General features: G+C 60.6%; 50 protein-coding genes (1 of these 50 only partly in view). 34 read left to right on the top strand and 16 right to left on the bottom strand.

Annotated elements, in window-relative coordinates:
• From AWM79_RS15115 to hisF, 6 genes are all read left to right on the top strand, one after another.
• Positions 1-256, top strand: the final stretch of a protein-coding gene (locus AWM79_RS15115; protein WP_017132501.1) for an OFA family MFS transporter. It extends 1406 nt beyond the left edge of the window; only the last 256 of its 1662 coding nucleotides appear in the window; the start codon falls outside the window, past its left edge; the stop codon is at positions 254-256.
• A 255-nt stretch (positions 257-511) separates the two neighbouring features.
• Positions 512-1105, top strand: coding sequence for an imidazoleglycerol-phosphate dehydratase HisB (hisB, locus tag AWM79_RS15110; RefSeq protein ID WP_017132500.1), 594 nt, complete (start codon positions 512-514; stop codon positions 1103-1105).
• Positions 1105-1743: an imidazole glycerol phosphate synthase subunit HisH gene (gene hisH / locus AWM79_RS15105; RefSeq protein ID WP_017132499.1), complete on the top strand. Its 639-nt coding sequence runs from the start codon at positions 1105-1107 to the stop codon at positions 1741-1743. Before hisB ends, hisH begins: the two co-directional genes overlap by 1 nt.
• A complete protein-coding gene (locus tag AWM79_RS15100; RefSeq protein ID WP_017132498.1) occupies positions 1744-2004 on the top strand; it encodes a DUF2164 domain-containing protein in 261 nt (86 codons plus the stop codon).
• A 40-nt stretch (positions 2005-2044) separates the two neighbouring features.
• The gene (hisA, locus tag AWM79_RS15095) at positions 2045-2782 is read left to right on the top strand and encodes a 1-(5-phosphoribosyl)-5-[(5-phosphoribosylamino)methylideneamino]imidazole-4-carboxamide isomerase (RefSeq protein ID WP_026013232.1); all 738 of its coding nucleotides are present in this window, start codon (positions 2045-2047) and stop codon (positions 2780-2782) included.
• Positions 2783-2791: 9 nt separating this feature from the next.
• Positions 2792-3562 (top strand): imidazole glycerol phosphate synthase subunit HisF, encoded by a 771-nt coding sequence (gene hisF / locus AWM79_RS15090; RefSeq protein ID WP_017132496.1) that lies wholly within the window; start codon positions 2792-2794, stop codon positions 3560-3562.
• 183 nt (positions 3563-3745) lie between these two features.
• On the opposite strand, the gene AWM79_RS15085 is transcribed toward hisF, so the two are convergent.
• The 5 genes from AWM79_RS15085 to gpmI form a co-directional block, all read right to left on the bottom strand.
• Positions 3746-5362 carry a trypsin-like peptidase domain-containing protein gene (locus AWM79_RS15085; RefSeq protein WP_017132495.1) on the bottom strand — a complete coding sequence of 539 codons (1617 nt, stop codon included), beginning with the start codon at positions 5360-5362 and terminating at the stop codon, positions 3746-3748.
• A 69-nt stretch (positions 5363-5431) separates the two neighbouring features.
• The gene (locus AWM79_RS15080) at positions 5432-6211 is read right to left on the bottom strand and encodes a divergent polysaccharide deacetylase family protein (protein WP_060783162.1); all 780 of its coding nucleotides are present in this window, start codon (positions 6209-6211) and stop codon (positions 5432-5434) included.
• Position 6212: 1 nt separating this feature from the next.
• Complete coding sequence (locus AWM79_RS15075) at positions 6213-7526, bottom strand: S41 family peptidase (protein WP_017132493.1); 1314 nt, start codon at positions 7524-7526, stop codon at positions 6213-6215.
• 32 nt (positions 7527-7558) lie between these two features.
• On the bottom strand, positions 7559-8854 hold the full coding sequence (locus AWM79_RS15070; protein ID WP_017132492.1) for a murein hydrolase activator EnvC family protein: 1296 nt from the start codon (positions 8852-8854) through the stop codon (positions 7559-7561).
• Between the two features lie 140 nt (positions 8855-8994).
• Entirely contained in the window at positions 8995-10530 is a 1536-nt protein-coding gene (gpmI, locus tag AWM79_RS15065; RefSeq protein ID WP_017132491.1) for a 2,3-bisphosphoglycerate-independent phosphoglycerate mutase, read from the bottom strand.
• 147 nt (positions 10531-10677) lie between these two features.
• Here gpmI and AWM79_RS15060 point away from each other — a divergent pair, with 147 nt between their 5' ends.
• The 3 genes from AWM79_RS15060 to secB are packed head-to-tail and all read left to right on the top strand — an operon-like array spanning position 10678 to position 11871.
• A complete protein-coding gene (locus AWM79_RS15060; protein ID WP_017132490.1) occupies positions 10678-11091 on the top strand; it encodes a rhodanese-like domain-containing protein in 414 nt (137 codons plus the stop codon).
• Between the two features lies 1 nt (position 11092).
• Positions 11093-11347, top strand: a complete 255-nt coding sequence (grxC, locus tag AWM79_RS15055; RefSeq protein WP_017132489.1) for a glutaredoxin 3 — start codon at positions 11093-11095, stop codon at positions 11345-11347.
• Positions 11348-11388: 41 nt separating this feature from the next.
• A complete protein-coding gene (gene secB, locus AWM79_RS15050; RefSeq protein WP_017132488.1) occupies positions 11389-11871 on the top strand; it encodes a protein-export chaperone SecB in 483 nt (160 codons plus the stop codon).
• A gap of 70 nt (positions 11872-11941) precedes the next feature.
• Here the strand turns inward: secB and AWM79_RS15045 are convergent, their stop codons facing one another.
• Positions 11942-12397 carry a tRNA (cytidine(34)-2'-O)-methyltransferase gene (locus AWM79_RS15045; RefSeq protein ID WP_017132487.1) on the bottom strand — a complete coding sequence of 152 codons (456 nt, stop codon included), beginning with the start codon at positions 12395-12397 and terminating at the stop codon, positions 11942-11944.
• On the opposite strand from AWM79_RS15045, the gene AWM79_RS15040 reads away from it, so the two are divergent.
• A complete protein-coding gene (locus AWM79_RS15040; protein ID WP_017132486.1) occupies positions 12396-12836 on the top strand; it encodes a hypothetical protein in 441 nt (146 codons plus the stop codon). The genes AWM79_RS15045 and AWM79_RS15040 overlap by 2 nt on opposite strands.
• A gap of 256 nt (positions 12837-13092) precedes the next feature.
• Here the strand turns inward: AWM79_RS15040 and ntrC are convergent, their stop codons facing one another.
• From ntrC to glnA, 6 genes are all read right to left on the bottom strand, one after another.
• Positions 13093-14520 carry a nitrogen regulation protein NR(I) gene (gene ntrC, locus AWM79_RS15035; protein WP_017132485.1) on the bottom strand — a complete coding sequence of 476 codons (1428 nt, stop codon included), beginning with the start codon at positions 14518-14520 and terminating at the stop codon, positions 13093-13095.
• On the bottom strand, positions 14517-15602 hold the full coding sequence (gene glnL, locus AWM79_RS15030) for a nitrogen regulation protein NR(II) (protein ID WP_017132484.1): 1086 nt from the start codon (positions 15600-15602) through the stop codon (positions 14517-14519). The genes ntrC and glnL overlap by 4 nt, the downstream gene beginning before the upstream one ends.
• Before the next feature lie 317 nt (positions 15603-15919).
• Positions 15920-16447, bottom strand: coding sequence for a DUF4124 domain-containing protein (locus tag AWM79_RS15025; protein WP_017132483.1), 528 nt, complete (start codon positions 16445-16447; stop codon positions 15920-15922).
• 83 nt (positions 16448-16530) lie between these two features.
• Entirely contained in the window at positions 16531-17097 is a 567-nt protein-coding gene (locus AWM79_RS15020) for a chorismate mutase (protein WP_017132482.1), read from the bottom strand.
• 136 nt (positions 17098-17233) lie between these two features.
• Positions 17234-17650: a cupin domain-containing protein gene (locus tag AWM79_RS15015; protein WP_017132481.1), complete on the bottom strand. Its 417-nt coding sequence runs from the start codon at positions 17648-17650 to the stop codon at positions 17234-17236.
• 243 nt (positions 17651-17893) lie between these two features.
• On the bottom strand, positions 17894-19300 hold the full coding sequence (gene glnA / locus AWM79_RS15010; protein WP_017132480.1) for a type I glutamate--ammonia ligase: 1407 nt from the start codon (positions 19298-19300) through the stop codon (positions 17894-17896).
• Between the two features lie 327 nt (positions 19301-19627).
• On the opposite strand from glnA, the gene thiI reads away from it, so the two are divergent.
• Positions 19628-21082: a tRNA uracil 4-sulfurtransferase ThiI gene (thiI, locus tag AWM79_RS15005; RefSeq protein WP_060783161.1), complete on the top strand. Its 1455-nt coding sequence runs from the start codon at positions 19628-19630 to the stop codon at positions 21080-21082.
• Between the two features lie 139 nt (positions 21083-21221).
• Positions 21222-23042 (top strand): translational GTPase TypA, encoded by a 1821-nt coding sequence (typA, locus tag AWM79_RS15000; protein ID WP_017132479.1) that lies wholly within the window; start codon positions 21222-21224, stop codon positions 23040-23042.
• A 122-nt stretch (positions 23043-23164) separates the two neighbouring features.
• Here the strand turns inward: typA and AWM79_RS14995 are convergent, their stop codons facing one another.
• A complete protein-coding gene (locus AWM79_RS14995; protein WP_017132478.1) occupies positions 23165-23599 on the bottom strand; it encodes a YkgJ family cysteine cluster protein in 435 nt (144 codons plus the stop codon).
• A 264-nt stretch (positions 23600-23863) separates the two neighbouring features.
• Between AWM79_RS14995 and AWM79_RS14990 the strand changes: the two genes are divergently transcribed.
• From AWM79_RS14990 to AWM79_RS14980, 3 genes are all read left to right on the top strand, one after another.
• Positions 23864-26314 carry a glycogen/starch/alpha-glucan phosphorylase gene (locus AWM79_RS14990; RefSeq protein ID WP_017132477.1) on the top strand — a complete coding sequence of 817 codons (2451 nt, stop codon included), beginning with the start codon at positions 23864-23866 and terminating at the stop codon, positions 26312-26314.
• Positions 26315-26563: 249 nt separating this feature from the next.
• Complete coding sequence (locus tag AWM79_RS14985) at positions 26564-27574, top strand: class 1 fructose-bisphosphatase (protein WP_017132476.1); 1011 nt, start codon at positions 26564-26566, stop codon at positions 27572-27574.
• Between the two features lie 4 nt (positions 27575-27578).
• Positions 27579-28181, top strand: a complete 603-nt coding sequence (locus AWM79_RS14980) for a DUF924 family protein (RefSeq protein ID WP_060783160.1) — start codon at positions 27579-27581, stop codon at positions 28179-28181.
• A 68-nt stretch (positions 28182-28249) separates the two neighbouring features.
• On the opposite strand, the gene AWM79_RS14975 is transcribed toward AWM79_RS14980, so the two are convergent.
• On the bottom strand, positions 28250-30142 hold the full coding sequence (locus AWM79_RS14975) for a methyl-accepting chemotaxis protein (RefSeq protein ID WP_060783159.1): 1893 nt from the start codon (positions 30140-30142) through the stop codon (positions 28250-28252).
• Between the two features lie 273 nt (positions 30143-30415).
• Here AWM79_RS14975 and bamE point away from each other — a divergent pair, with 273 nt between their 5' ends.
• Both bamE and AWM79_RS14965 read left to right on the top strand, forming a co-directional pair.
• On the top strand, positions 30416-30670 hold the full coding sequence (gene bamE / locus AWM79_RS14970) for an outer membrane protein assembly factor BamE domain-containing protein (protein WP_017132472.1): 255 nt from the start codon (positions 30416-30418) through the stop codon (positions 30668-30670).
• Between the two features lie 30 nt (positions 30671-30700).
• Positions 30701-31258, top strand: a complete 558-nt coding sequence (locus AWM79_RS14965) for a lipocalin family protein (RefSeq protein ID WP_060783158.1) — start codon at positions 30701-30703, stop codon at positions 31256-31258.
• A 149-nt stretch (positions 31259-31407) separates the two neighbouring features.
• On the opposite strand, the gene AWM79_RS14960 is transcribed toward AWM79_RS14965, so the two are convergent.
• Positions 31408-32772, bottom strand: a complete 1365-nt coding sequence (locus AWM79_RS14960; protein WP_060783157.1) for a formimidoylglutamate deiminase — start codon at positions 32770-32772, stop codon at positions 31408-31410.
• 220 nt (positions 32773-32992) lie between these two features.
• Between AWM79_RS14960 and hutC the strand changes: the two genes are divergently transcribed.
• From hutC to AWM79_RS14875, 17 genes are all read left to right on the top strand, one after another.
• Positions 32993-33661 (top strand): histidine utilization repressor, encoded by a 669-nt coding sequence (gene hutC / locus AWM79_RS14955; RefSeq protein ID WP_244159658.1) that lies wholly within the window; start codon positions 32993-32995, stop codon positions 33659-33661.
• On the top strand, positions 33658-34236 hold the full coding sequence (locus AWM79_RS14950) for a HutD/Ves family protein (RefSeq protein WP_060783156.1): 579 nt from the start codon (positions 33658-33660) through the stop codon (positions 34234-34236). The genes hutC and AWM79_RS14950 overlap by 4 nt, the downstream gene beginning before the upstream one ends.
• A 383-nt stretch (positions 34237-34619) precedes the next feature.
• Complete coding sequence (hutU, locus tag AWM79_RS14945) at positions 34620-36320, top strand: urocanate hydratase (protein WP_060783155.1); 1701 nt, start codon at positions 34620-34622, stop codon at positions 36318-36320.
• Positions 36321-36364: 44 nt separating this feature from the next.
• Positions 36365-37834: a purine-cytosine permease family protein gene (locus AWM79_RS14940; RefSeq protein WP_017132466.1), complete on the top strand. Its 1470-nt coding sequence runs from the start codon at positions 36365-36367 to the stop codon at positions 37832-37834.
• Between the two features lie 118 nt (positions 37835-37952).
• Positions 37953-38921, top strand: coding sequence for an ABC transporter substrate-binding protein (locus AWM79_RS14935; protein WP_060783154.1), 969 nt, complete (start codon positions 37953-37955; stop codon positions 38919-38921).
• A 226-nt stretch (positions 38922-39147) separates the two neighbouring features.
• On the top strand, positions 39148-39999 hold the full coding sequence (locus tag AWM79_RS14930) for an ABC transporter permease (RefSeq protein ID WP_017132464.1): 852 nt from the start codon (positions 39148-39150) through the stop codon (positions 39997-39999).
• Entirely contained in the window at positions 39996-40826 is an 831-nt protein-coding gene (locus AWM79_RS14925) for a quaternary amine ABC transporter ATP-binding protein (RefSeq protein WP_017132463.1), read from the top strand. Before AWM79_RS14930 ends, AWM79_RS14925 begins: the two co-directional genes overlap by 4 nt.
• Before the next feature lie 83 nt (positions 40827-40909).
• Positions 40910-42433, top strand: coding sequence for an HAL/PAL/TAL family ammonia-lyase (locus AWM79_RS14920; RefSeq protein WP_060783153.1), 1524 nt, complete (start codon positions 40910-40912; stop codon positions 42431-42433).
• A gap of 109 nt (positions 42434-42542) precedes the next feature.
• Positions 42543-44087 (top strand): histidine ammonia-lyase, encoded by a 1545-nt coding sequence (gene hutH, locus AWM79_RS14915; RefSeq protein ID WP_017132461.1) that lies wholly within the window; start codon positions 42543-42545, stop codon positions 44085-44087.
• A 198-nt stretch (positions 44088-44285) separates the two neighbouring features.
• Entirely contained in the window at positions 44286-45686 is a 1401-nt protein-coding gene (locus AWM79_RS14910) for an amino acid permease (protein ID WP_026013230.1), read from the top strand.
• Positions 45687-45702: 16 nt separating this feature from the next.
• On the top strand, positions 45703-46908 hold the full coding sequence (gene hutI / locus AWM79_RS14905) for an imidazolonepropionase (protein WP_017132459.1): 1206 nt from the start codon (positions 45703-45705) through the stop codon (positions 46906-46908).
• A 2-nt stretch (positions 46909-46910) separates the two neighbouring features.
• Entirely contained in the window at positions 46911-47714 is an 804-nt protein-coding gene (gene hutG, locus AWM79_RS14900; protein ID WP_060783995.1) for an N-formylglutamate deformylase, read from the top strand.
• A gap of 367 nt (positions 47715-48081) precedes the next feature.
• Entirely contained in the window at positions 48082-49053 is a 972-nt protein-coding gene (pip, locus tag AWM79_RS14895; RefSeq protein WP_017132457.1) for a prolyl aminopeptidase, read from the top strand.
• Entirely contained in the window at positions 49050-49487 is a 438-nt protein-coding gene (dtd, locus tag AWM79_RS14890; protein ID WP_017132456.1) for a D-aminoacyl-tRNA deacylase, read from the top strand. The genes pip and dtd overlap by 4 nt, the downstream gene beginning before the upstream one ends.
• Before the next feature lie 424 nt (positions 49488-49911).
• The gene (locus AWM79_RS14885) at positions 49912-51678 is read left to right on the top strand and encodes a glucan biosynthesis protein G (protein WP_060783994.1); all 1767 of its coding nucleotides are present in this window, start codon (positions 49912-49914) and stop codon (positions 51676-51678) included.
• Complete coding sequence (mdoH, locus tag AWM79_RS14880) at positions 51671-54241, top strand: glucans biosynthesis glucosyltransferase MdoH (protein WP_017132454.1); 2571 nt, start codon at positions 51671-51673, stop codon at positions 54239-54241. Before AWM79_RS14885 ends, mdoH begins: the two co-directional genes overlap by 8 nt.
• 246 nt (positions 54242-54487) lie before the next feature.
• Positions 54488-55288: a transporter substrate-binding domain-containing protein gene (locus AWM79_RS14875; protein ID WP_017132453.1), complete on the top strand. Its 801-nt coding sequence runs from the start codon at positions 54488-54490 to the stop codon at positions 55286-55288.
• Between the two features lie 27 nt (positions 55289-55315).
• On the opposite strand, the gene AWM79_RS14870 is transcribed toward AWM79_RS14875, so the two are convergent.
• On the bottom strand, positions 55316-57271 hold the full coding sequence (locus AWM79_RS14870) for a methyl-accepting chemotaxis protein (protein WP_060783152.1): 1956 nt from the start codon (positions 57269-57271) through the stop codon (positions 55316-55318).
• Between the last annotated feature and the right edge of the window lie 400 nt (positions 57272-57671).

The following is a 57671-nucleotide window of genomic DNA, read 5'->3' as shown; positions in this document are numbered from 1 at the left end:
CGGCCTGTTGGTGCTGGGTTTTATCTGTAACCTGCTGGTGCGTCCGGTGGCTGACAAGTACTTCATGACCGACGCCGAACTGGCCGCCGAGCAGGCGTTGGGCCATGATCAGGGCGCCGATAGCAGCACGGTGCTGGAGTGGAAAGCCTCTGCTGGCAGCAAACCGATGGTGGTGGCAGCCTGGCTGGTGGTGGGCATACCGTTGGCGTGGGGCGTGTGGGCGACTCTGCAGAAGACGGCGGTACTGTTCCACTAAATCAGCGATCCCCCGTGGGTCCGGCTTGTATGAGCCGGGCCCGTGCGTGCTGCAGACGCCTGGATGGCTCAGGCACACCGAGGTGATTTTGTCGCGGGTCGGCGCACCACCTTGGCGCGCCCACTTGTACAGGCATGTCTATCCTCGCCACCCCGCGCTTCAACTCGTCAGTCTTATCCCCGCCGATGTTTCTGTTTAGCGCCCGCGCCCCTATAATGGCTGCCTTTTTCGCCCAATGATTTTGCGGAGCTGGTGATGGCCGAACGTAAGGCGTCCGTCGAGCGCGACACTCTGGAAACCCAGATCAAAGCCTCGATCAACCTGGATGGCACCGGAAAGGCCCGATTTGATATCGGCGTACCTTTTCTTGAACACATGCTCGACCAGATCGCCCGTCACGGGCTGATCGACCTGGATATCGAGTGCAAGGGCGATTTGCATATCGACGACCATCACACGGTGGAAGATGTCGGTATCACCCTGGGCCAGGCCTTCGCCAAAGCCATCGGCGACAAGAAAGGTATCCGTCGCTACGGTCACGCCTATGTGCCGCTGGATGAAGCGCTGTCGCGGGTGGTCATCGACTTTTCCGGCCGTCCCGGCTTGCAGATGCACGTGCCCTATACCCGTGCCACTGTCGGCGGTTTTGATGTTGATCTGTTCCAGGAGTTTTTCCAGGGCTTCGTCAACCACGCGCTGGTCAGCCTGCATATCGACAATCTGCGTGGCAGCAACACCCACCACCAGATCGAAACCGTGTTCAAGGCTTTCGGGCGCGCCCTGCGCATGGCCGTCGAACTCGACGAACGCATGGCTGGGCAAATGCCATCGACCAAGGGCGTCCTGTAATGCAGACGGTCGCGGTTATCGATTACGGCATGGGCAACTTGCACTCGGTGGCCAAGGCCCTCGAACACGTAGGTGCCGGCAAGGTGCTGATCACCAGCGATGCCAGCGTGATTCGCGAAGCTGATCGGGTGGTATTCCCCGGCGTTGGCGCGATTCGCGACTGCATGGCCGAGATCCGTCGCCTGGGTTTCGACACACTGGTGCGCGAAGTCAGCCTGGACCGTCCGTTCCTCGGCATCTGCGTGGGCATGCAGGCTTTGCTCGAACACAGTGAAGAGAACGGTGGCGTCGACTGCATTGGCCTGTTTCCCGGTCAGGTGAAGTTCTTCGGCAAGGACCTGCACGAAGAGGGCGAGCACCTGAAAGTCCCGCACATGGGTTGGAACGAGGTGAAACAGGCGGTGGATCACCCGCTGTGGCACAACATTGCGGATCTGGCGCGGTTCTACTTCGTACACAGCTACTACATCAGCGCCGGCAACCCTCGGCAGGTGGTGGGCAGCGGTCGCTACGGCGTCGACTTCGCCGCGGCGCTGGCCGAAGGCTCGCGTTTCGCCGTGCAGTTCCACCCGGAGAAGAGCCATACCCATGGTCTGCAACTGCTGCAGAACTTCGCGGCCTGGGATGGGCGCTGGTAAATGACGCGCCCCAAAACCAAGCCGCCGATCCTGACCCTCACTCCCGAACAGGAGAGTGAGGCCAGCCAGAAGATCAAACGCTTTATGGAAGATCGCTTCGAACTGAACCTGGGCTCGTTCGAAGCGACTGAAATCCTCGATCTGTTTACCCGCGAAATTGCGCCGCACTATTACAACAGGGCGATTTTCGATGTGCAGAGCCACCTTAAGGAAAGGTTCGAGAGCATCGAAAGCGACTTGTGGGCACTCGAGAAAAACTGATTTCCGAGTGAAGCTGAAAAACGACTTTAAGGTTTGCCAGATGCTGATTATTCCCGCTATCGATCTCAAAGACGGTGCCTGTGTGCGTCTGCGCCAGGGCCGCATGGAAGACTCCACGGTGTTCTCCGATGACCCGGTGAGCATGGCCGCCAAGTGGGTAGAGGGTGGCTGCCGACGCCTGCATCTGGTCGACTTGAACGGCGCCTTCGAAGGCCAGCCGGTCAACGGCGAGGTAGTGACCGCGATCGCCCGGCGTTACCCACACTTGCCGATCCAGATTGGCGGCGGCATCCGTTCGCTGGAAACCATCGAGCATTACGTGAAAGCTGGTGTTAGCTACGTGATTATCGGCACCAAGGCCGTCAAGCAACCGGAGTTTGTCGCCGAGGCCTGCCGTGCGTTTCCTGGCAAGGTGATTGTCGGCCTGGATGCCAAAGACGGTTTTGTCGCCACCGACGGCTGGGCTGAAGTCAGCTCGGTGCAGGTGATCGACCTGGCCAGGCGTTTCGAGGCCGATGGCGTCAGCGCCATCGTTTATACCGATATCGCCAAGGACGGCATGATGCAGGGCTGCAACGTGCCCTTCACCGCAGCCCTGGCCGCAGCGACCAGGATTCCAGTGATCGCTTCCGGCGGTATCCACAACCTGGGCGATATCAAGGCCCTGTTGGACGCCAAGGCACCGGGCATCATCGGCGCGATTACTGGCCGGGCGATCTACGAAGGCACTCTCGATGTTGCCGAGGCGCAAGCCTTCTGCGATTCGTACACAGGCTGAGGACTGACCATGGCGCTGGCCAAACGCATCATCCCTTGCCTGGACGTCGACAACGGTCGCGTGGTCAAGGGTGTCAAGTTCGAAAACATCCGCGATGCCGGCGATCCGGTGGAAATCGCCCGGCGCTACGATGAGCAGGGTGCCGACGAGATCACTTTTCTCGATATCACTGCCAGCGTCGACGGTCGTGACACCACGCTACATACTGTCGAACGCATGGCCAGCCAGGTGTTTATCCCGCTGACCGTGGGCGGTGGCGTGCGCACCGTGCAGGACATTCGTAACCTGCTCAATGCCGGGGCCGACAAGGTTTCGATCAATACGGCGGCAGTGTTCAACCCCGAGTTCGTTGGTGAGGCGGCGCAGCATTTCGGCTCGCAATGCATCGTCGTCGCCATCGATGCGAAGAAGGTCTCATTGCCGGGCGAAACTCCACGCTGGGAAATTTTCACCCACGGCGGACGCAAGCCCACCGGGCTCGATGCGGTGGAGTGGGCTTTGAAGATGGAAGGCCTGGGCGCCGGCGAAATCCTGCTGACCAGCATGGATCAGGACGGCATGAAAAACGGTTTCGACCTCGGCGTGACCCGTGCTATCAGCGATGCCCTGGGCATTCCGGTGATCGCCTCCGGCGGCGTTGGCAATCTCCAGCATCTGGCCGATGGGGTTCTCGAAGGCCATGCCAGTGCCGTATTGGCGGCGAGTATCTTCCACTTCGGCGAGTACACGGTGCCGGAAGCCAAGGCCTATATGGCCCAGCGCGGAATCGTCGTTCGCTAGCTTTCAACGCGTAATAATCGTGGAGCCCAGGCCATCAGTTCTCGGGTTTCACCCGTGCGCCTCTTTACCTGAGCCTCGACAACCAGGTGCCCGGCGCGACCGTTGCCCGCGCCGGTCGGCGTTCGATCAGCCGCGCCGCGAAGGTACGGTGGATCTGGTTTTTCGCTGCCAGCGTAGGGTTGATTAGCGCGGCCTGAGGATATCGGTCCTGACTGGCGAGACCTGGTTGGCCTGGTCATAAGAGCGTGTGCAGAGCTTGATCGGCTCCCGGTACACCGAGAACAGTTCCTTGTATTGCCCGTTGGGCAATTCGTCGATGCGCACGTTGATCGTCTTGGTCAGGGTTTTGACAATGGGCGGGAGGTTAGGGGCGACGGTCGGCAGGATATCTTCCTCCTCCTCCTCTTCCTGCGGTGGGGGAATCTCCACGAAGCCGGTGTTGTTCCGGCAGTCCGTTGAGTGGGCAGGGCCGTATTTGTATTCATAGCGGGCATAGAACGGCGGGTAGTGCTGCCAGGTGACGGCGTAGGCGCCTAGCAGCGTCCTGTCCAGCTCGATACTCATGTCCGGCGATCTCGCCGGCCCCGGCTCCGCCAGCTCGACAGCCAGGGTCAGGGCACCTTTCATCCGCGCCGGGGTGTGTTGCTGGGTTTGCGTCTCCATCCCCAGGATGCAGAGCATATGGAGACCGGTTTGCGGGCCGATGGGCAGATCAATCGTGGCGTTGTTGCCAGGGGTGACCGGGCCGTAGCCTGCCGGGTCTTCGCAGTCAGTCGCCCGGCGGACAGTCTTGAAGCGGTAGAACGGCGTGCTGAGACTGAAGGGCGCTTTCCAGTTGGGGATCAGGTCGGTATTGCCGTTGGGTCGCGTGACAAAGTATTGCTGGAGCGGCTGTGGGTTTGCAAAACGGATCGAGGTTGTCGGATACAGGTCGCACCTTTGCGGATCGGTCGTCAATCGACCTGCGACAAAGCACTTGTTCAGAAAGGCCAGCGAGCTTCCATAGTTGGTAGCGGGCTGCCAGTCGGGGTGGCCCCAGGTGATTTCGCAGGGTGATCCTGCCAGGCACTGTTTTTCTTCGCGTGTGCCATGGGTGGTGGTGGCGATAATCCCCAACAGCTCTCCGGTTTGCCTGTCCAGCAAGGGACCGCCGAAGCTTCCCGTCGTGATACCACGGCAGCGGTTTTTCATGGTCGAGCGCCAGACCCAGGGCTGTTCAAGGATTTCCACGCTCGCCAGATGAGTGCAGGCGGACACTCGCAGCGTCGCCCATTCAGGTACGCCGAGCGCCAATATATCGCTCTTTGGGCGAGGCTTGGCGGCGGCTAGCTTCACTGGCTCGATACCCTCGGCGAGCAACGCGGCCAGGGGTTTTTCCAGCTCGATAATGGCCAGGTCCATGCCGAGGCTGCTGCTCCAGGCCAGGGTTTTGAGTCGATAGAGTTTCAGTTGCTCAATGCTGTCAGCGAAGGAGTTGAAAGCTACTGTGCCAACGATGGGGCGGTCCTTCTGGATCTCCCGGTTGTCTGTGTGCAGGCAGCGGCTGCTGGTGACGATATAGGCCGGCGCATCGGCACGGGTATCGGGCGTGCGGGTGTCCAGGAGGGTGGCGGTACAGAGTGCCTGGGTCTGGGTCCTGATGCGGCCGATGCCGCTCCATTTGCTGAAGCCTCCATCGACATTCTCCACGAAAGCGGGGGGCGGTATCCCGTAGGCGCTGTGAGGCTCTATCCGAGCCTGGAGGTTGAGGGGCAGGAAAAGCAGCGCGGGATAAAGGAGGTTTTTCAGTGTGTCGTTCATGTCGGCTCAGTCAAGTTCGTGAGCACTGAACTTACTGGCGTGGTTGGAACGGGTGTGTATGGATAGATATCAGCGATAAACGCCTTGCTTGCCGTGGGCTTCGCTCGCCTGGTTGCCGCGCAGGGCGATCATCGACTTGATATCGATCCAATCGATTCCCTGTTCCTTGAGCTTGGGCAGTTCGCGCTCCAGCACCGCCAGGGTCTGCGGATACGGATGGCCGATGACGACGACTGTGCCCTGTTGGCGGGCCAGCCTGATGGCGGTTGTCAACTGGGCGGCGATGGCCGGCTCAGTACGTTCGTTGTCGAGGAACACATCCCGTGACACGCTCGCCAGGCCGACCTTCTGCGCTTGGGCCGCGGCGACGGTGCGGGCGCTGGTACGGCTATCGACAAAAAACTTGTTGCGTCGCTGCAGTTCGCCCATCAACCAGACCATGGCCGGCGGTTCGGCGGTCATGCGGCTGCCCTCGTGATTATTCACGCCGCTGGTATAGGGCACGGCCTTGAAGGCAGCCGCCAGGCGCTTTTGCAACTCCTCCAGGGGCAGTTCGGGATGCCAGGCGAAGGGGCCAGTGGCCGGATCCATGGGCATGTGCAGCATGACGATCTTGCCGGCTTGGTGTGCTTCGCGGGCAAACTCGGCTGCATGCGGGGTGTCGGGCATGATCGCTGGAGTGACCGGGCCAGGCAGGGCGAGCACGCGCCGGTCCCGGGGCAGGTTCTGCCCCAGGTCGTCGATGATCAGCGTGAGATAGGCCTTCGGTGCTGTCGGCGAATCGACCGGCGTGGCGTGCGCAACGCCGATCAGGCAGGCGAATAGGACGGGCAGTGACCAGCGCGGCATCTCAATTGCCGCGGGTGACGCTCAGGCCCTTGAGCAGGCTCAGGGCTTGTCCCAGTTGATAGTCGTCGTCCTGCAGGCGAGCCTTATCTTTGAGGGGCTTGACGCTGGGTTTGTCGGCACCGCCGTTGCCGTTGCCCAAGTGGCCTTGCAGATCGGCTTCCTTGAACGTTTCGTCATCCTGGGCACCCGTGACCTTGGCCTGACGCACTTCGATGTCCGGTACGATGCCCTGGGCCTGGATCGAGCGTCCATTGGGGGTGAAGTACAGTGCGGTGGTGATCTTCAGCGCGCGGTCATTGCTCAGCGGCAGCACGGTCTGGACCGAGCCCTTGCCGAAGCTGGTGGTGCCCATCAAGACGGCACGTTTTTGGTCCTGCAGGGCACCGGCGACGATTTCCGAGGCCGAGGCGCTGCCGCCGTTGATCAGTGTCACCATCGGTACGCCTTCGCTTTGGTCGTGGCCGGTGGCCGAGAAGCGCAGCTCGGAGTTGGCGATACGGCCCTTGGTGTAGACGATCAGGCCCTTGGTGATGAAGTGATCGACCACTTCGACGGCCGCCTGCAGCACGCCGCCCGGATTGTTGCGCAGGTCGAGGACAATGCCGTTGAGCTTCTTGCCATTTTCCTTGCGCAGCGCCGCCAGGGCCTTGGAGACCTCTTCGCCGGTCTTGACCTGGAATTGGGTGATACGGATATAGCCGTAGCCGTTTTCCAGCAACTGGCTACGCACGCTCTTGGTGCGGATGATGGCGCGGGTCAGGGTCACATCGAATGGCACGCCGCCGTTGCGCAGGAGGGTCAGGGTGATCTTCTGGCCGACCTTGCCACGCATCTTGTCGACGGCTTCGCTCATGGTCTGGCCACGGGTCGGCTGGCCATTGATCTTGACGATCAGGTCGCCGGCTTCGATGCCGGCCTTGGACGCCGGGGTGTCGTCGATCGGCGAGACGACCTTGACGATGCCCTCTTCGCCGGCACCGACTTCGATGCCCAGGCCGCCGAACTCGCCGCTGGTGTCTTCCTGTAACTGGGCGAAATCCTCCGGGCCCAGGTAGGCGGAGTGTGGATCGAGGTTGCTGAGCATGCCCTTGATGGCATTCTCCAGCAGAGTCTTGTCGTCCACCGGTTCGACATAGGCGGCTTTGATCCGGTCCATGACCTCGGCGAAAGTGCGCAGTTCGTCGAGCGGCAGCGGGGCCTTGGCGGTGACAACAGGAGCGACCGCTGGCGCGGGTTGCGCAGCGAACGCTTGGGGCGCACCGATCACAAGGGCGATCGTCAGGGCCAGCGAGGTGAGGCGGGACAAATGCAGCATGTCGAACGAACTCCTAAAATAAGGTACGGCGTCTATCCTTGCGCGCGACACCATTGTGCTGGATCACTCGGGTGACCCTGCTGACGTATAGCGAAATACAACGCAGGCGCGTCCTGACCGCCACTATTGCCTACGGTAGAGATCGACTCACCAGCCTTTACCACATCGCCCGCTGATTTAAGCAGCGTCTGGTTGTGGCCGTATAAACTCAGGTAGCCGTTGCCATGATCGAGAATCACCAGCAGGCCGGCACCTCGCAGCCAGTCGGCGAACACCACGCGGCCACCGTGCACGGCGTGCACCTGGCTGCCGGCGGCGGCGCCGATCATTACGCCGTCCCATTTGGTACGGGCGTCATCGCCGCGGTTTTCTCCGAAGCGTGCCAGCAGTCGACCATCAACGGGCCATGGCAGTTTGCCGCGTGCTGAAGCAAAAGGGCCGCCGAACGACTCCCCCGCGCTGGAAACCAGCGGGCCGGGCGTGGACCGGGGCGGTTTACGCGGGCTGTCGTCGTCCTTGCTGGCCAGTGCCTCGGCCTCGCGCTGGCGTTTTTTTTCCGCTTCCTGCTGGGCGAGCAGTGCTTTTTGGCGCGCCTCTTGTGCCTCGCGGGCCTGGCGTGCCAGGGTCTCTTCGATGGTTTTCAGGACTTTTGACAGGTCGGCCTGATCCTGTTCGCGGCTGGCCAGCTTCTGGTCGCGGGCCTTCACGTCCTCGTTGAGCTTGGCCAGAGCGGCCTGGCGTTCCTTGCGAACCTTGTCCAGTTCGTCGCGCCGGCTGTCGAGGCTGCTTTTCTGCACCAGCAATTGCGCCTGGCGCAGATTGATGTCGGTTTCGACATTGGCCAGTTGACGCAAGGTTTCGTTGAAGTTCTTCAGCTGCTCCAGGCGGGCCTGGCTCAGATAGTCGTAATAGGTCAGGGTGCGGGCGAATTTTTCCGGGTTCTGCTGATTGAGCAGCAGCTTGAGGTATTCCTGGCGACCGCCCTGGTACGCGGCGCGAGCCTGGATGGCAATCAGTCGTTGTTGTTCAGTGCGCGCGCTTTGGAGTTTTTTTTTCTCTCCATCGAGCCGCTGCAGTTCGCTTTCGCTCTTCTTCAACTCTTCGCGCAGGGTGTCGACCTGCTTTTCCAGCTTGCCCATCTCGGTTTCAGTGCCGCGCAGGTCTTTCTGCACGCCAGATTTTTCTTCCTGCAGCTTACCCAGCAGCTTCTTCAGTTCGGCAATGTCCTGACGCGTTGCGTCCAACTGTTGTTGGGTTTGCGCCCGCTCGTCGGCAAACGCCGGTTGAAGCAGGCAGGTCAGAGCTAGGGCGATAAGGGCGCGAAGCATGGGGCGGGCGACACCTGGGAACGGGATGGCCTAGTATGCCCGCCACGCGCTGCAAAAAAAACGTCCAAAAGCGTTTGCTTTCAGGCGTTTCTGATAAAGAGGTCGGCCGACAATCTATTGTCGGCCTGATTTCTTGGCTTTTAGCAGTCCGTCAGGATCGATGTACCGGTCATCTCTACTGGTTGTTGCAGGTCCAGAAGCTTGAGCATGGTCGGTGCGACGTCGGCCAATACCCCGCCTTCGCGGACCTTCAGCGCGCGCTTGCCGACATAGATGAAAGGTACTGGCTCGCTGGTATGCGCCGTGTGGGCCTGGCCGGTGGATTCGTCTTCCATCTGCTCGGCATTGCCATGGTCGGCGGTGATCAGCGCTTCGCCGCCGACCTTTTCCAGCGCCTCGATGATACGTCCTACACACAAATCCAGGCATTCCACTGCCTTGACGGCCGCATCGAACACCCCGCTATGACCCACCATGTCGCCGTTGGCGTAGTTGACCACGATCACGTCATAGCGCTGCTGCTCGATGGCCTCGACGATCTTGTCCGTGACTTGCGGCGCACTCATTTCCGGTTGCAGGTCGTAGGTGGCAACTTTTGGCGAGGGGATCAGGATGCGCTCTTCGCCTGGGAAGGGTTCTTCCCGACCGCCGGAGAAGAAAAAAGTCACGTGGGCGTATTTTTCTGTCTCGGCGATGCGCAGCTGAGTCTTACCGTTTTTCGCCAGGTAGTCGCCCAGGACGTTTTCCAGGCTGCCTGGGGCGAAGGCCGAAGGCGCGGCAATGCTGGCCGCGTATTGGGTCAGCATGATGAAACCGGCCAGTTCGGGCTGGCGGGCGCGCTCGAAGTCCTTGAAGCCATCCTCGACGAACACCCGGGTCAGCTCACGGGCGCGGTCGGCGCGGAAGTTCATGAAAACCACCGCGTCGCCGTCTTCGACGCGGACTTTTTCGCCGATACTGGTGGCCTTGACGAATTCATCGCTTTCGCCGCGCTCATAGGCGGCTTGCAGGCCGTCCTGGGCGGTAGCGGCCTGGAATTGGGCCTGGCCGTCGACGATCAGGTTGTAGGCCTGGGCCACGCGGTCCCAGCGGTTGTCACGGTCCATGGCGAAATAACGCCCCACCAGGCTGGCGATACGACCCCTGCCGAGGGTGCGGAAGGTTTCATCCAGCAGCTCGATGGACGACCGGGCGCTTTTCGGCGGGGTGTCGCGACCGTCGAGGAAGGCGTGCAGGTAGATCTTCTGGGCGCCGCGCTTGAACGCCAGCTCGGCCATGGCGACCAGGTGGTCCTGATGGCTGTGCACGCCGCCGTCGGACAGCAGGCCAAGGATATGTACCGCCTTGTCGGCGGCCACGGCCTTGTCCACGGCGGTGCACAGGGCCGGGTTGGCGAAGAATTCGCCGTCGCGGATGGCCTTGGTGATGCGGGTGAAGTCCTGGTACACCACTCGGCCGGCGCCGAGGTTCATGTGGCCCACTTCCGAGTTGCCCATCTGCCCGTCCGGTAGGCCAACATCCATGCCGGAGCCTGAGATCAGGCCGTTGGGCATGGTCGCTACGAGGCGATCGAGTACCGGTTTCTTCGCCGAATAGATGGCATTGTAGTCATGGTTCTCGCTGTGACCGAAGCCATCCAGGATGATCAGGACCAAAGGTTTAGGCGTGGTAGTCATAGATCCCACTCGTGGCTGGATTGAAAGGACATGGAAAAAGAGTCGCAGTTTAAAGCCAAGTTCAAACACAGTCACCGCCGGGCGGGGTTTGGCCCACCTTGAGGGCTGTGTATACTGGTCGACATTTTAACGCCCTGGAACCTCCTGATGGTTGCTCACCTGATTGAATTTGCCTCAAGCCACTATTTGTTAGTCGGTGCCTTCGTGCTGTTGCTAGCATTGCTGATTGCTCATGAAATGAGCCGTGGAGGCGCCAGCCTCAGTACTGGCCAGCTAACCGCGCTGGTCAACAAAGACCAGGGCGTGGTCATTGATCTGCGGCCCAGCAAGGATTTTGCCGCCGGTCACATCGTCGGCGCGCTGAATATTCCACAGGATAAGTTGATGGCGCGTATCGGCGAACTGGAAAAGCACAAGGCCAAGACCCTGATTCTGGTCGACGTTCAGGGCCAGCATTCCGGGAGTCATGCTCGCGAATTGCTCAAGTCCGGGTTCATCGCGGCCAAACTATCCGGCGGTATTTCCAGTTGGAAAGCCGACAATCTTCCATTGGTGAAATGATATGACTCAGGTTGTCGTCTACTCCAGTGAATATTGCCCTTACTGCGCACGCGCCAAGCATCTGTTGGCGAGTAAGCAGGTTGACTTCCAAGAGATCAAGGTCGATGGCAAGCCGCAGGTGCGTGCGCAAATGATCAAAAAGGCCGGGCGCACGTCCGTGCCGCAGATCTGGATCGGCAGCAAACACATCGGTGGTTGCGACGACCTGTTCGCTCTTGAGCGCGCCGGTAAACTGGACGCGCTGCTCAACGCCTGACTCTGAAACCCTAAAGACCTGAAGATCAAGAAGGATCTGCGATGACTGACCAACAGAACACTGCTGCCAGCGAAGACCAAGACAACCCGCAATTCTCCCTGCAGCGCATCTATGTGCGTGATCTGTCCTTCGAAGCCCCGAAAAGCCCGGCGATCTTCCGTCAGCAGTGGGAGCCCAGCGTCGGCCTGGATTTGAACACCCGCCAGAAAGCTCTGGAAGGCGATTTCCACGAAGTGGTGCTGACTCTGTCGGTGACGGTCAAGAACGGCGAAGAAGTTGCCTTTATCGCCGAAGTTCAGCAGGCAGGCATCTTCCTGATCAAGAACCTCGACGCCGCTTCCATGAGCCACACCTTGGGCGCGTTCTGCCCCAACATCCTGTTCCCGTATGCTCGTGAGACTCTGGACAGCCTGGTGACCCGTGGTTCGTTCCCGGCGCTGATGCTCGCCCCGGTCAACTTCGATGCCCTGTACGCGCAAGAGTTGCAGCGCCTGCAGGAAGAAGGCTCGCAGACCGTTCAATAAGGTCGAACCTGTAGGCGCCGCGTGGTGGCATCTACAAAGAAAAAAGCGCCATTGCCGGCGCTTTTTTTATTCAGGCGAAACCTAACTGGCGCCACCCTTCGTAAACCGCCACCGCCACGGTGTTCGACAGATTCAAGCTACGGCAGCCTTCTCGCATCGGTAGGCGCAGGCGTTGCTCGCCGGGCAACACATCGAGCACCTCAGCCGGCAATCCGCGACTTTCCGGGCCGAAGAGAAAGGCATCGCCCTCGGCGAATCGAGCGTCGTGGAACAGCCGCGAGCCCTTGGTGGTGAAGGCGAATAGCCGTGGCCGCCCGAGGCTTTCCAGGCAACTGGCCAGGTCCGGGTGGATCTTGAGCGTGGCGTACTCGTGATAATCGAGGCCGGCACGGCGCAGGCGCTTATCATCCATTTCGAACCCGATGGGCTCGATCAAATGCAGGTGGCAGCCGCTGTTGGCGCACAGCCTGATAATGTTGCCGGTATTCGGCGGAATTTCCGGTTGAAAAAGGATGACGTGAAACATGCACGGCTCCAAAGGTGAAGATGGGCAGCATTCTACCCCCGAAGAGGACCCGCGACCGAAGCTATTGCCGCGGGTACTGGGATCGTTGGCGATTGTCGGCCTGATGGTGGGGTTGATGATCGGTCGCCTTAGCGCTCCTGAGCCACTGGTGTTGCAGCAGGTCGAGGCGCAGGCCGATACGCTGACACTGTGGTTCAGTGCCGAACCGAAGGTTCATGGCGAGCAGGTCGATGGCGTTGTGGCGCTGTTGTTCGATGCCGAGGGCAAGGCACAAAGTGGCCGCCTGACGGTCGCCGGCAAGGACGCCAATTGGCGGGTGCGCTTGAGTGACAAGGGAATGTTGGTGACGCTGCTAGCTGCGCGTCCCCTGCAGGGCGAGTGGGTCGGTGCGAAGGTCGATGGACGCTGGAGGTTGGTGGTTAAGCTGCGAGAGAAATAGCCGAGGGAACCTGCGGCCTGCCGGCACCTAGTGGCCTGTGCAGTGAGTTCGTTAGCTCACGTTCGGATGCCAGAAGTTCATGGCCAAGGCGCTGTGACGAGTCATAGCAGGACTATGGTGAGGAACAGCAACGCCGGCCAGGGGCTTGTGGCGCCGAAATTGACTCATAGAACTCACCACACAGGCCACTAGGTTCCCAACAAGCCCTCTGCTGGCTTCGCCGGGCTCGTGGCTTGAGGGTTGGGGCTTGCCGCGTTTAGCTTTCGTCGTCGTCCGTGCCCTCGACGCGCATGCCTAGCTCCTTGATCTTGCGAGTCAAGGTGTTGCGGCCCCAGCCCAGCAAGACAGCGGCGTCGCGGCGCCGGCCGGCAGTGTGCTTGAGGGTGGTTTCGATCATGATCCGCTCGAAACTCGGCACGGCGCTGTCCAACAGGTTCGACTGGCCTCGCGCAAGGGCCTGGTCCGCCCACTGGCGCAAGGCCTGTTCCCAGTGGCTGACTGGAATTTCATCCTGTGGCAGGTTCAACAGTTCCGGTGGCAGGTCGCCGATATGCACTTCGCGACCGGAGGCCATGACCGTGATCCAGCGGCAGGTGTTTTCCAGTTGGCGCACGTTGCCAGGCCACGGCAGGGTCTTCAGATATTGCTCGGTTTGCGCTTTCAGCAGTTTCGGCTCGACCGACAGTTCCTGTGCCGCGCGGGCGAGGAAGTGCCTGGCCAGGGTCGGGATGTCCTCGCGACGATCCGACAGGCGCGGAATATGGATGCGAATCACGTTCAGTCGGTGAAACAGGTCTTCGCGGAATTTTCCGGCGTGAACCAGGGCTTCCAGATGCTGGTGGGTGGCTGCGATAATTCGCACGTCGACCTTGACTGGCGTGTGACCGCCCACCCGGTAGAACTCGCCGTCGGCCAGGACCCGCAGCAGGCGGGTCTGGGTGTCAGCCGGCATATCGCCGATTTCATCCAGAAACAGAGTTCCGCCGTCGGCCTGTTCGAAGCGTCCACGACGCAGGTTGGCGGCGCCGGTGAAGGCGCCTTTTTCATGGCCGAACAGTTCCGACTCCATCAGGTCCTTGGGGATGGCCGCCATGTTCAGGGCGATGAACGGCGATGCGGCCCGTGGGCTGTGACGGTGCAGGGCGTGGGCGACCAGTTCCTTGCCAGTGCCGGACTCGCCATTGATCAGCACGGTGATATTGGACTGGCTGAGGCGCCCGATGGCGCGAAACACCTCCTGCATCGCCGGAGCTTCGCCGATGATTTCCGGGGTGCGGGTCGGTGTTGGTGACACCTCCAGGCCTTGCTGCTCCTGGGCATGCTGGTTGGCGCGCTTGACCAGCGACACCGCCTCATCGACGTCGAACGGCTTGGGCAGATATTCGAAGGCTCCGCCCTGGTAGGACGCCACGGCACTGTCGAGGTCGGAGTGGGCGGTCATGATGATCACCGGCAAACGCGGGTGCTGCTCGCGAATCCGTGCCAGCAGGTCCAAGCCGTTGGTGCCAGGCATGCGGATGTCGGAAATGATCACGTCCGGCTGCTGGCGGGCCAGGCGACTCATTACGCCGTCGGCGCTGTCGAAGCTCTGGGTGGTCATGCCCTCCTGTTGCAAGGCTTTTTCCAGGACCCAGCGAATAGAACGGTCGTCATCGACGATCCACACGGTTTCACTACGGCTCATGTCGATGCGACTCCTTGTTCCAGAGGCAGGAAGATCGAGAAGGTGGTGTGGCCAGGATGGCTCTCACACTCGATCAGGCCCTGGTGTTGGCTGATGATGTTCTGGGTTATGGCCAGGCCCAGTCCGGTACCGTCCGGACGGCCGCTGACCATTGGGTAGAAGATGGTGTCCTGAAGTTCGGCGGGAATGCCCGGACCGTTGTCGATGATCTCGATCTTGGTCACCAGGCGATGGCGGACATGGCCGATGGTGAATTGGCGGATGGCACGGGTGCGCAAGCTGATACGGCCCAGGCGCAGCTCGTTCTGGCTGCTGATAGCTTGCATGGCGTTGCGCACGATATTGAGCACGGCCTGGATCATCTGTTCACGGTCGATCAAGACGTCGGGGAGGCTCGGGTCGTAGTCGCGCACCAGCGTGACGCAGCCCTGGCTTTCGGCTTCCACCAGGCTACTGACGCGTTCCAGGACTTCATGGACATTGGTCATGGCCAGCGATGGCAGCTTGTTCGAGCCAAGCATGCGGTCCACCAGGTTTCGCAGGCGATCGGCTTCCTCGATGATGACGTTGGTGTAGTCCTTGAGGCTTTCTTCCGGCAGTTCGCGGGCCAGCAACTGGGCGGCACCGCGAATCCCGCCGAGAGGGTTCTTGATCTCGTGGGCCAGGCCGCGCACCAACATCTTGGTGGTTTCCTGCTTGGACAGTTGGGCCTCTTCCTTGGTGATGCGCAGCAGGCGATCACGGGGGTGGACTTCCAGCAGGAGCAGGGTTTGACCCTGGCTGAGGATCGGTGTCACAGCATAGTCGACGGTCAGCGTCTGGCCGGTCAATGCCGTCAGCATGGCTTCGCGCTTGGTGAACGGGTGTGCCTGCTCGACGGCCTGGCGTAGGGAGTTCAAGGCTTCGGTCGATTCAGTGAACAGCTCGCTGATGAATTGACCATGGCTGCGCTGGCCGCTGATGGCGAGCAACATTTCGGCCGCCGGGTTCATGTACTCAAGGCGCAGTTGGGCATTGAGCAGGATGGTGGCGGTGGTCAGGTTGTCGAGTAACAGTCTGTGCAAGGCATCGCTGATGGTCATGGGGACCTCTTTTGGAGCATGGCAAACGGGATCGGTGCCGATTTGCGCGCACGAACAAGGCGTCGATAGAAGCAAAATGCAAAAACCAAACCAAGGCTGCAAAAAAGCGGCGTGAATTGTCTGAAATAGGCGTTTCGGGCTCGATTGAGTAGCGCTGCGCCAGTCGCGACGGGTATTTTCGAACCAAAATGCGATTCGGGTCGGGTAGGTGTGCAGTTTAGTGCACCAACATGGTGCTTTGCTGGCGTGTGATTATAGAAATGGCGGAAGGCTGGCTGGCGCGACGCACACCTGTGAAAAGTCGAATCATGAACAGCTCAAGGGGTATGCACCCGTTGGACGGTGAACGCCACGGTAGGGCTTTGCTGGACGAGTTGCTCGCCTTCGAGCGCTTGTACGCTGAGCGTGTGATCGCCACGGTCGACGTTCACCAGTTGCAGGCGTGGGACATTGCTGGATTGGCCATAGGGATTGCCGTCGAGCACCAGTCGCAGCAGATGTTGGCGCTGTAGTCGCGGCTCCATTTTCACGCCGACGGTAAAGGTCCCGTTGTTGGCGCGCAGGGCTTGCTGGGTAGGGACGTCCGTCAGTTCAAACACGCTGTAGGGCGCGATGTTTGCCTGGGCTTTTGCCGGCTGCGTGGCTGCGGATTGCGCAGCGGCCGGTTGGGCCGGTTTCTGTAGCTCGACGCTGTTGAGCGGCGGCAATTCCACGGCGCGGGCGGCGCTGCCTGCGGGCGGCTGGTTGCTGTAGGCGGTATTGCCGTTCGCATCGGTGTATTGATAGATCTGCGCCGATACGGGCAGCGTGAAGGCCAGCAGCAGGTAGAGCAGAGGTCGACCCATGGAGACTCCCGATGATGGTCCTGGTCGGGGCGCATGGTTTAGCTGCGTCCTGTGATCAGCATAGAGCACAACTCCAGGCCTTTTCACCGTGGATTCTGGCACAGCTCACCCGTGGCGCGAATCAGTGCCAGGTCGTGGAGAGTGTCCGAGGTCAGGGTTTGGCGGGCCTGGATTAGCCAGGCTGGGCATTGTGGGTCCTGCCGGTAAGGGGCGAAGGCTGCATAGTGTTGCAACAATCTGGCCTGTAACCGATCCAGCGCCGGGCGGATCTGCGTGACCAGGTCGGGCCTGGGGATGACCGGTGCTTTGCCGGCTGCTCGCCATTTAGCCAATAGTGCGTACTGCACCAGTTTATTGGCTTCGATCTGCGCCGCGACAAACTCACCGATGTCTTCGGGCTGGATCTTATAGGTCGCTGCCTGCTGCCGGGCATTGGCGATCACCTGCTGTTCGCGCGAGCTGTCCTGGATCGGCTTGGCGCTGTCCCATTTGGTCAATGCTACCTGCTCGGCGATGTTCAGGCGCTCGCTGATGGCCCGCAGCAGGGGCGGCAGGGCATCGGGAGCTTTCGCGGGGGCAGGAGCGGCAAGGACGTTGGCGCCCAGGAGGCTGGCGAGCAGCAGGCTCACAATACGGTAGTTCGGCAACATGGCGGGCTTCGACTTTTTCGGCGGCGGATGCAGGCCCAAAGTTAACGTTACAGGATCGGGCAAGCGCCAGCGTATTTTCATAAAAGAAGCGGATTGCCGTTGCATCCGTCGATGGGCGGCGAGCCATTGACGCCAGTCAGGTCGGCTCGGTGGCCTCCGAGAGCGCCATGCCTTCGCTGCCGGCATAGAACACCAGCAGGTCCACCGGGACTGCCCCGGTCCTGGCGCGATGTTCGACATTGACCACGGCGGCAATCGTATCGCCAGATTTCAGCAAAGTCTGCTTGTTGCCTTCTCGCGTCTCGACCAGTACTTCGCCGGAGATGATGTAGGCGGCGCTGGGAATGGGATGGATATGCCAGTTCAGTTCGGTGTCGGCGGGAATGTTGATCCTGAGCAGGGTCAGTTCGGGCGGCCCTGCGGGGTAGGCCTCATAGGGAGTGCCCTCCCAGCCGCTGCTGGCACGCAGCAGGACCTCGGCGGTCGGTGCGGCGAGTGTCTTCGGTTGGCTGCTGTCGGGATGTTCGGCGGCGGTGTTTGAAGGCAATGTCATGGGCTAACTCTCCGTGTTGGCGGGCATTCGCCGTCCGTCCGTGCGCGGCGGCTTGCGTAGGATTTGGCGGCAATCCTGGGGAGAGTAGTCAACGCCGGTCTACACGCTTTGGCTAGCGTCTAAGCGTTGCAAAAAATCTCGAATAATGGGCTGTCGTTTATCGTCGCCTATAAAAAATGCCCCGTATCCATCGATACGGGGCATTTCCTCGAAGCAGTGCCTGCTGGCGCAGGCGCCACGGGATCAGCAGCTGTAGTACAGCTCGTATTCCAGTGGGTGTACGAAGGTACGTACCTTGATTTCTTCTTCGCTCTTGAGCTCGATGTAGGCATCGATGAAGTCGTCGCTGAAAACGCCGCCTTTGGTCAGGAACGCACGACCTTTATCCAGCTCTTCCAGGGCTTCTTTCAGGCTACCGCAAACCTGTGGGATCTCTTTGGCCTCTTCAGGCGGCAGGTCGTACAGGTTCTTGTCAGCGGCATCGCCGGGGTGGATCTTGTTTTGGATGCCGTCGAGGCCAGCCATCATCAGCGCGGCGAAGGCCAGGTAAGGGTTGGCGGCCGGATCCGGGAAGCGTGCTTCGATACGACGAGCCTTGGGGCTGGAGACGTAAGGAATGCGGATCGAGGCAGAGCGGTTGCGAGCCGAGTAGGCAAGCATCACCGGGGCTTCGAAACCTGGGACCAAACGCTTGTAGGAGTTGGTCGACGGATTGGTGAAACCGTTCAGAGCCTTGCCGTGCTTGATGATACCGCCGATAAAGTACAGGGCAGTGTCGGACAGGCCGGCATAGCCTTCGCCCGCGAAGGTGTTCTTGCCATCCTTGGAGATGGACACATGCACGTGCATGCCCGAGCCGTTGTCGCCATACAGCGGTTTTGGCATGAAAGTCGCGGTACGACCGTAGGCATCGGCCACGTTGTGTACGCAGTACTTCAGGGTCTGGACTTCGTCAGCCTTGGCTACCAGGGTGTTGAATTTCACGCCGATTTCGTTCTGGCCGGCAGTCGCCACTTCGTGGTGGTGAACTTCGACGGTCTGGCCCATTTCTTCCAGCGCGTTGCACATGGAGGTACGGATTTCGTGGTCGTGGTCGAACGGTGGCACCGGGAAATAGCCGCCCTTGACGCCTGGACGGTGGCCTTTGTTGCCGCCTTCCACGTCCTGGTCGGACATCCATGAACCTTGTTCGGAGAAGATCTTGAACATGGAACCGGAGATGTCGGACTTGAATTTGACCGAATCGAAGATGAAGAACTCAGGCTCGGGGCCGAAGAAAGCGGTGTCGCCGATACCGGTGGACTTCAGGTACTCCTCGGCGCGACGGGCGATTGCCCGTGGGTCGCGGTCGTAGCCTTGCATGGTCGAGGGCTCGATCACGTCGCAAACCAGGATCAGGGTCGGCTCTTCGGTGAACGGGTCGAGCACGGCGGTGCTGTCGTCCGGCAGCAGGATCATGTCGGAGGCTTCGATGCCTTTCCAGCCGGCGATGGAGGAACCGTCGAACATCTTGCCCATTTCGAAGAAATCGTCATCCAGCGCATCACGAGCCGGCATGGTCACGTGGTGCTGAGTACCTTTGGTGTCCGTGAAGCGCAGATCAATCCACTTAACGTCATGATCTTTGATGAGTTGAACCGACTTCGACATGGTGTCCTCCGGGTGGCTTCGGGCTAGTGGCGTTAGCCCTGAAATAGTGGTGATGCCGGCGCGAATACTCGGCCAAGGCAATCTGCCTCACAAGAGAGCAAATTGCATGCCAGCATCTTGCGAGAGTTTTTTTGCTCCAATCTCAAGCATTACGGCCAGCAATAGGAGAATTTCGGTGCATTGAGCGCACCTTTTCGGTGCCAAAAAGGCACGCTTGGTCTTTTTTGGTGCGCAAAAAACCGTCTGTACAATAACTGGTTAAACGTTGAACAATTTCCGCTATAATCCGCGCCCCCTTTTTCGGCCGGCCCTTCGCGCGCTGTTTTTATGAAATTAATCGTAAAAGTCTTCCCCGAAATCACCATTAAAAGCCGCCCTGTCCGGATGCGATTCATCCGCCAGTTGGCCAAGAACATCCGTGCCGTGCTCCGTGACGTGGATCCGGCTGTGGTGGTGAATGGCGTGTGGGACAACCTCGAGCTGCAAACCGCGCTGACCGACCCTAAGGCCCTGCACGAACTGACTACACGCTTGTGCAATACACCAGGTATCGCCCATTTACTGCAGGTCGCCGAGTACCCGCTGGGCGACTTCGACGACATCACCGCCAAATGCAAGCAGCATTATGGCGAGGTGTTGCCGGGCAAGATTTTTTCCGTGCGCTGCAAGCGCGCCGGCAAGCACGTCTTTACCTCGATGGAGGTGGAGAAATACGTCGGCAGCCAGCTGCGGCGCCAGTGCGCTGCGGCGGGGATCTCCTTGAAAGAGCCGGAAATCGAAGTGCGAATGGAAATTCGCGACCAACGGTTGTTTGTCATCCACAGCCAGCATGACGGCCTCGGCGGTTACCCGCTGGGGTCGGTGGAGCAGACTCTGGTGCTGATGTCCGGTGGCTTCGACTCCACCGTTGCCGCCTACCAGATGATGCGACGCGGCCTGATCAGCCATTTTTGCTTCTTCAATCTCGGCGGGCGTGCCCACGAGCTGGGGGTGATGGAAGTCGCCCATTACCTGTGGAAGAAGTACGGCAGCTCTCACCGGGTGCTGTTCATCAGCGTGCCGTTCGAGGAAGTCCTGGGAGAAATTCTCGAAAAAGTCGATAACAGTCATATGGGCGTAGTATTGAAGCGTATGATGTTGCGCGCGGCGGAAGTCATGGCCGAGCGGCTGCACATCGATGCGCTGGTCACCGGCGAGGCGATCTCCCAGGTTTCCAGCCAAACGCTACCGAACTTGTCGGTGATCGACTGCGTGACCGAGAAGCTGGTGATCCGCCCGCTAATCGCTAGCCACAAGCAGGACATCATCGACCTGGCGACCCGAATCGGCACGGCTGACTTCGCCAAGCACATGCCCGAATACTGCGGGGTGATTTCGGTCAACCCCAAGACCCACGCCAAGCGTGGCCGGGTGGAGCATGAAGAAAAAGAGTTCGACATGGCGATCCTCGGGCGTGCGCTCGAGCGAGCCAAGCTGGTGCCGATCGATCGGGTGATCGACGAATTGGGCCAGGACTTGCAGATCGAAGAGGTCAGCGAAGCGTTGGCAGGTCATGTCGTGATCGACATCCGGCATCCGGATGCCCAGGACGATGAGCCGCTGGAGCTCGCTGGCATCGAGGTACAAGCGATGCCGTTTTATGCACTGAACGCTCGTTTCAAGGCACTGGACCCTACTCGCCAGTACCTGCTGTATTGCGACAAAGGCGTGATGAGTCGCCTGCATGCCCACCATTTGCTCAGTGAGGGGCATGCCAATGTGCGCGTTTATCGACCGAGCTAAGTGCCCGGGGCTGTTTGCCTGTGGCCTGCGTCACCGGCCCCCCGACGCCGCCGTCAAGCTGTAACGGCCACGCCGGACACTACTGTCAATCGCTGCCAAGACTTGTCAGCACACCGAATCCTCTGATCGAGATACACAAGTGATCGAAAATCTACGCAACATCGCCATCATCGCCCACGTTGACCATGGCAAGACCACCCTGGTAGACAAACTCCTGCGTCAATCCGGCACTCTGGAGCGCAACGAGCTCAACGACGAGCGCGTGATGGACTCCAACGACCAGGAAAAAGAGCGCGGTATTACCATCCTGGCGAAAAACACCGCCATCAACTGGAACGGCTACCACATCAACATCGTGGATACCCCGGGCCACGCTGACTTCGGTGGCGAAGTTGAACGCGTCATGTCGATGGTCGACTCCGTTCTGCTGTTGGTCGACGCCCAAGACGGCCCTATGCCGCAAACCCGTTTCGTGACCAAGAAGGCTTTCGAAGCCGGTCTGCGTCCGATCGTGGTCATCAACAAAGTCGACCGCCCAGGCGCGCGTCCGGACTGGGTCCTGGACCAGATCTTCGACCTGTTCGACAACCTGGGCGCCACCGAAGAACAACTGGACTTCCAGGTCGTCTACGCCTCGGCTCTGAACGGTATCGCCGGTCTGGACCACGCCGACATGGCTGAAGACATGACTCCGCTGTACCAGGCGGTCGTCGATCACGTTCCGGCGCCGAAAGTCGACCGTGACGGCCCGTTCCAGATGCAGATCTCCGCACTGGACTACAACAGCTTCCTGGGTGTGATCGGCGTTGGTCGTATCGCTCGTGGTCGCGTCAAGCCGAACACCCCGGTCGTCGCCATCGACGCTGACGGCAAGCGCCGCAACGGTCGTATCCTGAAGCTGATGGGCCACCACGGCCTGCACCGCATCGACGTCGAGGAAGCGTCTGCCGGCGACATCGTCTGCATCAGCGGCTTCGACCAGTTGTTCATCTCCGATACCCTGTGCGATCCACTGAACGTTGAAGCGATGAAGCCGCTGACCGTTGACGAGCCGACCGTTTCCATGACCTTTCAGGTCAACGATTCGCCGTTCTGCGGTAAAGAAGGCAAGTTCGTCACCAGCCGCAACATCAAGGAACGTCTGGACAAGGAGCTGCTGTACAACGTGGCATTGCGCGTTGAAGAAGGTGACTCGGCCGACAAGTTCAAGGTTTCCGGTCGTGGCGAGCTGCACCTCTCGGTCCTGATCGAAACTATGCGTCGCGAAGGCTTCGAAATGGGCGTGGGTCGTCCGGAAGTGATCATCCGTCTGGTCGACGGCGTGAAGCACGAACCCTACGAAAACGTCACCATCGACCTGCCGGAAGAGTCGCAGGGCGCAATCATGGAGCAAATGGGCCTGCGTAAAGGCGACCTGACCAACATGGTTCCGGATGGCAAGGGCCGTGTGCGCCTTGAGTACAACATCCCGGCTCGCGGCCTGATCGGTTTCCGTAACGAGTTCCTGACCCTGACCTCCGGTGGCGGCATCCTGACCTCGATCTTCGATCGTTACGACGTGATGAAGTCCGGCGACATGTCCGGTCGTCAGAACGGCGTACTGGTTTCGGTTGAAACCGGCAAGGCGCTGACCTACTCCCTGGAAACCTTGCAGGCCCGTGGCAAGCTGTTCGTCGAACACGGCCAGGAAATCTACGGTGGCCAGATCGTTGGTCTGAACAGCCGTGACAACGACCTGGGCGTCAACCCCACCAAGGGCAAGAAGCTCGACAACATGCGTGCTTCGGGTAAAGACGAAACCATCGCTCTGGTACCACCTGTTCGCTTCACCCTGGAACAGGCCCTGGAATTCATCCAGGATGACGAGCTGTGTGAAGTCACGCCCAAGTCGATCCGTCTGCGCAAGAAGATCCTCGACGAAAGCGAGCGCACCCGCGCCGCCAAGAAAGCCAAGGCTTGATCGTCTAGCCCAGGTGCAATGAAAAACGCCCCCGACCGCAAGGTCGGGGGCGTTTTTGTTGGTGCTTTATCTGCGCTGCACGCCTTGAGGGCGAAGGGCGATGCGCCCGTGGGTGCTACTGGTCAGAAATGATACAAAGTCTTGTCTGGTGCCTGACGCACGGGGGCCTTTGGCTTATAGGCACAATACCCGGGTCGTGGCCCGATTTTGGGATGGTTGCGGCAGGTGTCGGGACGTTTTTCATAGATGGTACACAGCCGTGACTTGCGATCCAGGTACAGGCAATCGTTGTTGCTCATGCGTTGCAGGGTGAAAATCTCGGACTTCTGGTTGTAGCGTTCGACGATCCCTTCTTTCTGCAGGCGCTTGGCGATGTTCTTCGGCGGGTCGCCGCGCTCGAATTCGTCGACGATACCGATGCGGATCAGGTCCTTGATCTTCACTTCCACAGGCAGGGTGCAGCAGCTGGAGATGCAGCCTGAGCACATATGGCTCGAATACTTCTGCCAGGTTTCGAGGCGGTCGAGTTCCGCGGCGGCGATCAGAGTGGGTTTCATCCGGCTGTTATCCAGGGTGTATCAGGGCGCGCGATGATACCGGGGCTGGCGAATTTGTGAACAACCTTTTGCCGGTTTTTCGCACAACGGCACGTTTGTGCGAAGTTTCCCGCAGGACCGCATTTTTTTGCGCATCTCGGGTCTATCCGGTTTTTCCGGTTATGGTCGAAAAAACCAGCGAACCAGAGCCGTCGCCTTGTGTCGAAGCGACTAGGCTCAGACAGCCCGCCTTTTCAATCGTCCATCTCGCTAGAGGTCGTATCGATGTCTCAGGAACCGCTTGTCCGTGACGATGAGGTGGCGGCCTTTCGTGCCGCCGTCCTCGCCAAACTTACCTACGCAGTAGGTAAAGATCCCGATCACGCGTTCGATCATGACTGGTTCGAGGCCATCGCCTTGGCCGCCCGCGACCATATGGTCGAGCACTGGATGGATCACACCCGACAGATCTATCGCAAGGGCCAGAAGCGCGTCTATTACCTCTCCCTGGAGTTCCTGATCGGTCGACTGCTGTACGACAGCCTGAGCAATCTCGGACTGCTGGATATCGCCCGTGAGGCGCTGGTGGACCTTGGCGTGGATCTGGAGCGTATTCGCCTGCTGGAGCCCGATGCGGCGCTGGGCAACGGTGGCCTGGGGCGCCTGGCGGCATGTTTTATGGAAAGCATGTCGACTTTGGGCATTGCCGCTCATGGTTATGGCATTCGCTACGAGCACGGGTTGTTTCGCCAGGCCATCGTCGACGGTTGGCAGCAGGAGCAGACCGAGAACTGGCTGGACTTCGGCAACCCCTGGGAGTTCGAGCGCGCCGAGGTGATCTATCCCGTGTGCTTTGGCGGCAGCGTCGAAACCGTGCAGGACGAGACCGGTCTGAGTCGGCAGGTCTGGTGGCCGGCGGAAACGGTCCGGGCGGTGGCCTACGATACGCCGGTGGTCGGCTGGCGCGGTGCTAGCGTCAACACCTTGCGCCTATGGCGGGCACGGGCGACGGAAGAATTGCACTTGGAGCGCTTCAATGCCGGCGACCATTTGGGGGCGGTGGCCGAGGTGGCCAGGGCCGAAAGTATCTCCCGCGTGCTCTATCCGGCGGACAGCACCGAAGCCGGTCAGGAACTGCGGCTGCGCCAGGAATATTTCTTTGTCTCCGCGTCCCTGCAGGACCTGTTGCGCCGGCATAAGAACATGCATGACTCGGTGCTCAGTCTCGGCGAGCACGCGGCCATCCAGCTCAACGATACTCACCCCTCGATTGCCGTCGCCGAGCTGATGCGCCAACTGGTCGACCTGTATGGCGTGACTTGGGATGCGGCGTGGCAAGTCACCGTCGAGACGCTGTCCTACACCAACCACACCCTGCTGCCCGAGGCTTTGGAAACCTGGCCCGTGGGGTTGATGGAGCGCATGCTGCCGCGCCATATGCAGATCATTTACCTGATCAACGCCCAGCATATCGATGCGCTACGGGCCAAGGGTATTCATGATTTCGACGTGCTGCGCGCGGTGTCGCTGATCGAGGAAGACAACGGGCGTCGGGTACGCATGGGCAACCTGGCGTTCCTCGGCTCCCACAGCGTCAACGGCGTTTCTGGCTTGCACACGCAGTTGATGCGCAGCACGGTGTTCCGCGAGTTGCACGCGCTTTATCCGGAGCGAATCAACAACAAGACCAACGGTATTACCTTCCGTCGCTGGCTGTACCAGGCCAACCCGCCGCTCACCGAGATGATGGTCGAGGCCCTGGGTCCGGAGCTGCTCGACAATCCCGAGGCGCTGTTGCAGGGGCTGGAGCCGTTTGCCGAGAAGGCCGGGTTTCGCAAGCAGTTCGCCGAACAGCGGTTGCACAATAAGCGGGCCTTGGCGGCGTTGATCCAGGAGCGGCTGGGGATCGCGATCAACCCGGCGGCGATGTTCGATGTGCAGGTCAAGCGGATCCACGAGTACAAGCGTCAGTTGCTCAACCTGTTGCACACCGTGGCCCTGTACCAGGCGATCCGCGCCGAGCCGGAAACCGAGTGGGTGCCGCGGGTGAAGATTTTCGCCGGTAAGGCTGCGGCGAGTTATCACCAGGCCAAGCTGATCATCAAGTTGACCAACGATATCGCCCGCACGGTCAACAACGATCCGACCGTGCGCGGCCTGCTTAAAGTCGTGTTCCTGCCCAACTACAACGTCAGCCTGGCGGAAAGCATCATCCCGGCGGCCGACCTGTCGGAGCAGATCTCTACCGCTGGCTTCGAGGCGTCCGGTACCAGCAATATGAAGTTCGGTCTCAACGGCGCGCTGACCATCGGCACCCTGGACGGCGCCAACGTGGAGATGTGCGAGCGAGTGGGCCAGGAGCACATGTTCATCTTCGGCCTCACTGCCCAGCAGGTGGAATTACGCAAACACAATGGCGAGTTCAGCGCGGTGCCGGATGTGGCGGCCTCCCATCGCCTGAATGATGTGTTGCAGGCTATTCGGGGTGGGGTGTTTTCCCCGGACGACCCGGCGCGTTATGTCGGTTTGATCGATTCGTTGATCGATTACGACCGCTTTTTGGTCTGCGCCGACTTCGATGCCTACTGGGCCGCCCAGGCCCAAGTCGAGGCGCATTGGCATGACAGCAACCAGTGGTGGCGTTCTGCGGTACTGAACAGTGCGCGCATGGGTTGGTTCTCGTCGGATCGGACCATTCGCGAATACGCCACCGATATCTGGAAAGCACTGGAATGATCAGTTGTCAGGCTGACGCCATTGCCTTTGAGGCAGATCGATAGACTGCGCGGGCGGCCCTTGGCTTGTTGCGCACGCCGCCGCAGCCCGGACGAACGAGCAATCTTCCGGGCGCGTTGCACAGGTTTGCGGCTACGCTGAGTCGTGCTTGTGAACTCTCTGCGGGGCATCTGTGTCTGACAAGAGGATTTGCAGCGCAACTCGCGTTAAACTGCGCGGGTTTCCAGCCCCCTTTCTCCGGAGCCATCCATGTCCCGCGTTACCCTGAGTCGCTATTTGATTGAGCAGACCCGCAGCAACAACACGCCTGCCGATCTGCGCTTCCTGATCGAAGTGGTCGCGCGTGCCTGCAAGGAAATCAGCCATGCCGTCTCCAAAGGCGCGCTGGGTGGCGTGCTGGGCAGCATGGGCACGGAGAACGTGCAGGGCGAAGTGCAGAAAAAACTCGACGTGATTTCCAACGAAATCCTGCTCGAAGCCAACGAGTGGGGCGGCCACCTGGCCGGCATGGCGTCCGAAGAAATGGACAATGCCTACCAGATTCCCGGCAAATACCCCAAAGGTGCCTACCTGTTGGTATTCGATCCGCTGGACGGCTCGTCGAACATCGACGTCAATGTCTCGGTCGGTACCATCTTCTCGGTACTGCGCTGCCCCAACGAGCACCTGAGCCAGAACGAAAGCCTGAATGAAAAGGCCTTCCTGCAGCCGGGCACCCAGCAGGTGGCGGCCGGCTACGCGATCTACGGTCCGCAGACCATGTTGATCCTGACCCTCGGTGACGGCGTCAAGGGCTTTACCCTGGACCGTGAAATGGGCAGCTTCGTACTGACCCATGAAAATATCACCGTGCCGACCAGCACCCAGGAGTTCGCTATCAACATGTCCAACGAGCGTCACTGGGAAGCCCCGGTCAAGCGCTACGTAGACGAGCTGCTGGCCGGTGAAGAAGGTCCGCTGAAGAAGAACTACAACATGCGCTGGATCGCCTCCATGGTCGCCGATGTGCACCGCATCCTGACCCGTGGCGGCCTGTTCATGTATCCACGCGACAGTCGCGAACCCTCCAAGCCGGGTAAGCTGCGCCTGATGTATGAGGCCAACCCGATGTCCTTCTTGATCGAGCAGGCCGGCGGCGCGTCCACCGACGGCCACCAGCGCATCCTCGATATCCAGCCTGACGGCCTGCACCAGCGCGTGGCGGTATTCCTTGGGTCGAAGGAAGAAGTCGCCCGGGTGACCGGTTATCACAAGGAATAACGCCATGTCCGCGCCCTGGCAACCGCTGCTCGATTGGTGGTTCGGTTTCGCCCAGACACCGGCTGAGATCGTGGCTGATAAGGGGCGGTTGTGGTTTGGCAAGCGTGACAGCCAGGACCTTGAGGCCCGCGAGCGTTTCGGCGCCCAGGTCGAGCAGGCACTGACCGGTGGTTTAGCCGAGTGGACGCAATGTCCCGAAGGCTGGCTGGCCGTGGTGATCCTGCTCGATCAACTGCCGCGCATGATCTTTCGCGATACGCCACGGGCCTTCTGCGGTGATGCCCGCGCCCAGGCGCTGGTGTCCCAGGGACTGGCGGCGGACTTCGACCGACGACTACCGGCGATACAGAGGGTGTTTATCTACCTGGTGTTGGAGCACTGCGAGAGCCTGGCGGCGCAGGACGAGGCGGTGTCGCGTTTTGTGGCCTTGGTCGAGGAGCAGGCGGCGGAGCAGCAGGCGGTGTTTGCCGATAATCTGGACTATGCCGAACGGCATCGGCGAGTGATTGCCCGGTTCGGGCGCTTTCCCCACCGCAATGCCATTCTCGGACGTGAGTCTACGGTTGAGGAAGCGGCGTTCCTGCGCGAACCCGGCTCAGGGTTCTGAATTTTCTGGAGGCGGGCACCGCTCGCTCGCCACCAGAGCGGTGCCCGCCTCGGGATAATTGGGGCTGGTCAGATCCGGAAACTGCCCACCAACTGCTTCAACCGCGCCGCCTGCTGTTCCAGGTCCGCACAGGCACGCAAGGTTGACTCCAGGTTTTCCACGCCTTCCTGGTTCAGCGTATTGATCTCGGTGATATCGACATTGATCGACTCCACCACCGCCGTCTGTTCCTCGGTCGCGGTGGCCACCGACTGGTTCATGCCGTCGATCTCGCCGATCCGCTGGGTCACGCTGCCCAGCCGCTCTCCGGCCTGGTTGGCGATGCCGACGCTGCTTTCGCTCTGACGCTGGCTGTCGGTCATGATGCCTACCGCTTCCCGTGCACCGACCTGCAACTCCTCGATCATCTTCTGTACTTGCTGCGCCGAGTCCTGGGTTCGGTGCGCGAGGTTGCGTACCTCATCGGCTACCACGGCGAAGCCGCGCCCGGCCTCACCGGCCCGCGCCGCTTCGATCGCGGCGTTGAGCGCCAGCAGGTTGGTCTGCTGGGAAATGCCGGTGATCACTTCGAGAATCTGCCCGATGTTCACCGTATTGCTGTTCAGGGTTTCGATATTGGCGCAGGAATCGCTGATCTTCGCCGACAGTTGCTGCATCGCGACGATGGTCTTGTCCACCACGTGTTGACCCTCTTCGGCGAGGCTGCGCGCATCGCTCGAATGCTGCGAGGCGAGGGCGGCGTTCTGGGCGATTTCCTGGGCTGCGGCGCCGAGCTGGTTGATCGCCGCCGCGACGCTGCTGGTGCGGCTGGCCTGTTGGTCGGAGTTGAGCATCGATGAGTTGGACGCGCTGACTACGCGCAGAGCGACCTCATTGACCTGGTCAGTGGCCGACGCCACCTCGCGAATCGAGGTGTGGACGCGCTCTACGAAGCGATTGAACGACATGCCGAGGGTGCCGAATTCGTCATAGCCGTGGATAGTCAGGCGCTTGGTCAGATCGCCCTCGCCTTCGGCGATATCGTGCATGGCTCGGCCCATCAGGTGCAGTGGCTGCATCAGCACGCGGATCAGCATACCCAACAGGGCAATGATGATGACCACCGCGATCGCCATGGCGATGATCGCCGAGGTGCGGAATTCGCGAAGCATCGAGAAAGCGGCGTCTTGATCGAGCACCAACGCCACGTACCAGTCGGCCGAAGGTACGCCGGTGACATGGGTGAAGGAGATGAATTGGGTCTTGCCGCCCACGGTGACCTCTGTCTGGCCGGCACTGATCTTCGGTGTGTCGGTTGGATAGGCTTCGCTGAGGTTCTTGAGGATCAGCTTGCTGTCCGGGTGGATCAGGATCTTGCCGTCGGCGCTGACGATAAACGCCTGGCCGTGGCCACTGAAGTTCAACGAGTGGATGATAGCGCTGATGCTGGTCAAATCGATGTCCGCGCCGGCCACGCCGATGAACTTGCCGTCATGCAGTACCGGGGTGGCGAGGGTGATCACCAACTTGCCCGAGGAGGCGGCAATGTAGGGTTCGGTGACGATGCTCCGCTGGGCAGCCGTGGCGGCTTTGTACCAGCCACGGGCGCGCGGGTCGTAGTCGGCGGTGCGGTTGCCCGCAGGGACCGAGACCATCACACCGTCCTGGCCGCCGAAATAGCTCAGTTGGAAGTTGTCGGCGTAGACGGGTAGGCCCAAGGCGTGCTTGAGGCTATCGGCGGCATTGCCGTCCACGGCGATCTGCTGCGCCAGTGAGTGCAGGAGTTGCATGCGGCTTTCCAGCCAGACCTGGATGTTACTGGTGGTCAGGCTGCCAAGGACCTGCATCGAGGCTTCTGTACTGCTGCGCAGGGCTTCGCGTTGGCGATAGTCGTTGAACAGGATGAAGCAGGCGAACGCCACGGCAACCACCAGGGCCGCAGCCAGGAGGATCTTGTGACTGAATTTGAGATTTTTGGTCATGAAGTGGCTGTCCGCAAAAGGCTGGTCAACAAAAGGGCGACAATTTGCCACGCTTGATGGCAGGATGCCTTTATCTATCGGCATATTCTTGTTAAATATTAATTTCTTAATGATAAACCTGCGGCACCGGCTGTTTTTGCTAGCAAAATCGCTGATCTGCACAGGAAAGTGCCGTAAGAAAAGGTCGTAGGCTCGGGAACCAGATGGCACTTTTCTCTTCTAAGATTGCGGTAGGCCTCGCGCCGACCTTTTCGTCCTCAGGAGTTTCTCCCCATGTCGTTGCGCTCTCTCGCTCTGCTGTCGTTGTGCGTGTCGTTGGTCGCTTGCAGCAAAGTCAACCAGGAAAACTATTCGAAGCTGTCCACGGGCATGCCCAAGGCGCAGGTCGAGTCGTTACTGGGCAGTCCTTCGGATTGTTCGGGGGCGTTGGGCATGTCGAGCTGTACCTGGGGTAACAAGAATAGCTTTATCAGCGTGCAGTACGCCGGTGACAAAGTCCTAATGTTTTCCGGGCAAGGCCTGAAGTAAACCGGGGCGCGAGCCCTTGGGAGAAGAAGAATGTTGCGTTTGGTTGTCTCTCTCTTGGCTGGTTTGTTGCTGGCTGGTTGCGCTACGTCTGGTGACGATCTAGCGCCTAAGACCGCAGGTCATGTCGACCTCAAGCGCTACCAGGGCACCTGGTACGAATTGGCGCGAATGCCGATGTATTTCCAGCGCCACTGCGCTCAGTCCGAAGCGCGCTACAGCTTGATGGCCGACGGCAAGATGGCAGTGTTCAATCGCTGTCTGACCGAGCAATGGGCGTGGGAGGAGGCCAAGGGAACGGCGACACCGCAAGTGCGAGGGCAGACCGACAAGCTGTGGGTGCGCTTCGACAATTGGTTCACCGCATTGCTGCCGGGCGTGGCCAAGGGTAACTACTGGGTTCTGTATGTCAGCGATGACTACCACACGGCAATTGTCGGTGACCCGAGCCGGCGTTACCTGTGGCTGCTATCGCGCACCACCAAGGTCAATGCGGAGGTTCGGGAAGATCTGCTGAGCCGGGCACGCCAGCAAGGCTATGACACCACGCGACTGATCTGGCGCACGCCGGACTCGAAGATGCCCAACTGATTGGTTGATGATGAGCGTTTGTGGCGAGAGGCGTTCCTACAGGCTACGTGAGCCTGTAGGAAATGGTTTCGAGCGAGGGCCAGGCCAGGCGAGCCGACTTTCAACGCCGCATGGGCGAGCGCAGATACATCTCGTACAGAGCCTAGGGCTCAGTTCAGCAGGTCACGCAATACCTGGGTAAATGCCCGCCCGCTTTGTTCTTCGTCCGCATGTCGACCACCCCGCACCACCCACTGGCCGTTGACCATGACGTCACGGACCTGGCGATCGCCGCCAGCGAACAGCCAGCGATTGAGAATGCCATCGTCCTCGGCGGTCGCCAGATAGGGGTCGTTGCCGTCGAGCACCAGCCAGTCGGCGCGTTTGCCCGCTTGCAGCTTGCCGATCGATTGCCCGAGCGCCTGAGTGCCGCCGTCGAGTGCCGCGTCATACAGGGTGCGCCCGACCATCGGTTGGGCGGCACGATACAGGCGGTTACGCCGTTGATCGCGCAAGCGCTGGCCATATTCCAACCAGCGCAATTCCTCCACCACACTCAGTGACACATGGCTGTCGGAACCGATGCCCATGCGCCCGCCCTGAGCGAGAAAATCCACCGCCGCAAAGATGCCGTCGCCCAAATTCGCTTCGGTGGTCGGGCACAGCCCGGCGATCGCCCGGCTGCGGGCCATGCGCGTGACTTCCTCGGCATTGGCGTGGGTAGCGTGCACCAGGCACCAGCGTTCATCGACCTCGACATTATCGTACAGCCATTGCAACGGCCGCTTGCCGCTCCAGTCCAGGCAGTCATCGACTTCCTTCTGTTGCTCGGCGATATGGATATGCACCGGGCACTGGCGGTCGCTGGCGGCCAGCACCTCGCTGATCTGCCGCGGTGTCACCGCCCGCAACGAGTGGAAGCACAGCCCGAGAGCCTGGGCCGGCTGCTTGGCCAGCGGCGGCTGCAAGCGGGCCTGCAACTCCAAGTAATTTTCGGTGCTGTTGATAAAGCGCCGCTGGCCGTCATTCGGGGCCTGGCCGCCAAAGCCGGAATGGCTGTAGAGCACCGGCAACAGGGTCAGGCCGATGCCCGTGTCCGCAGCCGCCTGGCTGATGCGCAATCCCAGTTCCGCTGGATTGGCATAGGGCTGGCCGTTGGTGTCGTGGTGTACATAGTGGAATTCGGCCACCGAGGTGTAACCGGCCTTGAGCATCTCAATATAGAGTTGGCGGGCGATGATGCCCATCTGCTGCGGGCTGATCTTGCCCACCAGCCGATACATCAAATCGCGCCAGGTCCAGAAGCTGTCGTTCGGATTGCCGGCCACTTCCGCCAGACCGCCCATTGCCCGCTGGAAGGCGTGGGAATGCAAGTTCGGCATGCCCGGCAACAACGGGCCGCTCAACCGTTCGGCGCCTTGCGCATGGGAGTCGGCCTGGACCTGAGCCAACATGCCTTCGGCATTGACCTCAAGGCGTACATTTTTGGCCCATCCACTGGGCAGCAGCGCGCGTTCGGCAAAGAAGACGGACATGGTTTAGCACCCCATCGTGTGTTATTTGTATATACATATACAGACGTTTGCCTGCCCGGTAAACTCCGGCAAGCTAGTGGTTTGTACGGTTAGTGGGTTACAGGCCACTACCACCTTTAACATCGAACAAGGATTTCCTGTGCCGACTCCGCCTGCCAACAAGCCGCTGGCTGCCCACCTGGGCGATAGTCCGGCGCCGTTATATGCCCGCGTCAAACAGATGATCACCCAGCAGATCGACAGCGGAAACTGGCCGCCGCATTATCGCGTGCCGTCCGAAAGCGAACTGGTGGAACAGCTGGGCTACAGCCGCATGACCATCAACCGCGCCCTGCGGGAAATGACCGCCGAAGGCCGGCTGGTGCGCATGCAGGGTGTCGGCACCTTTGTCGCCGAGCCCAAGAGCCAGTCGGCGCTGTTCGAGGTGCACAACATTGCCGATGAGATCGCCGCGCGCGGCCATCGCCACACCTGCCAGATCATTACCCTTGGCGAAGAGGCCGCTGGTTCCGAGCGGGCCGTGGCCCTGGACATGCGTGAAGGGCAGAAGGTCTTCCATTCGCTGATCGTGCATTTGGAGGATGGTATTCCGGTGCAGATTGAAGACCGCTTCGTTAATGCGCTGGTGGCTCCGGACTACCTCAAGCAGGATTTCACTCTGCAGACGCCCTACGCCTACCTGTCCCAAGTCGCGCCACTGACCGAGGGCGAGCATGTGGTTGAGGCCATTCTCGCCGACGCCACCGAATGCCAGTTGCTGCAGATCGAACCGGGCGAGCCGTGCCTGCTGATCCGCCGCCGGACCTGGTCCGGTCGTCAGCCAGTGACAGCCGCTCGCCTGATCCACCCCGGTTCCCGTCATCGCCTGGAAGGACGCTTTACCAAATGAGCTCACTGAAAGTCCTACGTGCGGTGGATTATCCGCGCATGCCGTGGAAAAACGGCGGTGGCAGCACCGAGGAAGTCACTCGTGACGCCGGGGAGGGCTTGGATGGTTTTGGCTGGCGTCTGTCGATTGCCGATATCGGCGAGTCAGGGGGCTTTTCCAGCTTCGCCGGCTATGAGCGGATCATTACCGTACTGCAGGGCGCGGGCATGATCTTGCAGGTCGATGGCGAGCGCAGCCGGGCGTTGCTGGCCCTGGACCCGTTTGCCTTCAGTGGTGCGAGCCAGGTTAGTTGCGCGCTGCTCGATGGACCGATCCGCGACTTCAACCTGATCTATCTGCCGGATCGCTACAGCGCCCGCCTGCAATGGCTGGATGCCATGCAGCCCATGCGTTTCTTCAGTTCGGCGCACGTGCTGCTGGTCTTCAGTATCAGTGACCCACTGCATGTCGGCCTGGGCAATAGCGGCGCTGAAGTGCTGGGACGTCATGACTGTCTGCAACTGGAAGGTAACGCACAGTTGCTTGAAGTATCGGTGACCGGACGTTGCTGTGTGATCGAGTTGACTCCCACCTGACTAGGACGGGTGGGCACCCCGCTCATTCGATCAACCGCCGTTTACGCTGCGCACTAACCTGTTACCGAACGCCCCAGCACGGCACAAAACCCTCTCTCGGTAACAGTTTCTTACCTGTATCTTCTTTTCGTCCCACCACTTCATTTTCCGCTCAAGGCCCCGTCCTACAGCGTTCTCCAACTATTCTGAAAAATTTCTCAGCCTCTGATTTTCAAGTTGGCCGTTTGATTGCATATGCTTGTATGTACAAGTAAGTATGTGTGCGTATGAATCAACGGATACGGTTACGCGCCACCCTATTTTCCGCTTGTGAGGATCTGGTCCGCACGAGCTCGCTTGCCCACTGCCTGGGCGGGTTTGGACGATCGCAGAGGAGTTTTTTCGTGACTGAGAATACCCAGAAACCTACCGCCAATTTTACCAAGCGCCGTGACGTCGAAATCCGTGCCGCCCGTGGCAACCAACTGACCGCCAAGAGCTGGCTGACCGAAGCGGCGCTGCGGATGCTGATGAACAACCTCGACCCGCAAGTGGCTGAGAACCCGAAGGAATTGGTGGTCTACGGCGGTATCGGCCGGGCTGCGCGAAACTGGGAATGCTACGACAAGATCGTCGAGAGCCTGACTCACCTGAATGACGACGAGACCCTGCTGGTGCAATCCGGTAAGCCGGTCGGCGTATTCAAGACCCACAGCAACGCCCCGCGCGTGCTGATCGCCAACTCCAATCTGGTGCCGCACTGGGCCACCTGGGAGCACTTCAACGAATTGGATGCCAAGGGCCTGGCCATGTTCGGCCAGATGACCGCTGGTAGTTGGATCTATATCGGTAGCCAGGGCATCGTCCAGGGCACTTATGAAACCTTCGTCGAAGCCGGTCGCCAGCATTACGACAACAACCTGAAAGGCCGTTGGGTCCTGACCGCCGGTCTAGGCGGCATGGGCGGTGCGCAACCTCTGGCCGCGACCCTGGCCGGCGCGTGCTCGCTGAATATCGAATGTCAGCAGGTCAGCATCGATTTTCGCCTGAACAGCCGTTATGTCGATGAACAAGCCCGCGACCTCGACGATGCCCTGGCGCGTATCGCCAAATACACTCAGGAGGGCAAGGCCATTTCCATCGCCCTGCTCGGCAACGCCGCCGAAATCCTGCCGGAACTGGTCAAGCGTGGCGTGCGCCCGGACATGGTCACCGACCAGACCAGCGCCCACGACCCACTCAACGGCTACCTGCCGGTTGGCTGGACCTGGGAAGAATACCGCGCTCGCGCCATCACTGAACCTGCGGTGGTGGTGAAGGCCGCCAAGGCGTCGATGGCGGTGCATGTCAAAGCGATGCTTGACTTCCAGAAGCAAGGCATCCCGACCTTCGACTACGGCAACAACATCCGCCAGATGGCCCAGGAAGAAGGTGTCGAGAACGCGTTCGACTTCCCTGGTTTCGTTCCCGCTTATATCCGTCCGCTGTTCTGCCGTGGCATCGGTCCGTTCCGCTGGGCCGCGCTGTCGGGCGATCCGCAGGACATCTACAAGACCGACGCCAAGGTCAAGGAACTGATCCCGGACGACGCCCACCTGCACAACTGGCTGGACATGGCGCGCGAGCGCATCAGCTTTCAGGGCCTGCCGGCGCGTATCTGCTGGGTTGGCCTGGGCCAGCGCGCCAAGCTGGGCCTGGCCTTCAACGAAATGGTGCGCAACGGTGAGTTGTCGGCACCGATCGTCATCGGTCGCGACCACCTGGATTCCGGTTCCGTGGCTAGCCCGAACCGCGAAACCGAGTCGATGCAGGATGGTTCCGACGCTGTGTCCGACTGGCCCCTGTTGAACGCTCTGCTCAATACCGCGAGCGGTGCTACCTGGGTGTCCCTGCACCACGGCGGTGGCGTGGGCATGGGCTTTTCTCAGCATGCGGGCATGGTGATCGTCTGCGACGGTAGCGACGAAGCGGCCGAACGTATCGCCCGCGTGCTGCACAACGATCCGGCGACGGGTGTCATGCGCCACGCTGATGCCGGTTACCAGATCGCCATCGACTGCGCCAAGGAACAAGGCCTGAACCTGCCGATGATTACCGGCAAATAAGCCGGCGCCGCACCCAACGACAAACAATCCACAGAGGTTGAACAATGGCAGTGCCAAATGATCGTGCAGGCAACAAACCGTTGATCGAAAGACGTTCGATCGACTACATACCCCAAGCGGAAAGACATGGTCGCCTACTCAGTCAGTTTACCCTGTGGTTGGGGGCCAACCTGCAGATCACCGCGATTGTCACCGGTGCCTTGGCGGTGGTGCTCGGTGGCGATGTCTACTGGTCGCTGATCGGCCTGCTGCTCGGGCAGTTGCTCGGCGGCGGGGTGATGGCGTTGCATGCCGCGCAAGGCCCGCAGCTTGGCCTGCCGCAGATGATCTCCAGTCGCGTGCAGTTCGGTGTCTACGGTGCGGTGATCCCCCTGGTGCTGGTGTGCCTGATGTACATCGGCTTCTCGGCCAGCGGTTCACTGCTGGCCGGACAAGCAGTGGCGCAGTTGCTCCATGTCCAGGACTGGGTCGGTATCGTGCTGTTCGCCGCCTCGATCATGATCTTCACTATCTTCGGCTATCGGGTGATCCACGGCGTGGGCCGTATCGCCAGTGTGCTGGGAGTGATCGCTTTCATCTACCTGTTTTACAAGCTGCTGGCCGGCAATGATATTGCCGCGCTGCTGGGCAACAAGCATTTCTCCCCGGCGAGCTTCCTGCTGGCGGTGTCGCTATCGGCCTCCTGGCAGATCGCGTTCGGACCTTATGTGGCGGATTACTCGCGTTACCTGCCACGCAGCACCTCGGCAGCGAAAACCTTCTGGGCCGTGGGCCTGGGGTCGGTGATCGGTGCCCAGGCCTCGATGGTCTTCGGTGTGTTCGCGGCGGCACTGGCCGGTTCGCAATTTGCCCATCACGAAGTTTCTTTCATCGTCGGTCTCGGTGGTACCGGAATTGTCGCGGCGGCGTTGTACTTCGCCGTGGCCTTCGGCAAAGTCACCGTGACCACGCTGAACGCCTATGGCAGCTTCATGTCGATCGCCACCATCATCAGCGGCTTTCGTGGCAGCCGGCATATTTCCAGCGCTGTGCGCCTGTTCTACATCTTCATCATGGTGAGTATCGCCACGGCTCTGGCGCTGCTTGGCAAGGACTCGTTCCTCAAGGATTTCTCCGCGTTCATCTTGTTCCTGTTGGCGTTCTTCACGCCCTGGAGCGCGATCAACCTGGTGGACTTCTATTGCATCACCAGGGAACGTTACGACATCCCCGCGCTGTCCGATCCCAATGCCCGCTACGGTCGCTGGAACATCATGGGCATCAGCATCTATGTGTTCGGCGTGCTGATCCAGATGCCGTTCATTGCCACCCATTTCTATACCGGCCCCCTGGTTGCGAGCCTGGGCGATACCGACATTTCCTGGATCATCGGTCTGGTGGTTCCGGCGGCGTTGTACTACTTCGCCGCGAAGAAGTGGCATAGCGCGGTTCCTGATCATTTGATCCTGGCGATAGAGCAGGGCGACCTCGCGGCGCAAAAGATCGACGATCGGGTTCAGCCGTCGGCCGTCTAGCCGCCGAGCACAACCCGCGCCTGTATTGGAAAACGTGGACAGGGCCTGCTCGCGGGCCTCCCAAGGCCGGATGCCTCTTGACTGCCGTTAACCCCTTCATGATGAGGAACGTCACATAATGAAAATGACCAAGACCCTGCTCACCACGGCGTTATCCCTGGGCCTGTTGGCCGCCGCCGGTGCCAGCCAGGCCGCTGGCTGGTGCGAATCCGGCAAGCCTGTGAAGTTCGCCGGCCTCAACTGGGAAAGCGGTATGTTGCTGACCGACGTCCTGCAATTTGTCCTCGAAAAAGGCTACGACTGCAAGACCGACAGTCTGCCAGGCAACTCCATCACCATGGAGAACGCCCTGAGCAGCAACGATATCCAGGTCTTCGCCGAGGAGTGGGTCGGTCGCAGTGAAGTCTGGAACAAGGCTGAGAAAGCCGGGAAGGTCGTCGGTGTCGGTGCGCCGGTGGTCGGTGCCATCGAGGGCTGGTATGTGCCGCGTTATGTGGTCGAAGGCGATGCCAAACGCAAGATCGCGGCCAAGGCTCCCAACTTGAAGAAGGTTTCCGACCTGGCGCAGTACGCCGCGGTGTTCAAGGATCAGGAAGAACCGAGTAAGGGGCGCTTCTATAACTGCCCGGCTGGCTGGACCTGTGAGCTGGACAACAGTGAGATGCTGAAAAGCTACGGCTTGGAAAGCACTTACACCAACTTCCGACCTGGCACCGGGCCGGCTCTGGATGCGGCGGTGCTGTCGAGCTACAAGCGCGGCGAACCGATTCTGTTCTACTACTGGTCGCCGACGCCACTGATGGGTCAAGTGGACCTGATCAAGTTGGAAGAGCAACCGGGTGTCGACAAGAGCGTGAGTATCAAGGTCGGTCTGTCCAGGACTTTCCACGACGAAGCGCCTGAATTGGTCGCTGTCTTGGAAAAGGCTAATCTGCCGATCGATTTGCTGAACCAGAACCTGGGGCGCATGGCCAAGGAGCGGATCGAGTCGCCAAAGCTGGCGAAAACCTTTCTCAAGGAACACCCTGAGGTCTGGCAGGCTTGGGTCAGCGCCGAGGCTGCCAGAAAAATCAATGCGGCTCTGTAGGTAATAACCTTCCGGCTAACCGAGAGGCTGGCCGGGACGTTCGCAGGCTCCGAGGTAAACGGCCTGCGCGACGATCATGCACCGTTAAAAATTGGCTCGGGCGAACGAAGTGAGTAATGCTCAGTGAGTGAACTAAACTGCGTTTCCCCGCCCATTTTTGCCTTGCCTGATCGCCGCTCGACTGGTTTTCGTCCGAGCGCTACACCCACTTGATCGAGAGTTTCCAATGTTTCCCGAGAATTTCACGTTTTCCATCGCCGACTGGGTCAACGGTTGGGTTGATTCGCTGGTGACCAACTACGGCGATGTGTTCCGCCACATCTCCGACACCCTGCTGTGGGCCATCGTCAATCTGGAAGGCCTGCTGCGCCTAGCGCCCTGGTGGTTGATGCTGGCCATTGTCGGCGGCATCGCCTGGCATGCCACCCGCAAGGTGGTGACCACCGTGGTGATCGTCGGCCTGCTGTTTCTGGTCGGCGCGGTCGGCCTGTGGGACAAACTGATGCAGACTCTGGCGCTGATGCTGGTGGCGACGCTGATCTCGGTGCTGATCGGGATTCCCCTGGGCATTTTGTCGGCACGCAGCAATCGCCTGCGTTCGGTGCTGATGCCGCTGCTGGATATCATGCAGACCATGCCCAGCTTCGTGTACCTGATTCCGGTGCTGATGCTGTTCGGCCTGGGCAAGGTTCCGGCGATCTTCGCCACGGTGATTTACGCCGCGCCGCCGCTGATCCGCTTGACTGACCTGGGTATCCGCCAGGTGGATGGCGAGGTGATGGAAGCGATCAATGCCTTCGGCGCCAACCGCTGGCAGCAACTGTTCGGCGTGCAACTGCCGTTGGCGTTGCCGAGCATTATGGCTGGGATTAACCAGACCACCATGATGGCGTTGTCGATGGTGGTGATCGCCTCGATGATCGGTGCCCGTGGTCTGGGCGAGGATGTGCTGGTCGGGATCCAGACCCTGAACGTCGGACGCGGTCTCGAAGCGGGGCTGGCCATTGTGATTCTTGCCGTGGTCATTGACCGCATTACCCAGGCCTATGGTCGTGCGCGTCATGAGGTGAGCAAATGACTGATTCCATCGTCAGCAAGATCGAAGTCAAGAACGTCTTCAAGATTTTCGGCACGCGTGCAAGCGATGCGCTGAACTTGATCCACCAGGGCAAGACCAAGGACCAAGTGCTGGCCGAGACCGGTTGCGTGGTCGGGGTCAACGACCTGTCACTGACCATTGGCACCGGCGAGATCTTCGTGATCATGGGCCTGTCGGGTTCCGGCAAGTCGACCCTGGTTCGCCACTTCAACCGCCTGATCGATCCGACCAGCGGCGTGATCCTGGTGGACGGCGTGGACATCCTCCAGCACGACATGCAAGCCCTGCGCGAATTCCGTCGGCACAAGATCAGCATGGTGTTCCAGAGCTTCGGCCTGCTGCCCCACAAGACCGTGCAGGAAAATGTCGCCTATGGCCTCAAGGTCCGTGGCGAGAGCAAGGAACTGTGCGTCGAGCGCTCACAGCATTGGATCAACACCGTGGGCCTCAAGGGCTACGAGAACAAGTATCCGCACCAACTGTCGGGCGGCATGCGCCAGCGCGTCGGCCTGGCCCGGGCATTGGCTGCGGACACCGACATCATCCTGATGGACGAGGCGTTCAGCGCACTGGACCCGCTGATCCGCGCCGAGATGCAAGATCAGTTACTGGAACTGCAGAAGTCGCTGCACAAGACCCTCGTGTTCATCACCCACGACTTGGACGAGGCTGTGCGTATCGGTAACCGCATCGCGATTCTCAAGGACGGCAAACTGATCCAGGTCGGCACGCCGAAGGAAATCCTCCATTCGCCCGCCGATGAGTACGTGAACCGGTTTGTTCAGCGGCGTATTGCAACGATATGAAGTGAGTTTTTTGGTGGCGAGGGGCTGCTCGGAACGCCGTACCGCCACAGGTGTTGATCATCGGAATTTGTGTGAGGTTTCAGATGTCCCAGGCTGAAAAAATCGTTATCGCCGATGCGCCCTTGCGCTGGCAAGATGTGGTCGCGGTGGCTCGCCACGGCGCACGGCTCGAACTGGCGCCACAGACCTGGGCACGGATCGACAACGCCCAGACCATCGTCCAACGGATCGTGGTCAGCGGTGAGCGGGCCTATGGCGTGAATACCGGCCTCGGTGGCCTGTCCGATGTGTCGCTGGGCGGCGAACAACTCAGCCAGTTGTCGCGCAATACCCTGCTCAGCCACGCTTGCGGCGTCGGCGCGCCGTTGGCCGACGAGCAGACCCGGGCGATCATCTGCGCCGCCATCATCAACTACAGCCACGGCAAGTCCGGCCTGCATCGTCAGGTGGTCGAAGCCCTGCTGGCGTTGCTCAATCACGGCATCACCCCACAGGTGCCCTCTCAGGGGTCGGTGGGTTACTTGACTCATATGGCCCATATCGGTGTGGCCCTGCTCGGCATCGGCCAGGTCAGCTATCGCGGGCAGATCGTTGCCGCTCGGCAGGCGCTGGCCACGGCAGGTCTGCTCCCGGTGCAGTTGGGGGCCAAGGACGGACTGTGCCTGGTCAACGGCACACCGTGCATGAGCGGCTTGAGTTGCCTGGCGCTGGCCGACGCGCATCGTCTGGTGCAGTGGGCCGATGTGACCGCGGCCATGAGCTTCGAGGCCCTGCGCGGGCAGATCGCCGCGTTCGACGCACAAATCATCGCGCTCAAGCCGCATCCCGGTATGCAACAGGTCGGCGCCAACTTGCGCAGGCTGCTTGACGGCAGCGCAGTGATCGCCGCGAGCCAGGGCATTCGCACCCAGGACGCCTTGAGTCTGCGTTCGATCCCACAGGTTCACGGTGCGGTCCGCGATCAACTGGTCCATGCTACCCAGCAGATCGAAATCGAACTCAACGGTTGTACTGACAACCCGTTGTTGCTGGGCACTCCGGATAATTTCCGGGTGATGTCCCAGGCCAATCCCCACGGGCAGTCGGTCGCTCTTGCGGCGGATCTGCTGGCGATCGCCATGGCGGAAATCGGTTCGATTGCCGAGCGTCGCCTCGACCGCCTGATCAACCCCCATGTCAGTGGGCTGCCGGCGTTCCTGGTCAGCCAGCCGGGAGTCAACTCCGGGATGATGATCGTGCAGTACGTCGCCGCCTCCCTTTGTGCGCAGAACCGCCAGTTGGCGCAGCCGGCAGTGCTCGATAACTATGTCACTTCCGCGCTGCAAGAAGATCACCTGAGCCTGGGCACGAACGCCGCGCTCAAGCTGCATCAGGTTTTGGAAAACTGCACGCAGATCCTCGCCATCGAGTATTTACTGGCGGGCCAGGCTTTTGAATTCCTCAAGGAGCAGCGCTTCGGCGCTGGCACCGACGTCGCGTGGAAACTGCTGCGCGAGCACGTACCGGCCTATGAGCACGACCGCTGGCTGGCGCCGGATATCGCCAGCGCGGCAGCGCTTCTCAAGCACGCCACGCTTCTGCACGACAGGTTGACGAACCTGCATTGATCCCACGATAACCAGCGTGCCAAGGCGCCATCCGCTCAAAAAAGCGGACAGCGACGGATAACGGAAGCTTCCGGAGCGACTGGTAGTTAATAAAACTCTCAAAAGGAGCATGAATGTGACTGCGTTAAACCTGATTCCCGGCCAACTGACCCTCGCGCAACTGCGCGCCGTCTATCAGCAGCCGGTCAAACTGACCCTCGACCACAGCGCGGCGGCGCAGATCGAGGCAAGCGTTGCCTGCGTCGAGCAGATCCTTGCGCAAAACCGTACCGCCTACGGCATCAACACCGGGTTCGGTCTGCTGGCGTCGACCCGCATCGCCAGTGAAGACTTGGAAAACCTCCAGCGCTCTCTGGTGCTGTCCCATGCCGCCGGTGTCGGCGCGCCGATCAGCGACGCGCTGGTGCGCCTGGTCATGGTGCTCAAGGTCAACAGCCTGAGCCGGGGCTTCTCCGGGATTCGTCGCCAGGTGATCGATGCGTTAATCGCGCTGATCAATGCCGAGGTCTATCCGCACATTCCGTTGAAAGGCTCGGTCGGCGCCTCCGGCGACCTGGCACCCTTGGCCCATATGTCGCTGGTGCTGCTGGGCGAAGGCAGGGCCCGCTATCAGGGTGAGTGGCTGGACGCACCGACCGCGCTGAAGCGGGCCGGCCTGCAACCGCTGACTCTGGCCGCTAAAGAAGGCCTGGCGTTGCTCAACGGCACCCAGGTATCCACTGCCTTTGCCCTGCGTGGCCTGTTCGAAGGCGAAGATCTGTTCGCCGCTGCCCTGGTCGCCGGTAGCCTTACGGTCGAGGCAGTGCTGGGCTCGCGCTCGCCGTTCGACGCCCGAATCCATGCAGCGCGTGGCCAGCGCGGCCAGATCGACGCGGCGGCCAGCTATCGTCACCTGCTGGGCGAGCACAGCGAAGTGTCCGGCTCCCACGAGAACTGCGAGAAGGTCCAGGACCCGTACTCCCTGCGCTGCCAACCGCAGGTCATGGGCGCCTGCCTGACCCAGATGCGCCAGGCAGCCGACGTGCTGGTGGTCGAAGCCAACGCCGTATCGGACAACCCGCTGGTATTCGCTGCCGAGGGCGATGTGATTTCCGGCGGCAATTTCCACGCCGAACCGGTGGCCATGGCCGCCGATAACATGGCTCTGGCGATTGCCGAGATCGGTTCCCTGAGCGAGCGCCGTATTTCGTTGATGATGGACAAGCACATGTCGCAGTTGCCGCCGTTCCTGGTGGCCAATGGCGGCGTCAACTCCGGCTTCATGATTGCCCAAGTGACCGCTGCGGCCCTGGCCAGCGAGAACAAGGCTCTGGCGCACCCGCACAGTGTTGACAGCCTGCCGACTTCCGCCAACCAGGAGGACCATGTGTCGATGGCTCCTGCAGCCGGCAAGCGCCTGTGGGAGATGGCCGAGAACACCCGTGGGATTCTCGCGGTCGAATGGTTGGCGGCCTGTCAGGGCCTGGACCTGCGTAACGGCCTGAAAACCTCGCCGGCTCTGGAAACCGCCCGTGCGACCCTGCGTGAAAAAGTGGCCTACTACGACAAGGACCGTTTCTTCGCCCCGGATATCGAAGCGGCTAGCGAGCTGCTGGCATCGCGCTGCCTGACCCCGCTGGTCCCGGCGAAGTTGCTGCCTAGCACCGGCCACTAGCCTGTAAGCATTGCCAGGAACGGACTTGGCGGCTGCCACCGATTGAAATGGGGGCCTGCCGCCCGGCAGATGATTTTTGCCTGAGCGGGTTGGGTTGGGTACTCTGCGACCCTTTTTTGCGGTCGGGTGGCCGCAAGACCTTCGCCACAAGTCTGATTCTCATCGATCTGTACCGATAAGAATAATTAAGGACGAGTTATGCAACAGTCAGTCAAAGGTTTGAGACGTGGGCTTTGCGCCCGACATATTCGCTTCATGGCCCTGGGTTCCGCCATCGGCACCGGGTTGTTCTATGGTTCCGCCTCGGCCATTCAGATGGCCGGCCCGGCCGTGTTGTTGGCCTACCTGATCGGTGGCGCGGCGGTATTCATGGTGATGCGCGCCCTCGGTGAAATGGCGGTGCACAACCCGGTGTCCGGCTCCTTCGGCCAATACGCCAGTACCTACGTCGGCCCGATGTCCGGCTTTATCCTGGGCTGGACCTATGCCTTCGAGATGGTCATCGTCGGCCTGGCCGACGTCACCGCCTTCGGCATCTATATGGGCTTCTGGTTTCCGGAGGTCGACCGTTGGGTCTGGGTCCTGGGTATTGTGTTCTTTATCGGCGCGCTGAACCTGTGCGCGGTGAAGGTTTTCGGTGAGATGGAATTCTGGCTATCGCTACTCAAGGTCGGCGCCATTGTCGCGATGATCCTCGGCGGCTTCGGCATTATGTTCTTCGGCATCAGCACGGCCACGCCGACCGCTGAAGTCGGTGTCAGCAATCTCTGGACTCACGGCGGCTTCATGCCCAACGGCGCGGCGGGGATGATCGCCTCGTTCGCGGTGGTGATGTTTGCCTTCGGCGGTATCGAGATCATCGGTGTCACCGCCGGCGAAGCCGAGGACCCGCAGCGGGTGATCCCCAAGGCGATCAATGCGGTGCCGGTGCGTATCCTGCTGTTCTACGTGCTGACTCTGTTCGTGCTGATGTCCATCTACCCGTGGCCGCAGATCGGCAGCCAGGGCAGCCCGTTCGTGCAGATCTTCCAGAACCTGGGCATTGGCTCGGCGGCGACCCTCCTCAATATCGTGGTGATCTCGGCGGCCGTGTCGGCGATCAATAGCGATATTTTCGGTGCCGGGCGCATGATGTATGGCCTGGCCCAGCAAGGGCAGGCACCGAAGGCCTTTGCCCGGCTGTCCCGGGCCGGTGTGCCGTGGATGACCGTGGTGGTCATGGGCGCAGCCCTGTTGGGTGGCGTGGTCCTGAACTACCTGATTCCGGAAAACGTGTTCCTGCTGATCGCTTCGATCGCGACCTTCGCCACCGTCTGGGTGTGGATCATGATCCTGATCACCCAGGTCGCCATGCGCCGCTCGATGAGCCGTGAAGAAGCGGCCCAACTGAAGTTTCCCGTGCCATTTTGGCCTTATGCACCCATGGCGGCCATCGCCTTCATGGTCTTTATCTTCGGCGTGCTGGGCTGGTTCCCGGACAGTCGTCCGGCGCTGATCGTCGGCGCGGTCTGGATCGGCCTGTTGGTGCTGGCCTACCTGATCTGGGTCAGGCCAGCGGCCGCCCTGGTGGTTCAAGCGCCTTCCTCGTCGCATCGATAGCCCATGGAGGCCCCGAATGAAAACCCTTTGGCAGAACTGTCACGTTGCAAGCATGGCGCAAGGCAGCTACTCGATCATTGAGGATGCCGCCATCGTGACCCTGGCGTCGAAGATCGAGTGGATCGGCCCGCGTGCCGAACTGCCGGCGGCGGACTATCCACGGGTCAACGACTTGGAAGGGGCCTGGGTGACACCGGGGTTGATCGATTGCCATACCCACGCGGTGTTCGGTGGTAACCGCAGTGGTGAGTTCGAGCAGCGCCTGCAAGGGGTGAGCTACGCCGAGATCGCCGCCGCCGGTGGCGGTATCGCCAGCACCGTGCGGGCCACCCGCGCCGCCGGTGAGGACGAACTGTTCGCCAGTGCCCGGCAGCGTCTGATCTGCCTGCTGCGCGACGGCGTGACCAGTGTGGAGATCAAGTCCGGTTATGGCCTGGACCTGGACAACGAACGCAAGATGCTCAAGGTCATCCGCCGTCTCGGCGCCGAACTGCCGATCAGCGTGCGCGGCACTTGCCTGGCTGCCCACGCACTACCGCCCGAATATACGGGCCGTGCCGATGACTACATCGAGCATATCTGCAACGAGATGCTTCCGGCCCTGGCCGCCGAAGGCCTGGTGGATGCGGTCGATGCGTTCTGTGAGTACCTGGCGTTTTCCCCGGCCCAGGTCGAGCGGGTGTTCAAGGTTGCACGACAACTGGGCCTGCCGGTGAAACTGCACGCCGAGCAATTGTCGTCGCTGCACGGTTCGAGCCTGGCGGCGCGCTATCAAGCGCTGTCGGCGGATCACCTGGAGTTCATGACCGAAGAGGATGCCATTGCCATGGCAGCCGCTGGTACGGTGGCGGTGTTGTTGCCCGGTGCCTTCTATTTCTTGCGCGAAACCCAATTGCCGCCGATGGATGTACTGCGCAAGCACGGGGTGAAGATTGCCGTTGCCAGCGACCTCAATCCAGGGACTTCACCGGCCCTGTCGTTGCGCCTGATGTTGAACATGGCCTGCACACTGTTTCGCATGACGCCGGAAGAGGCCTTGGCCGGTGTCACCCTGCACGCCGCCACGGCGCTGGGCATGGGGGACAGTCACGGTTCCCTGGAGATCGGCAAGGTGGCGGATTTTGTCGCCTGGCAGATCGAGCGTCCGGCGGACCTGGCCTACTGGCTGGGCGGTGAGCTGAACAAGCGCGTGGTGCGCCACGGCACTGAACTAGGAGAATGATGGTGGATAACGTCCTGAGCTTCAAACAAGGCCGCGTGCCATTGCTGATCAGCATGCCCCACGCCGGGTTGAAACTGACCCCGGCGGTCCGGGACGGGCTGATTCCCGAGGCCCGCAGCCTGCCGGATACCGATTGGCACATTCCGCGGCTCTATGACTTCGCCACGGAACTGGGCGCCAGCACCCTGGCTGGAGAATATTCGCGGTTTGTCATCGACCTCAACCGTCCATCCGACGACAAACCCCTGTATGTCGGTGCCACCACCGGCCTCTACCCGGCGACGCTGTTCGACGGTGTAGCGCTGTTCCGGGACGGCCAAGTACCGTCCGCCGAAGAGCGGGCGAGCTATCTGGAGCAGGTGTGGACGCCGTATCATCAGGCCCTGCAAGCGGAGCTGGCGCGGCTCAAGGCCGAGTTCGGCTATGCACTGCTGTTCGATGCGCACTCGATCCGCTCCGTGATTCCACGCCTGTTCGAGGGCAAATTGCCGGACTTCAACCTCGGTACGTTCAACGGCGCGGCCTGCGATCCGCAGCTGGCATCGCGGTTGGAAGCGATCTGTGCCAGGCAGCCGAACTATAGCCATGTGCTGAACGGGCGCTTCAAGGGCGGTCACATCACTCGCCACTACGGCAACCCAGCCGAGCATATCCATGCGGTGCAACTGGAGCTGTGCCAGTGTACCTATATGGAAGAGTTCGAACCGTTCAACTACCGTGACGACCTGGCCGAACCGACGCGAGTCGTGCTCAAGGAACTGATGCAAGGATTGCTGGCCTGGGGACGTGAGCATTACGGGCGTTGACTGATTCGGCTGCTGCTGCGTCTGTCAGGGCCTCTTCGCGGATAAAAATTCCGTTATCGGCGACGATAACGGCTTTTCCCAGGTAGGAAAACAGATCGGGCCAGCGGTACTGACACACTCCGAATTCCCCTGCATACCTGGTGCTGCTAGCCCTGTGGAGCCGCTCCTGCCGCTCGGTTTTATCCTGCGAATTAAAGCGTTTATTGAACTGATTTAAGCGTTGGCCAAACCGTGGACGCCAGGGCCGCAGCGCGCGCGAGCGCTTTTGACAAGAACATGCCGTTTCGGCAATTCGGGTTTATGATGCCGGACGGCAGAATAACAGAAGTCCCCCTCAGGGATGACCTCGACCCTTACGGAGCGCGTAATGCAGACTTTGTACCCACAGATCAAACCCTACGCCCGGCATGATCTGGCCGTGGATGAGCCGCATGTGTTGTACGTCGACGAAAGCGGCTCGCCCGAGGGCTTGCCCGTGGTGTTCATTCACGGTGGTCCGGGTGCCGGCTGTGATGCCCAGAGCCGTCGTTATTTCGATCCGAACCTGTACCGCGTCATTACCTTCGACCAGCGCGGCTGCGGTCGTTCGACGCCGCACGCCAGTCTGGAAAACAACACCACCTGGGACCTGGTGGCAGACCTGGAGCGGATTCGCGAGTACCTGGGCATCGACAAGTGGGTGGTGTTCGGCGGCTCCTGGGGTTCGACCCTGGCTCTGGCCTATGCTCAGACTCACCCGGAGCGGGTTCATGGCCTGATCCTGCGGGGCATCTTTCTTTGCCGCCCGCAGGAAATCGAGTGGTTCTACCAGGCTGGCGCCAGTCGCCTGTTCCCGGACTATTGGCAGGATTACCTGGCACCGATCCCCGTGGAGGAGCGCGGCGACCTGCTGAGCGCCTTCCACAGACGCCTGACCGGCAACGACCAGATCGCCCAGATGCATGCGGCCAAGGCTTGGTCACTTTGGGAAGGCCGCACCGCGACCCTGCGCCCCAATCCGTTGGTGGTCGATCGCTTCTCCGAGCCGCAGCGAGCCTTGTCGATTGCCCGGATTGAGTGTCATTACTTCACCAACAATGCGTTCCTGGAACCCAACCAACTGATCCGCGACATGGACAAGATCGCCCATTTGCCGGGCGTGATCGTGCATGGTCGCTACGATGTGATTTGTCCGCTGGACAATGCCTGGGAATTGCACCAGGCCTGGCCCAATAGCGAGTTGCAGGTGATTCGCGATGCCGGGCACGCGGCGTCGGAGCCGGGTATTACCGATGCGCTGGTGCGCGCCGCCGACCAGATGGCGCGGCGTCTGCTCGATCTGCCTCCTGAAGAAGCATGAAGGGCCTGCTACAACGTGTCAGTGGGGCACGGGTCGAGGTCGCGGGGGAAGTGATCGGCGCCATCGACCAGGGGTTGCTGGTGCTATTGGCCGTGGAACCTGACGACACTTTGGCCTGTGCCGACAAACTTCTGAAGAAGCTACTGAACTATCGGGTGTTCAGCGATCCTCAGGGCAAGATGAACCTGTCCCTGGCGGATATCGGTGGCGGTTTGCTGCTGGTGTCGCAGTTTACCCTGGCCGCCGATACCCAGAGCGGATTACGCCCGAGCTTCTCCACGGCGGCGCCGCCAGCGGTCGCCGAGGCGCTCTTCGACTATGTAGTGGCACAGGCGCGACGTTGGCATGGCCAAGTGGCGACGGGGCGTTTCGGGGCGGATATGCAGGTGCATCTGGTCAATGATGGCCCGGTAACATTCCTGTTACAGACCTGAAAGCAGCAAAAACGACATATCGGGCTGAAAACAGGGGGATTTGCCGATAAATACTTTGTTTCGCCTGATGCGTTGTCACGCGGCCTACTAGATAATCGCGCGCTATGGGGATCGGCGTTCGTTGGTCCATTTTGACTTGGGTAGAGACTTGTCCGACACCGTTTGGGGAATCATTTTGTCCCAGGGGAGTCGGAACAATGCTCGCCAACCTGGCATGGGTGGCCTGTACGGTTGGTTTGGCTGGCATTATTTCTGATGCCGGGAGGCCAGAGACAAAGCGCTGCGACGAGTCATAGCCGGCTATGGCAAGGCGTCGCAACGTAGTATCTGGATTTGTGGCGCTGAAATAAGCCATCCCAACGGACCACGCAGGTTACTTGGTCTAGCCGTTGGTTTTTTGATCTGTTTTCGGCGAGGGTTGCTCGTGATTGTTAGTCCCTGTAATGCACCAAAATTGACTGCCAAAGGGTTACGAAAAGCATTGGTGACGGGCTCCGCACTGCTTTGCCTGCTCGGTGCCGGCCAACTCTTTGCATTCAATTTGGACGATGTGGCGGCCAAGGCGAAGACCCTGGCTGGGCAGAAATACGAAGCTGGGCGCAGCAATCTGCCGAACGAATTTCGTGAGATGAAGTTTGCGGACTATCAAAAAATCCGCTTCCTGACCGACAAGGCCGAATGGGCCGATCAGAAGACGCCGTTCAAGTTGTCGTTCTATCATCAGGGCATGCATTTCGACACGCCGGTGAAAATCAACGAAATCACCGCCAAGGATGTCTCGGAGATCAAATACGATCCGAGCCGTTTCGATTTCGGCGACCTGAAGTTCGATCCTAAAACCACCGAACAATTGGGTTATGCCGGTTTCCGCGTGCTTTACCCGATCAACAAGGCCGACAAGCAAGACGAAATCATGACCATGCTGGGCGCGAGTTACTTCCGCGTCGTCGGCAAGGGCCATACCTATGGCTTATCCGCTCGTGGCATGGCAATCGATACCGCATTGCCGTCCGGCGAAGAGTTCCCGCGCTTCACCGAATTCTGGGTGCAGCGGCCCCAGCCGACCGACAAGCACCTGGTGATCTTTGCTTTGCTCGACTCGCCACGGGCCACGGGCGCCTATCGACTGACCCTGCGTCCGGGCAGCGATACCATCGTCGACGTGAAGGCGCAGATGTTCCTGCGTGACAAGGTCGGCAAGCTGGGCGTGGCTCCGCTGACCAGCATGTTCCTGTTCGGCGCCAACCAGCCGTCGAAAGTCCTCAACTACCGTCGCGAGTTGCACGACTCCAGCGGCCTGTCGATCCATGCCGGGAATGGCGAATGGCTCTGGCGCCCGCTGAACAACCCGAAACACCTGGCAGTGAGCAACTTCTCCGTGGAGAACCCGCGTGGTTTCGGCCTGTTGCAACGGGGTCGCGACTTCAGCCACTACGAAGACCTCGACGATCGCTACGACAAGCGCCCAAGTGCCTGGATCGAGCCGAAGGGCGATTGGGGCAAGGGCACCGTCGATCTGGTGGAAATTCCGACTGCCGACGAAACCAACGACAACATCGTGGCTTTCTGGAACCCGGAAAAGCTCGCCCAGCCAGGTGAGGCGATGAACTTCGCCTACCGCATGCACTGGACCCAGGACGAAGCCGCCCTGCATTCGCCAGACAGCGCCTGGGTCAAGCAGACCCTGAAGTCCACCGGTGACGTCAAGCAGTCGAACCTGATCCGTCAGCCGGACGGCAGCGTCGCCTATCTGGTGGACTTCGAGGGGCCTGCCCTCAAGGCCTTGCCGGAAGATGCCCCGGTACGCAGCCAGATCAGCGTCGGCGACAACGCCGAAGTGGTGGAAAACAACCTGCGCTACAACCCCGAGACCCAGGGCTGGCGCCTGACGCTGCGCCTGAAGATCAAGGACCCGAGCAAGACTACCGAGATGCGCGCCACCTTGGTCAAGGATATCGTTGCGCCTGAGCCGGCCACGGTCGAGCCCCAGGTAGCCAAGACCGACAAGATCGTGGCCAAGACTCAGGAGAAAGGTGCGGCCAAGGTCCCGGAGAAAGACAAGGCCAAGGCCAAGAAAGAGCATGATGCCCCGGTGCCGGCTCCCGAGGCTGTTCCTACCCACCTGGAACCGGTGAAGACTGAACAAGTTTTGACCGAGACCTGGAGCTATCAGTTGCCCGCCGATGAGTAATTCAATTACCCAGCCAGAGACTCTCGCCGAGTATCTGGCGCACCTGCCGTTGAGCACCGAGCAGCGCGCCGAGCTGGCGAGCTGTGCTTCGTTCGCCGAGCTGCATGAGCGCCTCAGTGCCCATCCGTCCGTCGACTCCGCCGAAGCTGCGCAAGCCTCGGTGGGGCGTCGCCTGACCCTCAATTCGGCTGCTGAGCTGGAAGACGCCGAGATGCTCGCGGTCGACGCCAGTGGCCGGGTGTGCCTCAAGGCGACGCCACCGATTCGACGTACCCGAGTCGTGCCCGAGCCCTGGCGAACCAATATCCTGGTGCGCGGCTGGCGTCTCCTGACCGGGCGCGGCAACCCGCCACCGCCCAAGGATGACAAGCGCGACCTGCCTCATGCGCGCTGGCGCACCGTGGGTTCGATCCGCCGTTATATCCTGCTGGTGCTGATGCTTGGCCAGACCGTCATCGCCGGCTGGTACATGAAAGGCATCATGCCTTACCAGGGTTGGTCGTTCTTCGACCCCTCCGAGGTGATGCGCCAGCCGCTGCTACAGACCGCCCAGCAAGTGCTACCGTATGCTCTGCAGACCAGTATCCTGGTGCTATTCGGCATCCTGTTCTGCTGGGTCTCGGCCGGTTTCTGGACTGCCTTGATGGGCTTCCTCGAACTCCTGACAGGGCACGACAAGTATCGTATTTCGGGTGCCAGCGCCGGCAGCGAGCCGATTGCCCAGGATGCGCGCACTGCCATCGTCATGCCGATCTGCAACGAGGACGTGCCACGGGTCTTTGCCGGCCTGCGGGCAACCTTCGAATCGGTCGCGGCCACCGGTGACCTGGATCGCTTCGACTTCTTTGTCCTGAGCGACAGTAACGACACCGATATCTGCGTCGCCGAGCAACAGGCCTGGCTGGATGTTTGCCGTGAGGCCTCGGGCTTCGGTCGGATCTTCTACCGTCGTCGCCGTCGCCGGGTAAAACGCAAGAGCGGCAACCTCGACGACTTCTGTCGTCGTTGGGGGGGCGATTACAAATACATGGTGGTGCTCGACGCCGACAGCGTCATGAGTGGCGAATGCCTGACCAGCCTGGTGCGCCTGATGGAGGCCACGCCGGACGCCGGAATCATCCAGACCGCGCCGCGGGCGTCGGGCATGGATACCCTCTATGCACGCATGCAGCAGTTCGCGACCCGTGTCTATGGCCCATTGTTCACCGCCGGCCTGCATTTCTGGCAGTTGGGCGAGTCTCACTACTGGGGCCACAACGCGATCATCCGTATGAAGCCGTTTATCGAGCACTGCGCCCTGGCGCCGTTGCCCGGCAAAGGCGCGTTCGCCGGGGCGATTCTCTCCCACGACTTCGTCGAAGCCGCGCTGATGCGCCGTGCCGGCTGGGGCGTGTGGATTGCCTATGACCTGCCCGGCAGCTATGAAGAGTTGCCGCCGAACCTGCTGGACGAGCTCAAGCGCGACCGCCGTTGGTGCCACGGCAACCTGATGAATTTCCGGCTGTTTCTGGTCAAGGGCATGCATCCGGTACACCGTGCGGTATTCCTTACCGGGGTGATGTCCTACCTGTCGGCGCCGCTGTGGTTCTTCTTCCTGGTGTTGTCGACGGCTCTGCTGGCGGTCAACACCTTGATGGAGCCGCAGTACTTCATGGAGCCGCGCCAGCTTTATCCGTTGTGGCCGCAGTGGCATCCGGACAAGGCAGTGGCGCTGTTCTCCACCACTATCGTGTTGCTGTTCCTGCCTAAGCTGTTGAGCATCATCCTGATTTGGGCCAAGGGCGCGAAAGAGTTCGGTGGCAAGTTCAAAGTGACTCTGTCGATGCTGCTGGAGATGCTGTTCTCCATGCTGCTGGCGCCGGTGCGGATGATTTTCCATACCCGCTTCGTGTTGGCCGCATTTCTCGGTTGGGCAGCGACCTGGAACTCGCCGCAGCGTGACGACGATTCGACGCCTTGGAGCGAGGCGGTCCGCCGCCATGGTCCGCAAACCTTGCTGGGGGCATTCTGGGCCTTGCTGGTGATCTGGCTCAACCCGAGCTTCCTTTGGTGGCTGGTGCCAATCGTCGGTTCGCTGATGCTGTCGATCCCGGTTTCGGTGATCTCCAGTCGGGTCAACCTGGGTCTGCGTTCGAAAGATGAGAGCCTGTTCCTCATCCCCGAGGAATACAATCCGCCCCAGGCGCTGTTGGCAACCGATGAATACACCCATGAGAACCGTTGGCACGCGCTGAACGACGGTTTCGTCCGGGCTGTGGTCGATCCACAGCAGAATGCCCTGGCCTGTGCCCTGGCCACTGCCCGCCACGGTCAGGCCGAGCCCATCGAATGGCTGCGGGTGGAGCGCGTGCGGCACGCGTTGAAGGTCGGTCCGGCGGCACTGGACAATCATGCTCGCCTGCAATTGCTGAGCGATCCGGTCGCCCTGGCCCGCCTGCATGCGCAGGTCTGGGGTGACGGTCATGCCGAGTGGCTGACGGCTTGGCGTGATTCGATCAATGCCGATCCCCATGCGCCGCTGTTGCCGTTGCAACCTGCCGCCGTGGTCAGTCAACCTGCCTGAAACCTCCCCCCCGAGCCGTCAGCTCGGGGGGGAGGTTTCATCGTTACAGCGCATTTCCCCTCCAGTACCTCGCCGCATCTATTGTCATTTGGTAACAAAAGAGCCACCCGATGCCGTATGGCAGCGTGATCGAGTACGTTAGGATCGCGCCCCGAAATCGTGCCGACCAGGCTTGCTGGTGACTGTGGCTTCGCACAGCGCGCCAAAAGCTGCTGGCATCATCGGGAAATGGACCAAGGAATCTTCATGACGAAAAGGTATCTGTCGATACTCTTGCTGGGCGCTGCCACACTCTTCCACGCCTGCTGGCTCCAGGCGGGGGCCATCGAAGAGGCGGTCAAGCGGGGAAGCCTCAAGGTCGGCACCAATCCGACCTATATGCCTTTCCAGATGACTGACAAGCTGGGCCGGATCGTGGGCTTTGAAATCGACCTGTTGCATGAGATGAGCAAGTCCCTGGGGGTGAAGCTGGAGTTGCTGCCCAGCAGCTACCCACAACTGATCCCTGATCTGCTGGCGGGCAAGACCGACCTGGTCGCCAGCGGCATGACCCTGACCCAGGAGCGCAACCTGCGCCTGAATTTCAGCGATCCCTTTATCGTGGTCGGGCAGACGCTATTGATTCCGTTGGGCTTGGCGGACAAGGTCCAGAGCTTCGAGGACCTGAACGAGTCCGGCTACCGTATCCGGGTCAAGGCCGGCACTACCGGTGAAATAGTCGCCAGAAGAATGATCGGCAATGCCCAGTTGGTCAGCTATGCCACCGAGGAGGAGGGTGTACAGGACGTGATCAACGGCAAGGCCGATGCCTTTATCCATGATGCGCCCTACAACCTGGTGGCGGTGAACAAGCTGGGCCAGGGCAAATTGCTCTGTCTGGAGCAGCCCTTTACCTATGAGCCCCTGGCCTTCGGATTGAAGAAGGGCGACCACGATAGCCTGAACTGGATCAACCACTTCCTCCACCAGATCGCCGAAGACGGCACCTATGATCGCATCCATGACAAGTGGTTCAAGGAAACTGCCTGGCTGGCCGAAATCGACTGAGGCACTGTCGTTGTTGGGCCGAGCGGCTCAGACCTTGAAGCGCTCCACCAGGTGCTGCAACTGAACGCCCAACTGGCTCAGTTGCAGGCTCGCGGCGGTGGTCTGCTCGCAGGTGCTTGCGGTCTGCTGTGAGATGTCCCGCACGTGCAGCACATTGCGACTGATTTGTTCGGCGACGACGCGTTGTTGTTCGCCGGCGGCGGCAATCTGCTCGTTCATCCCGAGGATCTGCGATACGCTCTGGCTAATCCCTTCCAGCTTGCTGCCGCTGTGTCGACTTGACTCGACACTGGTGCGGGTCAGGCCGCGGCTTTTGTCAAGGCGTTGTGCCACTTGCTGGGTACCGTTTTGCAAGGCGCTGACCAGGCTTTCGATCTCCTCGGTGGAGTCCTGGGTGCGTTGCGCCAGGCTGCGCACTTCGTCGGCGACCACCGCAAAACCGCGCCCGGCCTCGCCGGCCAGGGCTGCTTCGATCGTGGCATTGAGTGCCAGCAGATTGGTTTGCAGCGATACCGACTTGATCACGTCCAGCACACCGCCGATCTTCTCGCTTTGCTGTTTGAGCGAGCCCATGGCCTCGGTGCACTGGCGCATTTCCTGTTCAAGCTGTTCGATATGGACAATCGTTTCGGCCACCGCCCAGTCGCCTTCCTGGGCCTGTTGCTCGGCCTGGCTGGCGGCCTGAGACGCAGCTTCGGCATGTTGTGCGACTTCGCGTGTGGTCGCGGCCATCTGCTTCATGGCCGTGGCGATCTGATCGATTTCGTCACGCTGCCTGCCAATGCGAGTGTTGGTCTGTTCGGTACTGCCGGACAACTGGTGGGCGGCCTCGGCAACGCGGGCCGTGCCCTGGCCGATGCCGCCCACCAGATTGCGCAGGCCCTGGTTCATGCCGTGTAGAGCCTGCTGCAATTGACCCATTTCATCGCCACGTTCGACCCGGATATCGCGGCTCAGGTCGCCCGCGGCCATGTACTCGGCGACCTTGAGGCTGCGCTTGAGGGGCACCAGGATCTGCGTGCTGATGATCCAGGCGGATAACGCGCCAATCACCAGGGCGAGCGCGGCAACACCGACCAGCACCCTGTTCGAATGACGCGTGTCGCGGTCGCGTTTTTCTGTCTGGCCCAGGCTCAAGGCGTCAATGCCGTCGAGCAGGGCTTTTCCAAGGATTTCCATGCGGTTATGCAACGTTGCGGTTTGCGTCTGTACGTCGCGAAATTGCATGAGGCTGGCGCGGTAAGTCGTCAATGCACCGACGGTGGCGGATAGGTCGTCGCTGACCGTCGAGGGCAGGCTGGCAAAGTGTTGCCTGACCTGACGCAGAATCTCGTCGAATCGCTCGATGGCCTGGAGTGCCTGTTCTGCGTAGCTTTGCGGCGAGGCAAAGGTGTAAGCCGGGGCTTCCACGCGGTGGTGGCTGTGGTCGATCTGTTGGCGCAGTTGTTCGAGGCCCTCGATCGGCTCACGCCATTGTGCGCCGGTGGCGAAGATCCCACTGGCCACGAGGACACTCGCCTGGGTCGTCGCCACGGCGAGCTGGGCCTGCTCCAGGCCAGCGAATAGCCGCACCCGCAATCGTTCGCGAACGTCGACCGTCTGGCTGAGATCATCGAGGGCATTTTGGAAGGCGACGAGGCTGGCGTGCTGTTTTTCCAGCAGATCCCGATAGACAGGCTCCTCGATGCGCTCACGCAACGCACCCAGATACTGGTCGATCTCGGATAGCTGGCGCCTGACATTGTCACGGCTATGCATGTCGTTGAGGACCCGAAAGGTCATGCGGTCAGCGCGCATATCCTGGGTGATATGACTGAGTCGGGCAATGATCGACAGTTGTTGCGAATGTTCGATGGTGTGTCGCAGGGCGTACCAGCCGGTGGCGGTGATGACGAGTGTCAACAGCAGCACGAGGCCGAAACCCAGGGACAGTTTGAAGCGGACACTGCGATTGATTAAAGCGTGAGTAAACCAAGGGAACATGATCCGTCTCCTGCCTGGCGGATAAGTGGCCATGCCCTGCGCGTATATGCGTGGGGCGATGTCCTCTCATCGGCTTTCCGGTCGGAGACCTGACCTGATCATATTGTAGGAATATTCATTTGTATTTGAAGGAATTGAGGTGTGGTGCCGTTGCCCAGTGCGCGAGGTAGCGAAATATCGTTGTCGAACTGGTGCGATCAAGTCGATGTTGAGGGAAGCGCAGTGTTGATCACGTAGATTATTTATGGGGAAGTATTTTTCGGAAGTGTCCTACTTACATTCGCTAAGCAAAGTTGTAGGGTCGACTTGGGCTAAGCACATTCTCTCACTGATTATGAGTCAGGATTATAAAAATGCATATGTCGGCGTCCTTGTTGCATACCCACCGAGTCTCTTCTGA

It is taken from the genome of Pseudomonas agarici, from assembly GCF_001543125.1.
GTDB classification, from domain to species: Bacteria; Pseudomonadota; Gammaproteobacteria; order Pseudomonadales; family Pseudomonadaceae; genus Aquipseudomonas; species Aquipseudomonas agarici.
The sequence above is the reverse complement of the archived record's forward strand: the minus strand, read 5'-3'. Positions and strand labels throughout refer to the sequence as shown.

Coding starts and splice junctions, on each gene's coding strand:
- hisB (WP_017132500.1), top strand. CDS start 512: ATGGCCGAACGTAAGGCGTCCGTCGAGCGCGACACTCTGGAAACCCAG.
- hisH (WP_017132499.1), top strand. CDS start 1,105: ATGCAGACGGTCGCGGTTATCGATTACGGCATGGGCAACTTGCACTCG.
- AWM79_RS15100 (WP_017132498.1), top strand. CDS start 1,744: ATGACGCGCCCCAAAACCAAGCCGCCGATCCTGACCCTCACTCCCGAA.
- hisA (WP_026013232.1), top strand. CDS start 2,045: ATGCTGATTATTCCCGCTATCGATCTCAAAGACGGTGCCTGTGTGCGT.
- hisF (WP_017132496.1), top strand. CDS start 2,792: ATGGCGCTGGCCAAACGCATCATCCCTTGCCTGGACGTCGACAACGGT.
- AWM79_RS15085 (WP_017132495.1), bottom strand. CDS start 5,362: ATGAACGACACACTGAAAAACCTCCTTTATCCCGCGCTGCTTTTCCTG.
- AWM79_RS15080 (WP_060783162.1), bottom strand. CDS start 6,211: ATGCCGCGCTGGTCACTGCCCGTCCTATTCGCCTGCCTGATCGGCGTT.
- AWM79_RS15075 (WP_017132493.1), bottom strand. CDS start 7,526: ATGCTGCATTTGTCCCGCCTCACCTCGCTGGCCCTGACGATCGCCCTT.
- AWM79_RS15070 (WP_017132492.1), bottom strand. CDS start 8,854: ATGCTTCGCGCCCTTATCGCCCTAGCTCTGACCTGCCTGCTTCAACCG.
- gpmI (WP_017132491.1), bottom strand. CDS start 10,530: ATGACTACCACGCCTAAACCTTTGGTCCTGATCATCCTGGATGGCTTC.
- AWM79_RS15060 (WP_017132490.1), top strand. CDS start 10,678: ATGGTTGCTCACCTGATTGAATTTGCCTCAAGCCACTATTTGTTAGTC.
- grxC (WP_017132489.1), top strand. CDS start 11,093: ATGACTCAGGTTGTCGTCTACTCCAGTGAATATTGCCCTTACTGCGCA.
- secB (WP_017132488.1), top strand. CDS start 11,389: ATGACTGACCAACAGAACACTGCTGCCAGCGAAGACCAAGACAACCCG.
- AWM79_RS15040 (WP_017132486.1), top strand. CDS start 12,396: ATGCACGGCTCCAAAGGTGAAGATGGGCAGCATTCTACCCCCGAAGAG.
- AWM79_RS15045 (WP_017132487.1), bottom strand. CDS start 12,397: ATGTTTCACGTCATCCTTTTTCAACCGGAAATTCCGCCGAATACCGGC.
- ntrC (WP_017132485.1), bottom strand. CDS start 14,520: ATGAGCCGTAGTGAAACCGTGTGGATCGTCGATGACGACCGTTCTATT.
- glnL (WP_017132484.1), bottom strand. CDS start 15,602: ATGACCATCAGCGATGCCTTGCACAGACTGTTACTCGACAACCTGACC.
- AWM79_RS15025 (WP_017132483.1), bottom strand. CDS start 16,447: ATGGGTCGACCTCTGCTCTACCTGCTGCTGGCCTTCACGCTGCCCGTA.
- AWM79_RS15020 (WP_017132482.1), bottom strand. CDS start 17,097: ATGTTGCCGAACTACCGTATTGTGAGCCTGCTGCTCGCCAGCCTCCTG.
- AWM79_RS15015 (WP_017132481.1), bottom strand. CDS start 17,650: ATGACATTGCCTTCAAACACCGCCGCCGAACATCCCGACAGCAGCCAA.
- glnA (WP_017132480.1), bottom strand. CDS start 19,300: ATGTCGAAGTCGGTTCAACTCATCAAAGATCATGACGTTAAGTGGATT.
- thiI (WP_060783161.1), top strand. CDS start 19,628: ATGAAATTAATCGTAAAAGTCTTCCCCGAAATCACCATTAAAAGCCGC.
- AWM79_RS14995 (WP_017132478.1), bottom strand. CDS start 23,599: ATGAAACCCACTCTGATCGCCGCCGCGGAACTCGACCGCCTCGAAACC.
- AWM79_RS14990 (WP_017132477.1), top strand. CDS start 23,864: ATGTCTCAGGAACCGCTTGTCCGTGACGATGAGGTGGCGGCCTTTCGT.
- AWM79_RS14985 (WP_017132476.1), top strand. CDS start 26,564: ATGTCCCGCGTTACCCTGAGTCGCTATTTGATTGAGCAGACCCGCAGC.
- AWM79_RS14980 (WP_060783160.1), top strand. CDS start 27,579: ATGTCCGCGCCCTGGCAACCGCTGCTCGATTGGTGGTTCGGTTTCGCC.
- AWM79_RS14975 (WP_060783159.1), bottom strand. CDS start 30,142: ATGACCAAAAATCTCAAATTCAGTCACAAGATCCTCCTGGCTGCGGCC.
- bamE (WP_017132472.1), top strand. CDS start 30,416: ATGTCGTTGCGCTCTCTCGCTCTGCTGTCGTTGTGCGTGTCGTTGGTC.
- AWM79_RS14965 (WP_060783158.1), top strand. CDS start 30,701: ATGTTGCGTTTGGTTGTCTCTCTCTTGGCTGGTTTGTTGCTGGCTGGT.
- AWM79_RS14960 (WP_060783157.1), bottom strand. CDS start 32,772: ATGTCCGTCTTCTTTGCCGAACGCGCGCTGCTGCCCAGTGGATGGGCC.
- hutC (WP_244159658.1), top strand. CDS start 32,993: ATGATCACCCAGCAGATCGACAGCGGAAACTGGCCGCCGCATTATCGC.
- AWM79_RS14950 (WP_060783156.1), top strand. CDS start 33,658: ATGAGCTCACTGAAAGTCCTACGTGCGGTGGATTATCCGCGCATGCCG.
- AWM79_RS14940 (WP_017132466.1), top strand. CDS start 36,365: ATGGCAGTGCCAAATGATCGTGCAGGCAACAAACCGTTGATCGAAAGA.
- AWM79_RS14935 (WP_060783154.1), top strand. CDS start 37,953: ATGAAAATGACCAAGACCCTGCTCACCACGGCGTTATCCCTGGGCCTG.
- AWM79_RS14930 (WP_017132464.1), top strand. CDS start 39,148: ATGTTTCCCGAGAATTTCACGTTTTCCATCGCCGACTGGGTCAACGGT.
- AWM79_RS14925 (WP_017132463.1), top strand. CDS start 39,996: ATGACTGATTCCATCGTCAGCAAGATCGAAGTCAAGAACGTCTTCAAG.
- AWM79_RS14920 (WP_060783153.1), top strand. CDS start 40,910: ATGTCCCAGGCTGAAAAAATCGTTATCGCCGATGCGCCCTTGCGCTGG.
- hutH (WP_017132461.1), top strand. CDS start 42,543: ATGAATGTGACTGCGTTAAACCTGATTCCCGGCCAACTGACCCTCGCG.
- AWM79_RS14910 (WP_026013230.1), top strand. CDS start 44,286: ATGCAACAGTCAGTCAAAGGTTTGAGACGTGGGCTTTGCGCCCGACAT.
- hutI (WP_017132459.1), top strand. CDS start 45,703: ATGAAAACCCTTTGGCAGAACTGTCACGTTGCAAGCATGGCGCAAGGC.
- pip (WP_017132457.1), top strand. CDS start 48,082: ATGCAGACTTTGTACCCACAGATCAAACCCTACGCCCGGCATGATCTG.
- dtd (WP_017132456.1), top strand. CDS start 49,050: ATGAAGGGCCTGCTACAACGTGTCAGTGGGGCACGGGTCGAGGTCGCG.
- mdoH (WP_017132454.1), top strand. CDS start 51,671: ATGAGTAATTCAATTACCCAGCCAGAGACTCTCGCCGAGTATCTGGCG.
- AWM79_RS14875 (WP_017132453.1), top strand. CDS start 54,488: ATGACGAAAAGGTATCTGTCGATACTCTTGCTGGGCGCTGCCACACTC.
- AWM79_RS14870 (WP_060783152.1), bottom strand. CDS start 57,271: ATGTTCCCTTGGTTTACTCACGCTTTAATCAATCGCAGTGTCCGCTTC.